At 60.3% G+C, this 55,817-nt stretch carries 55 protein-coding genes and 2 tRNA genes (1 of these 57 only partly in view); 20 read left to right on the forward strand and 37 right to left on the reverse strand.

Translation table 11 applies throughout. From position 1 onward, the window contains the following. The 13 genes from rplF to GKIL_RS12905 all read right to left on the reverse strand — a co-directional run. Positions 1-314, reverse strand: partial view of a 50S ribosomal protein L6 gene (rplF, locus tag GKIL_RS12845; RefSeq protein WP_023174072.1) — the 5' portion only. It extends 262 nt beyond the left edge of the window; only the first 314 of its 576 coding nucleotides appear in the window; it begins with the start codon at positions 312-314; the stop codon falls past the left edge of the window. 10 nt (positions 315-324) lie between these two features. After that, positions 325-699: a 30S ribosomal protein S8 gene (rpsH, locus tag GKIL_RS24180; RefSeq protein ID WP_041244742.1), complete on the reverse strand. Its 375-nt coding sequence runs from the start codon at positions 697-699 to the stop codon at positions 325-327. A 36-nt stretch (positions 700-735) separates the two neighbouring features. Beyond that, positions 736-942 (reverse strand): type Z 30S ribosomal protein S14, encoded by a 207-nt coding sequence (locus GKIL_RS24185; protein WP_023174074.1) that lies wholly within the window; start codon positions 940-942, stop codon positions 736-738. Between the two features lies 1 nt (position 943). Next, a complete protein-coding gene (rplE, locus tag GKIL_RS24190) occupies positions 944-1,492 on the reverse strand; it encodes a 50S ribosomal protein L5 (RefSeq protein ID WP_023174075.1) in 549 nt (182 codons plus the stop codon). Between the two features lie 12 nt (positions 1,493-1,504). After that, a complete protein-coding gene (gene rplX / locus GKIL_RS24195) occupies positions 1,505-1,855 on the reverse strand; it encodes a 50S ribosomal protein L24 (RefSeq protein ID WP_023174076.1) in 351 nt (116 codons plus the stop codon). Continuing rightward, positions 1,855-2,256 (reverse strand): 50S ribosomal protein L14, encoded by a 402-nt coding sequence (gene rplN, locus GKIL_RS12870; RefSeq protein ID WP_023174077.1) that lies wholly within the window; start codon positions 2,254-2,256, stop codon positions 1,855-1,857. The genes rplX and rplN overlap by 1 nt, the downstream gene beginning before the upstream one ends. After that, the gene (gene rpsQ / locus GKIL_RS12875; protein WP_023174078.1) at positions 2,253-2,504 is read right to left on the reverse strand and encodes a 30S ribosomal protein S17; all 252 of its coding nucleotides are present in this window, start codon (positions 2,502-2,504) and stop codon (positions 2,253-2,255) included. The genes rplN and rpsQ overlap by 4 nt, the downstream gene beginning before the upstream one ends. A 1-nt stretch (position 2,505) precedes the next feature. Further along, positions 2,506-2,718, reverse strand: coding sequence for a 50S ribosomal protein L29 (gene rpmC, locus GKIL_RS12880; RefSeq protein ID WP_023174079.1), 213 nt, complete (start codon positions 2,716-2,718; stop codon positions 2,506-2,508). Next, a complete protein-coding gene (rplP, locus tag GKIL_RS24200; RefSeq protein WP_023174080.1) occupies positions 2,699-3,151 on the reverse strand; it encodes a 50S ribosomal protein L16 in 453 nt (150 codons plus the stop codon). Before rplP ends, rpmC begins: the two co-directional genes overlap by 20 nt. 18 nt (positions 3,152-3,169) lie before the next feature. Continuing rightward, positions 3,170-3,904, reverse strand: a complete 735-nt coding sequence (gene rpsC / locus GKIL_RS24205) for a 30S ribosomal protein S3 (protein ID WP_023174081.1) — start codon at positions 3,902-3,904, stop codon at positions 3,170-3,172. 2 nt (positions 3,905-3,906) lie between these two features. Beyond that, positions 3,907-4,260 (reverse strand): 50S ribosomal protein L22, encoded by a 354-nt coding sequence (gene rplV, locus GKIL_RS12895; protein ID WP_023174082.1) that lies wholly within the window; start codon positions 4,258-4,260, stop codon positions 3,907-3,909. Positions 4,261-4,459: 199 nt separating this feature from the next. Then, positions 4,460-5,719 (reverse strand): glutamate-5-semialdehyde dehydrogenase, encoded by a 1,260-nt coding sequence (locus tag GKIL_RS12900; RefSeq protein ID WP_023174083.1) that lies wholly within the window; start codon positions 5,717-5,719, stop codon positions 4,460-4,462. A 21-nt stretch (positions 5,720-5,740) separates the two neighbouring features. Beyond that, on the reverse strand, positions 5,741-6,136 hold the full coding sequence (locus GKIL_RS12905) for a hypothetical protein (protein WP_023174084.1): 396 nt from the start codon (positions 6,134-6,136) through the stop codon (positions 5,741-5,743). Positions 6,137-6,281: 145 nt separating this feature from the next. On the opposite strand from GKIL_RS12905, the gene rpsL reads away from it, so the two are divergent. The 5 genes from rpsL (at position 6,282) to rpsJ (ending at position 11,037) form a co-directional block, all read left to right on the forward strand. Next, positions 6,282-6,689 carry a 30S ribosomal protein S12 gene (rpsL, locus tag GKIL_RS12910; protein ID WP_023174086.1) on the forward strand — a complete coding sequence of 136 codons (408 nt, stop codon included), beginning with the start codon at positions 6,282-6,284 and terminating at the stop codon, positions 6,687-6,689. A gap of 35 nt (positions 6,690-6,724) precedes the next feature. Further along, on the forward strand, positions 6,725-7,195 hold the full coding sequence (rpsG, locus tag GKIL_RS12915; protein WP_023174088.1) for a 30S ribosomal protein S7: 471 nt from the start codon (positions 6,725-6,727) through the stop codon (positions 7,193-7,195). An 88-nt stretch (positions 7,196-7,283) separates the two neighbouring features. Then, positions 7,284-9,407 (forward strand): elongation factor G, encoded by a 2,124-nt coding sequence (fusA, locus tag GKIL_RS12920; protein ID WP_023174089.1) that lies wholly within the window; start codon positions 7,284-7,286, stop codon positions 9,405-9,407. Positions 9,408-9,425: 18 nt separating this feature from the next. After that, the gene (gene tuf / locus GKIL_RS12925; RefSeq protein WP_023174090.1) at positions 9,426-10,655 is read left to right on the forward strand and encodes an elongation factor Tu; all 1,230 of its coding nucleotides are present in this window, start codon (positions 9,426-9,428) and stop codon (positions 10,653-10,655) included. 67 nt (positions 10,656-10,722) lie between these two features. Further along, positions 10,723-11,037, forward strand: a complete 315-nt coding sequence (rpsJ, locus tag GKIL_RS12930) for a 30S ribosomal protein S10 (RefSeq protein ID WP_023174092.1) — start codon at positions 10,723-10,725, stop codon at positions 11,035-11,037. Here rpsJ and GKIL_RS12935 read toward each other — a convergent pair. From GKIL_RS12935 to GKIL_RS12945, 3 genes are read right to left on the reverse strand one after another with little or no spacing between them, the layout of a single operon-like run. Next, positions 11,027-12,250: a DUF1501 domain-containing protein gene (locus GKIL_RS12935; RefSeq protein ID WP_023174093.1), complete on the reverse strand. Its 1,224-nt coding sequence runs from the start codon at positions 12,248-12,250 to the stop codon at positions 11,027-11,029. The two genes, rpsJ and GKIL_RS12935, sit on opposite strands and share 11 nt — an antisense overlap. Before the next feature lie 14 nt (positions 12,251-12,264). Further along, on the reverse strand, positions 12,265-13,776 hold the full coding sequence (locus GKIL_RS12940; protein WP_023174094.1) for a DUF1800 domain-containing protein: 1,512 nt from the start codon (positions 13,774-13,776) through the stop codon (positions 12,265-12,267). A 4-nt stretch (positions 13,777-13,780) separates the two neighbouring features. After that, positions 13,781-14,098 carry a hypothetical protein gene (locus GKIL_RS12945; protein WP_023174095.1) on the reverse strand — a complete coding sequence of 106 codons (318 nt, stop codon included), beginning with the start codon at positions 14,096-14,098 and terminating at the stop codon, positions 13,781-13,783. A 185-nt stretch (positions 14,099-14,283) separates the two neighbouring features. Between GKIL_RS12945 and GKIL_RS12950 the strand changes: the two genes are divergently transcribed. Further along, on the forward strand, positions 14,284-15,495 hold the full coding sequence (locus GKIL_RS12950; RefSeq protein WP_023174097.1) for an acetyltransferase domain-containing protein: 1,212 nt from the start codon (positions 14,284-14,286) through the stop codon (positions 15,493-15,495). A 9-nt stretch (positions 15,496-15,504) separates the two neighbouring features. Here the strand turns inward: GKIL_RS12950 and GKIL_RS12955 are convergent, their stop codons facing one another. Then, positions 15,505-16,164, reverse strand: a complete 660-nt coding sequence (locus GKIL_RS12955) for a Mo-dependent nitrogenase C-terminal domain-containing protein (protein WP_023174098.1) — start codon at positions 16,162-16,164, stop codon at positions 15,505-15,507. A 165-nt stretch (positions 16,165-16,329) separates the two neighbouring features. Here GKIL_RS12955 and GKIL_RS12960 point away from each other — a divergent pair, with 165 nt between their 5' ends. Further along, on the forward strand, positions 16,330-17,184 hold the full coding sequence (locus GKIL_RS12960; RefSeq protein WP_023174099.1) for an alpha/beta fold hydrolase: 855 nt from the start codon (positions 16,330-16,332) through the stop codon (positions 17,182-17,184). An 8-nt stretch (positions 17,185-17,192) separates the two neighbouring features. Here the strand turns inward: GKIL_RS12960 and GKIL_RS12965 are convergent. From GKIL_RS12965 to GKIL_RS12975, 3 genes are all read right to left on the reverse strand, one after another. Beyond that, positions 17,193-17,265, reverse strand: a tRNA-Thr gene (locus tag GKIL_RS12965). A gap of 13 nt (positions 17,266-17,278) precedes the next feature. Beyond that, a tRNA-Tyr gene (locus GKIL_RS12970) sits at positions 17,279-17,360 on the reverse strand. 64 nt (positions 17,361-17,424) lie between these two features. Continuing rightward, positions 17,425-18,075 carry a DUF4272 domain-containing protein gene (locus GKIL_RS12975; protein WP_023174100.1) on the reverse strand — a complete coding sequence of 217 codons (651 nt, stop codon included), beginning with the start codon at positions 18,073-18,075 and terminating at the stop codon, positions 17,425-17,427. Positions 18,076-18,148: 73 nt separating this feature from the next. Here GKIL_RS12975 and GKIL_RS12980 point away from each other — a divergent pair, with 73 nt between their 5' ends. After that, entirely contained in the window at positions 18,149-18,952 is an 804-nt protein-coding gene (locus GKIL_RS12980) for an inositol monophosphatase family protein (protein ID WP_023174101.1), read from the forward strand. Here GKIL_RS12980 and GKIL_RS12985 read toward each other — a convergent pair. Further along, complete coding sequence (locus GKIL_RS12985) at positions 18,936-19,499, reverse strand: CGNR zinc finger domain-containing protein (protein ID WP_023174102.1); 564 nt, start codon at positions 19,497-19,499, stop codon at positions 18,936-18,938. The genes GKIL_RS12980 and GKIL_RS12985 overlap by 17 nt on opposite strands. A 130-nt stretch (positions 19,500-19,629) precedes the next feature. On the opposite strand from GKIL_RS12985, the gene GKIL_RS12990 reads away from it, so the two are divergent. Continuing rightward, complete coding sequence (locus tag GKIL_RS12990; RefSeq protein WP_023174103.1) at positions 19,630-20,022, forward strand: GFA family protein; 393 nt, start codon at positions 19,630-19,632, stop codon at positions 20,020-20,022. 66 nt (positions 20,023-20,088) lie between these two features. Beyond that, positions 20,089-20,898 carry a SirB1 family protein gene (locus GKIL_RS12995; RefSeq protein ID WP_023174104.1) on the forward strand — a complete coding sequence of 270 codons (810 nt, stop codon included), beginning with the start codon at positions 20,089-20,091 and terminating at the stop codon, positions 20,896-20,898. 5 nt (positions 20,899-20,903) lie between these two features. Here GKIL_RS12995 and frr read toward each other — a convergent pair whose 3' ends face one another. Then, positions 20,904-21,425 carry a ribosome recycling factor gene (gene frr / locus GKIL_RS13000; RefSeq protein WP_420841402.1) on the reverse strand — a complete coding sequence of 174 codons (522 nt, stop codon included), beginning with the start codon at positions 21,423-21,425 and terminating at the stop codon, positions 20,904-20,906. Positions 21,426-21,521: 96 nt separating this feature from the next. Continuing rightward, the gene (locus tag GKIL_RS13005; protein WP_023174107.1) at positions 21,522-22,157 is read right to left on the reverse strand and encodes a class I SAM-dependent methyltransferase; all 636 of its coding nucleotides are present in this window, start codon (positions 22,155-22,157) and stop codon (positions 21,522-21,524) included. A gap of 502 nt (positions 22,158-22,659) precedes the next feature. Between GKIL_RS13005 and GKIL_RS13010 the strand changes: the two genes are divergently transcribed. From GKIL_RS13010 to GKIL_RS13030, 6 genes are all read left to right on the forward strand, one after another. Next, a complete protein-coding gene (locus GKIL_RS13010) occupies positions 22,660-22,872 on the forward strand; it encodes a ribbon-helix-helix protein, CopG family (protein WP_023174108.1) in 213 nt (70 codons plus the stop codon). Next, positions 22,872-23,354: a hypothetical protein gene (locus GKIL_RS24820; protein ID WP_023174110.1), complete on the forward strand. Its 483-nt coding sequence runs from the start codon at positions 22,872-22,874 to the stop codon at positions 23,352-23,354. Before GKIL_RS13010 ends, GKIL_RS24820 begins: the two co-directional genes overlap by 1 nt. A gap of 144 nt (positions 23,355-23,498) precedes the next feature. Further along, positions 23,499-24,023 (forward strand): tetratricopeptide repeat protein, encoded by a 525-nt coding sequence (locus GKIL_RS13015; protein WP_023174111.1) that lies wholly within the window; start codon positions 23,499-23,501, stop codon positions 24,021-24,023. Next, on the forward strand, positions 24,016-24,243 hold the full coding sequence (locus GKIL_RS13020) for a CRR7 family NDH-1 assembly protein (protein WP_023174112.1): 228 nt from the start codon (positions 24,016-24,018) through the stop codon (positions 24,241-24,243). The genes GKIL_RS13015 and GKIL_RS13020 overlap by 8 nt, the downstream gene beginning before the upstream one ends. A 60-nt stretch (positions 24,244-24,303) precedes the next feature. Then, complete coding sequence (locus GKIL_RS13025) at positions 24,304-25,227, forward strand: homogentisate phytyltransferase (protein WP_023174113.1); 924 nt, start codon at positions 24,304-24,306, stop codon at positions 25,225-25,227. An 8-nt stretch (positions 25,228-25,235) separates the two neighbouring features. Further along, entirely contained in the window at positions 25,236-26,024 is a 789-nt protein-coding gene (locus GKIL_RS13030; RefSeq protein WP_023174114.1) for an SAM hydrolase/SAM-dependent halogenase family protein, read from the forward strand. Positions 26,025-26,031: 7 nt separating this feature from the next. On the opposite strand, the gene ctaD is transcribed toward GKIL_RS13030, so the two are convergent. Genes ctaD through GKIL_RS13050 form a run of 4 tightly spaced genes read right to left on the reverse strand, consistent with a single transcriptional unit; the run spans position 26,032 to position 29,747 of the window. Then, positions 26,032-27,693, reverse strand: coding sequence for a cytochrome c oxidase subunit I (ctaD, locus tag GKIL_RS13035; RefSeq protein ID WP_023174115.1), 1,662 nt, complete (start codon positions 27,691-27,693; stop codon positions 26,032-26,034). Further along, positions 27,690-28,628 (reverse strand): cytochrome c oxidase subunit II, encoded by a 939-nt coding sequence (locus GKIL_RS13040; RefSeq protein WP_023174116.1) that lies wholly within the window; start codon positions 28,626-28,628, stop codon positions 27,690-27,692. The genes ctaD and GKIL_RS13040 overlap by 4 nt, the downstream gene beginning before the upstream one ends. Continuing rightward, on the reverse strand, positions 28,615-29,244 hold the full coding sequence (locus GKIL_RS13045; RefSeq protein ID WP_023174117.1) for a DUF2231 domain-containing protein: 630 nt from the start codon (positions 29,242-29,244) through the stop codon (positions 28,615-28,617). The genes GKIL_RS13040 and GKIL_RS13045 overlap by 14 nt, the downstream gene beginning before the upstream one ends. After that, on the reverse strand, positions 29,241-29,747 hold the full coding sequence (locus tag GKIL_RS13050) for a DUF2231 domain-containing protein (protein WP_023174118.1): 507 nt from the start codon (positions 29,745-29,747) through the stop codon (positions 29,241-29,243). The genes GKIL_RS13045 and GKIL_RS13050 overlap by 4 nt, the downstream gene beginning before the upstream one ends. A 550-nt stretch (positions 29,748-30,297) precedes the next feature. On the opposite strand from GKIL_RS13050, the gene GKIL_RS13055 reads away from it, so the two are divergent. After that, positions 30,298-35,091 (forward strand): HAMP domain-containing protein, encoded by a 4,794-nt coding sequence (locus GKIL_RS13055; RefSeq protein ID WP_023174119.1) that lies wholly within the window; start codon positions 30,298-30,300, stop codon positions 35,089-35,091. Next, on the forward strand, positions 35,091-36,716 hold the full coding sequence (locus GKIL_RS13060) for an ATP-binding response regulator (protein WP_023174120.1): 1,626 nt from the start codon (positions 35,091-35,093) through the stop codon (positions 36,714-36,716). Before GKIL_RS13055 ends, GKIL_RS13060 begins: the two co-directional genes overlap by 1 nt. A gap of 26 nt (positions 36,717-36,742) precedes the next feature. On the opposite strand, the gene GKIL_RS13065 is transcribed toward GKIL_RS13060, so the two are convergent. The 9 genes from GKIL_RS13065 to GKIL_RS13105 form a co-directional block, all read right to left on the reverse strand. After that, positions 36,743-37,390, reverse strand: coding sequence for a hypothetical protein (locus tag GKIL_RS13065; protein ID WP_023174121.1), 648 nt, complete (start codon positions 37,388-37,390; stop codon positions 36,743-36,745). A 35-nt stretch (positions 37,391-37,425) separates the two neighbouring features. Then, on the reverse strand, positions 37,426-38,094 hold the full coding sequence (locus GKIL_RS13070; RefSeq protein ID WP_023174122.1) for a hypothetical protein: 669 nt from the start codon (positions 38,092-38,094) through the stop codon (positions 37,426-37,428). A gap of 31 nt (positions 38,095-38,125) precedes the next feature. Then, positions 38,126-39,874: a VgrG-related protein gene (locus GKIL_RS13075; protein WP_023174123.1), complete on the reverse strand. Its 1,749-nt coding sequence runs from the start codon at positions 39,872-39,874 to the stop codon at positions 38,126-38,128. 78 nt (positions 39,875-39,952) lie between these two features. Next, the gene (locus GKIL_RS13080; protein ID WP_023174124.1) at positions 39,953-40,498 is read right to left on the reverse strand and encodes a CIS tube protein; all 546 of its coding nucleotides are present in this window, start codon (positions 40,496-40,498) and stop codon (positions 39,953-39,955) included. 38 nt (positions 40,499-40,536) lie between these two features. After that, a complete protein-coding gene (locus GKIL_RS13085; RefSeq protein WP_023174126.1) occupies positions 40,537-48,747 on the reverse strand; it encodes a ribonuclease E in 8,211 nt (2,736 codons plus the stop codon). A gap of 2 nt (positions 48,748-48,749) precedes the next feature. Further along, positions 48,750-49,280 (reverse strand): phage tail protein, encoded by a 531-nt coding sequence (locus GKIL_RS13090; RefSeq protein WP_023174127.1) that lies wholly within the window; start codon positions 49,278-49,280, stop codon positions 48,750-48,752. Beyond that, the gene (locus GKIL_RS13095; RefSeq protein WP_023174128.1) at positions 49,280-49,555 is read right to left on the reverse strand and encodes a hypothetical protein; all 276 of its coding nucleotides are present in this window, start codon (positions 49,553-49,555) and stop codon (positions 49,280-49,282) included. The genes GKIL_RS13090 and GKIL_RS13095 overlap by 1 nt, the downstream gene beginning before the upstream one ends. Positions 49,556-49,656: 101 nt before the next feature. Beyond that, positions 49,657-50,316 (reverse strand): FHA domain-containing protein, encoded by a 660-nt coding sequence (locus GKIL_RS13100; protein WP_023174129.1) that lies wholly within the window; start codon positions 50,314-50,316, stop codon positions 49,657-49,659. A 10-nt stretch (positions 50,317-50,326) separates the two neighbouring features. Then, entirely contained in the window at positions 50,327-52,426 is a 2,100-nt protein-coding gene (locus GKIL_RS13105) for a substrate-binding domain-containing protein (RefSeq protein WP_023174130.1), read from the reverse strand. Between the two features lie 125 nt (positions 52,427-52,551). On the opposite strand from GKIL_RS13105, the gene GKIL_RS22725 reads away from it, so the two are divergent. Further along, entirely contained in the window at positions 52,552-53,910 is a 1,359-nt protein-coding gene (locus tag GKIL_RS22725) for an FHA domain-containing protein (protein ID WP_023174131.1), read from the forward strand. 7 nt (positions 53,911-53,917) lie between these two features. Here GKIL_RS22725 and GKIL_RS13115 read toward each other — a convergent pair whose 3' ends face one another. Further along, positions 53,918-55,003, reverse strand: coding sequence for an NHL domain-containing protein (locus tag GKIL_RS13115; protein ID WP_023174133.1), 1,086 nt, complete (start codon positions 55,001-55,003; stop codon positions 53,918-53,920). Positions 55,004-55,059: 56 nt separating this feature from the next. Between GKIL_RS13115 and GKIL_RS13120 the strand changes: the two genes are divergently transcribed. Continuing rightward, positions 55,060-55,713: an HpsJ family protein gene (locus GKIL_RS13120; RefSeq protein WP_144080390.1), complete on the forward strand. Its 654-nt coding sequence runs from the start codon at positions 55,060-55,062 to the stop codon at positions 55,711-55,713. Positions 55,714-55,817: the final 104 nt, after the last annotated feature.

Below are 55,817 nucleotides of genomic sequence, written 5' to 3' on the forward strand. Positions count from 1 at the left end.
ATCGTCAATTTGCGGCCCGTAAGGGCGACGCGGTAGCCGACCCCGGCAATCTGCATCGGCTTAGTAAAGCCGGTGGTGACGCCCGTCACCATGTTGGCCACCAGGGTGCGGCCTAAGCCATGCTGTTCGCGCGCCCGGCGGCTGTCGCCCCGACGGTTGACCAGGATTTGACCGTTCTCGCGCACGACGGCGAGAGTCTCGGGGAGAGTGCGCTCCAGCGTTCCCTTTGGGCCTTTGACCGTAACGTGCTGGCCGTCCACGTTCACTTCGACCCTGGGCGGAATTGCAATCGGTTGTTTGCCAATCCGTGACATGGTGCGCTCCTTACGAGACGTAGCAGAGAACTTCGCCGCCCACCCCGACGCGGCGGGCATCGCGGTCGGTCATCACGCCCTGGGAAGTCGAGATAATCGCAATCCCGATCCCCCCCAAAACGCGGGGCAGTTCTTTGCGGTTGGCGTAGACCCTCAGCCCTGGCCGCGAGACGCGCTTGAGGCGGGTGATGATGGGCCGGCGCTGGCGACCGGCGTACTTGAGGGTGAGCAAGAGCTGGCGATCTTTGCCTTCGCCTTGATCTTGCAGATCGGCGATAAAGCCTTCGGCCTTGAGCACCTCCGCCACCGAGCGGGTCATGCGCGTCGAGGGCACCGCCACCACGTCGTGCTTGACGAGGCTGGCGTTGCGGATGCGGGTGAGCATATCAGCAAGGGTATCGTTTACCACGGCTCTGCCCTCCTACCAGCTCGCTTTGACGACGCCGGGCAAAAGACCCTGGTGGGCCATCTCCCGAAAACAGATGCGGCACAGGCCAAAGTCGCGCAGGTAGCCGCGAGGCCGTCCGCACCGCCAGCAGCGATTGTGCAGCTTGGTAGCGGAGAGCTTGCCCTTTTCGACCAGTTTCTGGCGCTTCTTTTCGCGCTCAATCATCGATACTTTTGCCATTTTATTGTTTCCTGAAGGGCATCCCGAGAGCAGCGAGCAGAGCCCGGCCCTCCTCGTCGGACTGGGCGGTGGTGCAGATGGTGATATCCATGCCGCGAATCTTGTCGATCGAGTCGTACTCGATCTCGGGGAAGATGAGCTGCTCGCGCAGGCCGAGGGTATAGTTGCCCCGACCGTCAAAAGCCTTAGGGCTGACGCCGCGAAAGTCGCGGATGCGCGGCAGGGCCACCGAGACAAGTCGGTCGAGAAATTCGTACATGCGCTGAGAGCGCAGCGTCACGGTCATGCCCACCGGCACCCCGGCTCTGAGCTTGAAGCCTGCGATCGCTTTTTTAGCGCGGGTGATCACGGGCTTTTGGCCGGTGATCCGGGCAATCTCAGCGAGCGAAGAATCGAGCGCCTTGGCGTTCTGGGCGGCCTCGCCCAGACCACGGTTGACGACGATTTTTGAGATCTTGGGCACCTGCATCAAGTTGGAGTAGTTGAACTGCTCCTGCAGGCGGGGAACGACCTCCCGGTTGTACTTCTCCTTTAAGCGGACGGTGGCCATCTTTTAGCGATCCTACTTATCGATGATTTCGCCGGTTTTTTTGAGCACGCGCACTTTGTTACCGGCTTCGGTGATCTGGATGCCGACCCGGCTGGCTTGCTTTTTCTTTTCGGAGTAAAGCATTACCTTACAACTCGGGATCGGCGCTTCGCGGCGGACAATCTCGCCCGCCTGTTCGCCCTGGGGTTTGACGTGCTTGGTCTGGACGTTGACGCCCTCGACAACGACCTTGCCCTCGCTCGGGAGCACCGTCGTCACCTTGCCGACTTTGCCCTTGTCTTTGCCCGCGATTACCTGGACGGTGTCGCCTTTTTTGACGTGGAGCTTGTGGCGCGTCTTGCCGCTGCCGTTGTTGGTCGCCATCAGAGCACCTCCGGAGCGAGGGAAATGATCTTGGTGAAGTTGCGCTCGCGCAACTCGCGGGCGACAGGCCCAAAGACGCGGGTGCCGCGCGGGTTGCCGTTTTTGTCGATGATCACCGCTGCGTTGTCGTCGAAGCGGATCGTCATGCCGTTTTCGCGGCGAATCGACTGGCGGGTGCGGACGACGACGGCGCGGACGACCTCGGATTTTTTGACGCCCATGTTGGGGGAGGCTTCTTTGACGACGGCGACGATCACATCGCCCACATGGGCGTAGCGGCGGTTACCGCCGCCCTGGGTGAGCCCTTTGGCACCGACGGTCGAACCGAGGACGCGGATACACAGAAGCTCTCGCGCTCCGGTATTATCGGCCACGCTCAGCCGGGTCTGTTGCTGAATCATGGGTTGCGGGCCTCATTGAGAATGTCTGTAACCACCCAGCGCTTGGTCTTGCTGATCGGGGGCGATTCGAGAATGCGCACCCGATCGCCCGTCTTGCAGCGATTTTCTTCGTCGTGGGCTTTGAACTTGCGGGTGCGGACGACGATTTTTTTGTACTTGGGATGGGGTACGCGGTTTTCGACGGCGACGACCACCGTCTTTTGCATCGCGTCGCTGACCACCAGTCCGACTTTTTCTTTGCGCGGCATCTTACTTCTCCTGGGTAGCGGCGAGGCGCTGCCCTTCAAGCAGCATCAACTGGGCGAGCTTGTGCTTGGCGTGGCGGACCAGATGGGGTTTCTCCAGCTGGCGCGTCGCCTTCTGCATCCGCAACTCGAACAGTTCCTTTTTAGTGGTCAGGATCTGCTCGGCAATCTCCTCGGTGCTGAGGTCGCGCAGTTCTTCAAACTTCGGTAGAGCCATCGCTCGGTTCCTCGACGGGTGCAGTTTCGCTCTTGACGATAAAACGGGTCTTGATGGGCAGCTTGGCGGCAGCGAGGCGCATCGCCTCGCGGGCAATCTCCTCGGCCACGCCATCGATCTCAAAGAGAATGCGGCCAGGCTTGACCACGCAGACCCAGAATTCTGGTGCGCCCTTGCCGGAGCCCATGCGGGTTTCAGCGGCGCGCTGGGTGACGGGCTTATCTGGGAAGACGCGAATGAAGATCTTGCCACCGCGACGGATATAGCGGGTCATCGCTCGCCGGGCCGCCTCGATCTGGCGGGAGGTCATCCAGGTCGGCTCCAGCGCCTGCAGCGCAAAGCTGCCGAACTCGATCTCGTTGCCGCGCACAGCGGTGCCGTTCATCCGACCGCGCTGCTGTTTGCGGAATTTGGTGCGTTTGGGCATCAACATGGTGCGACTCCCTGGCCTCTACTCTTCGGTGCGTTCTTCGTACTGGATCTTTTTGCGGCGCTGCGGGCGCTGGTCAGGCTTGGGTGCCTGCACCGTCTCCTCGGGGGCGGCAGTGGTGCTGCCGGGCAGGATCTCGCCCCGGAAGATCCAGACTTTGACACCCAGGGTGCCGTAGGTCGTCTGGGCGATGCGGTAGGCGTAGTCGATGTCGGCGCGCAGGGTGTGCAGGGGGATGCGGCCCTCGCGGGTCCACTCGGAGCGGGCAATTTCTGCGCCGTTGAGCCGTCCGGAGACCGCTACTTTGATGCCCTGCACTCCGGCGCGCTGGGCGCGCTGGATCGCCTGACGCACGGCCCGCCTGAAGGCGACGCGGCGCTCAAGCTGGCCTGCAATGTATTCGGCTAGAAGCCCCGCCTCGGCATCGACCCGCTGGACATCGGCGACGTTGATCCGGATCTGGCGGCGGCCCAGCAACTTCTCAAGGCTCGCCCGCAACTCGTCGATGCCGGAGCCGCCCCGGCCCACGACCACCCCCGGTCTGGCGGTGCGAATGGTGATCTCGACTTGATCGGCCTTGCGCTCGATGTCGATCTCAGCGATGCCGCTGCTGGCAAGTTTTTTTTCGATGTACTTGCGAATTTTGTGATCTTCGCTCAGAAGGGCAGGGTATTCGCCCGCCTTGGCGAACCAGCGGGAGCGGTGATCGCGGATGATGCCCAGCCGCAGGCCGACCGGATGTACTTTCTGTCCCATGATTACTCCTCGGCCTCGCTGGTGGAACGGACGGCGACGGTGATGTGGCTGGTGCGCTTGCGCACCGGACGGGCGCGGCCACGGTCACCGGCGCGAAAGCGCTTGAGAACCGGACCGCCATCGGCGAAGGCCGTGCTCACCACCAGATCGCGCCGGTCAAGACTGAAGTTGTGCTCGGCGTTGGCCACTGCCGACTGCAGCACCTTCTTGATGGGCTCGGTGGCGGCATGGGGCATAAATTCGAGGATGATCAGCGCGTCTTGATAGGAGCGCCCCCGGATCTGATCGAGGATGCGGCGCACCTTGAAGGGCGACATGCGAATAAAACGGGCGACCGCTTTGACTTCGTCGGCCATAGTTGGATGTACCTGTCTGGTCTGAGGCAAAACGAGCACTCCGCCACCGGCACAGCGATGCCGGCACACAGAGGTTCGATCGGCAACGAGAAGATCGGCTCAAGGGACTTGGGAAGCTGGACCGCCCAGTATCCGCGCCGCTACTCGTAAGGCAACAGCTACCCACTATAGGACAATTTTGAACCGACGTCCAGAGCGATCAAGAGCGGATCTGGCCTGTGCCGCTCACGATGTACTTGCTCGTCGTCAGCTCAGATAGCCCAACTGGGCCACGGGCGTGCAGTTTCTGGGTGGAGATGCCAATTTCGGCTCCAAAGCCAAATTCACCGCCGTCGGTAAAGCGCGTCGAGGCGTTGATGTAGACCGCTGCCGCGTCGATGGCCTGGACAAATCTGTGCGCCTCCTCGTAGTTGGCGGTGACGATCGCCTCGGAGTGGCGGCTGCCGTAGCGGTTGATCCAGTCGATCGCCTCGCGGGTCGAATCGACGACCCGGACAGCGATGATCTTATCGAGGTACTCTTTGCCCCAATCGTCGTCGGTGGCGGGCTTGAGCTGGGGGTCGAAGGTGACGGTGCGCGGACAGCCGCGCACCTCGACGCCACTCTCGGCCAGATCCGCCAGGATCGGCTCCAGATGCGTCACGACCACATCGCGATGGACCAGAAGTTTCTCAGCGGCGTTGCAGACGGAGGGGCGCTGAACTTTGGCGTTGAGGACGATGCGCCGCGCCATCTCCAGCGGAGCGCTTGCTGCAAGATAGATATGGCAATTGCCAATGCCCGTCTCAAGTACTGGCACGGTGGCGCTTTTGACGACAAAGTCGATGAGCGACTGGCCGCCTCTGGGGATGACCAGGGCCAGATACGGGTGCAGGCGAATCAGCACATCGACGACGGCGCGATCGCCGGGCAGTTGCTCGATGCTGTGCTCGGGAATGCCGTTTTCGTAGGCGGCCTGCTGGAGCACGAGGCTGATCGCCTGGTTGGAGTGCTCCGCCTCCTTGCCGCCTTTGAGCAGTACGCTGTTGCCCGATTTGAGGCAGAGGCCCACCGCGTCGCAGGTGACGTTGGGCCGCGCCTCGTAGATGATGCCGATCACCCCGAGCGGCACCCGCACCCGCTTGATCTCCATGCCGTCCGGGTGCTGCCAACCGCTCACAATCTCGCCTACCGGATCTTTGAGGGCAGCGATCTGTTCTAGAGATTGGGCCATCCCCTCCAGGCGCTGGGGAGTGAGCTTGAGCCGGTCGAGCAGCGATTCAGAAAGGCCCATCTGGCGGCCCAGTTCGAGATCCGCCGTATTCGCTTCCAAAATTTCGCTCTGGGAAGTGCGCAGGGCCTTTGCCATCGCCCGCAGCGCCCTGTCCTTGGTCGCTGTCGTCAATTGCCCCAGAAGCTGCGCTGCCCGCTGCGCCCCAAGGGCCGTCGTCTTCAGTGTGTCGTAGAGAGAAGATTCCACCTGAGTGTACCGAGAGAACACTTAGAACCGGTTGCGGCGGGCCAGCCAGAAGACCACCAGGCTCAGCGACAGGACCGCCGTCAGCAACGCGAGCATTCCAAGACCAGGGCGCGGCTGCAATAAAAGTGGCAGCCAGACTGGCGGAATCAGCGCGAGCGCTACCAGTAAAAACGGAAAATAATTGTCCGCGAGCGAACGGTTCTGGTCGCGCCAGCCGCCGCCGGTCCACTGCCAGGCTTTCTTGTAAGGGTAACTGGTCGAAAGCTGTTCGAGCACCAGGCCGTCTGTGGACAGCCCAAAAATCTGGCTGCAACGGTCACAGCCGAACGCTTCGGTAAGGACGATCGCCTGCAACCGCCCCCTTTTGCAGCGCGGACAGGGATACTCCAGCTGGAGATCAATTTTTTCCGGTTTCACGGGCGCAGACCCAGAACCAATGCTCCGAGTACCGCAATCTTAGGCCACCGGTCGGGGGGTGGCAAGGGCAAGGGAAGGACTGACACTGTTGACGAAGGGCCGTCCGGCTAGCTATATTAATTCTTCGTTGACTTTAACGGAAATCATGCCCACTATTGCCCAGCTCATTCGCCATGAGCGCGGGATTGCCCAGCGCAAAACCAAGTCGCCGGCGCTCCGGGCCTGCCCTCAGCGTCGCGGTGTCTGCACGCGCGTTTACACCACGACCCCCAAAAAGCCCAACTCAGCGCTCAGAAAGGTGGCCCGTGTACGCCTCACCAGCGGCTTTGAGGTGACGGCCTATATTCCGGGCGTCGGTCACAACCTGCAGGAGCACTCGGTCGTGATGATTCGCGGCGGTCGCGTCAAAGATTTGCCCGGTGTGCGCTACCACATCATTCGCGGCACCCTCGACACCGCCGGGGTCAAAAACCGGATGCAGAGTCGCTCCAAGTACGGAGCCAAGCGACCCAAGCCCGGCCAGGCCGCTGCCACCACAGGCAAAAAGCGTTAATTTTTCAAGCCCATCGCACCCATCAATAGAGACCTATGTCCCGTCGTACCCGCGCCATCCTGCGTCCTGTCGCCGCCGACCCGCTCTACGCGTCGCGTCTGGTGACGATGATGACCAACAAGCTCATGCAAGCCGGCAAAAAGGCAACCGCCGAGCGCATTCTCTATGCTTCCCTCGAGCGCATCAAAGAACGCACCGGGCGCGAGCCGCTCGATGTTTTCAACCAGGCTGTACTCAACTGCACGCCCCGCATCGAGGTCAAGGCCCGCCGCGTCGGTGGTGCAACCTATCAGGTGCCGATGGAGGTGCGCCAGGAGCGGGGCACGTCGCTGGCACTGCGCTGGCTGGTCCAGTTCGCCCGCAAGCGCTCAGGTAAGAGCATGGTCGAAAAGCTTTCCAACGAACTGTTGGATGCCTCAAACGATACCGGCTCCGCTGTCCGCAAGCGCGAAGAAACGCATCGCATGGCGGAGGCCAACAAAGCCTTTGCCCACTACCGCTACTAGAGCGCTGGCGCTGCGCTGATCGTTAGGACAATTGGGCTAGGATTGTTACAGAACTTTTTAAACTCGCATTCAAGGCGAGGAGGTAACCGTGGCACGCAACATTCCCCTGGAGCGGGTACGCAACATCGGCATCGCGGCCCACATCGATGCTGGTAAGACTACCACGACCGAGCGGATTTTGTTCTACTCCGGGGTGATTCACAAGATCGGTGAGGTGCACGAGGGCAACACCGTCACCGACTGGATGGCCCAGGAGCGCGAGCGGGGCATTACGATCACAGCCGCTGCGATCAGTACGCAGTGGACGCGCCGCGATCCGGATAACCCGACCCAGCCGTCGCCCGGTGCCCTCGAGCACAAGATCAACATCATCGACACCCCCGGCCACGTGGACTTCACGATCGAAGTCGAACGCTCGATGCGGGTGCTCGACGGTGTAATCACCGTGCTCTGCTCGGTCGGTGGCGTGCAGCCGCAGACCGAGACCGTCTGGCGGCAGGCCAACCGCTACAACGTGCCGCGCTTTATCTTTGTCAACAAGATGGACCGCACCGGTGCCAACTTCTACAAGGTTTACAACCAGGTGCGCGACAGGCTCAGAGCCAACGCCGTGCCGATCCAGCTACCGATCGGCGCAGAAGATCAATTGCGGGGCATCGTCGATCTGGTGCGCATGAAAGCCTACGTCTACGGCAACGACATCGGCACCGACATTCGGGTCGAAGAGATCCCGGCGGACATGGTTGAACTTGCCCAGGAGTATCGTGCCAAGCTCATCGAAGCGGTTTCTGAGACCGACGACGCGCTGCTTGAAAAGTATTTCAGCGGCGAGGAGTTGAGCGAGGCTGAGATCAAGGCGGCCCTGCGCAAGGGAACGATCGCCAACACGATCGTGCCGATGCTCTGCGGTTCCGCTTTCAAAAACAAGGGCGTGCAACTGATGCTCGACGCGGTGATCGACTATCTGCCTGCACCGATCGACATTGCGGCGGTCAAGGGCCAACTGCCCAACGGCACCGAAGTCGAGCGCCACGCCGACGACAGTGAGCCGCTCTCGGCCCTTGCCTTCAAGATCATGGCCGACCCCTACGGGCGGCTGACCTTTGTGCGCGTCTACTCGGGCGTGCTCCAGAAGGGCAGCTACGCCTACAACGCGAGCAAGGGCAAAAAAGAGCGCATCTCGCGGCTCATCGTGCTTAAAGCCGACGATCGCATCGAGGTGGACGAGTTGCGCGCAGGCGATCTGGGGGCCGTGGTCGGCCTCAAGGACACCTTCACGGGCGACACCCTCTGTCCAGAAGATTCGCCGGTGGTGCTCGAATCGCTGTTTATTCCGGAGCCGGTGATCTCGGTGGCGATCGAGCCCAAGACCAAGGCCGACCTCGACAAGCTCTCCAAGGCGCTGCAGTCGCTCTCCGAAGAAGACCCGACCTTCCGGGTCCACGTCGATCAGGAGACCAACCAGACGATCATCGCCGGTATGGGCGAGTTGCACCTTGAGATTCTCGTAGACCGGATGCTGCGCGAATTCAAAGTCGAAGCCAATGTCGGTGCGCCCCAGGTGGCTTATCGCGAGACAATCCGCCGTGCGGTCAACAACGTCGAGGGTCTCTACAAGCGTCAGACGGGTGGCAAGGGCCAGTTTGGCCATGTCGTGATCAACCTCGAGCCGGGCGAGCCGGGAACGGGCTTCGAGTTCGTCTCCAAGATTGTCGGCGGTGTGGTGCCCAAGGAGTACATCGGCCCAGCCGAGCAGGGGATGAAGGAGCGCGCCGAATCGGGCGTGATCGCGGGCTATCCGCTCATCGACTTCAAGGTGACCATGGTTGACGGCTCCTACCACGAAGTCGATTCTTCGGAGATGGCCTTCAAGATCGCCGGTTCGCTGGCGCTTCGAGAGGCGGCTGTCAAGGCCAACCCGGTCCTGCTAGAACCGATGATGAAGGTGGAGGTAGAGGTGCCCAGCGACTTCCTCGGCGATGTCATGGGCGATCTCAACTCCCGGCGCGGCCAGATCGAGGCGATGGACACCGAGGCGGGCCTCTCAAAGGTCACAGCCAAGGTACCGCTGGCGGAGATGTTTGGCTATGCGACCGACATTCGCTCCAAAACGCAGGGTCGTGGCACCTTCTCGATGGAGTTCAGCCATTACGACGAAGTGCCGCGCAATGTCGCCGAGACGATCATCGCAAAGAACAAAGGGAACGCTTAATTAGAGGAAAGGTAACTCATGGCTCGCGCTAAGTTTGAACGGACCAAACCGCACGTCAACATCGGCACCATCGGTCACGTCGATCACGGCAAGACGACGTTGACGGCGGCGATCACGATGACGCTGGCCGCCCTCGGCCGCGCCAAGGCCAAAAAGTACGACGAGATCGATCAGGCTCCCGAAGAGAAGGCTCGCGGTATTACGATCAACACCGCCCACGTCGAGTACGAGACGGAGAACCGTCACTACGCCCACGTGGATTGTCCGGGCCACGCCGACTATGTCAAGAACATGATCACCGGGGCGGCCCAGATGGACGGCGCTATCCTCGTGGTCTCTGCCGCCGATGGCCCGATGCCCCAGACCCGCGAGCACATCCTGCTTGCCCGTCAGGTCGGTGTGCCCAACATCGTCGTCTTCTTAAACAAAAAAGATCAGCTCGACGACCCGGAGCTGTTGGAACTGGTCGAACTGGAAGTGCGCGAATTGCTCGCCAAGTACGACTTTCCGGGCGACGACATTCCGATCGTGGCAGGCTCGGCCCTGATGGCGCTCAACAAGATGACCTCCGAACCTAAGACCACCCGTGGCAGCGACGAGTGGGTCGATTGCATCTACTCGCTGATGGATGCGGTCGATTCTTACATCCCGACGCCGGAGCGGGCGGTCGATAAGCCCTTCTTGATGGCAGTAGAAGACGTCTTCTCGATCACCGGTCGTGGCACCGTCGCCACCGGTCGGATCGAGCGCGGCAAGGTCAAAGTCGGTGAGACGATCGAACTGGTCGGCATTCGCGAGACCCGCTCGACTACGGTCACGGGCCTTGAGATGTTCCAGAAGTCGCTCGACGAAGGCATGGCAGGCGACAACGTCGGCGTGCTGTTGCGCGGTATCAAAAAGGACGATGTCGAGCGCGGCATGGTGCTCGCCAAGCCCGGCTCGATCACCCCGCACACCAAGTTCGAGGGTGAAGTCTACATCCTCAGCAAAGAAGAAGGTGGCCGTCACACCCCCTTCTTCGCCGGTTACCGCCCGCAGTTCTACGTGCGCACCACCGACGTCACCGGTACCATCGTCACCTTCACCGACGACGAGGGCAAATCCGCCGAGATGGTCATGCCGGGCGACCGGATCAAGATGACGGTTGAACTCATCAACCCCATCGCCATCGAGGACGGGATGCGCTTTGCCATCCGCGAGGGGGGCCGCACCGTGGGTGCAGGCGTCGTCTCCAAGATCCTGAAGTAGAGTAGATGCACCCGCAAAGGGTGGGGTGGCAACCACCCCACCCTTTGCTCTGAGGACAACTTAAGTCATGGCGCTCACCCAACAAAAAATTCGTATCCGCCTGCAGGCTTTCGACCACGGCTTGCTCGACCAGTCCTGCACCAAGATCGTCGATACGGCCAACCGCACCAACGCTGCCGCTGTCGGTCCCATCCCCATGCCGACGCGCATCCGCCGCTACTGCGTGCTGCGCTCGCCCCACGTCGATAAAGATTCGCGCGAACACTTCGAGACCCGCACCCACCGCCGGATCATCGATATCTACCAGCCTTCCGCCAAGACGATCGACGCGCTGATGCGCCTCGATCTCCCTGCCGGCGTCGATATCGAAGTCAAACTTTAATCAGTCCAGGCAGTGCATTGGCCGGGGTGTACCCCGGCAGAACTTTTGCAAGCTGGGGGCGTTCCAGGTGCAGGTGCTGTTGCAACACGGCGGCAACCACCTCGCGAAAATCGGTCGTCACCGCCAGATCGCGCCCCTCAAAAAGCCTGCTTTCTTCTAAGCCGGGCCACTGACCGTATACTTTTGCACCCCGCACCGCTCCGCCCATCAGCCAGAGCGCATTGCCGTGGCCATGGTCGGTGCCGCCGTTGCCGTTCTCGCGCACGGTGCGGCCAAATTCTGAAACGACCAAAATAACCGTGCGCTCGTAGAGGGGACCGAGTTTTTGGGCCAGAACCGCCAGACCCTGAGCCAGAGGCGGCAATTGTTTTTCCAGTTGCCTTGCCTGGTTGACGTGGGTGTCCCAGCCGCCGAGGGCAAGAAAGGCCAGTTGCACGTCCGGGTTGTGTGCCATCAGACCGGCGAGCCGACTTGCGTCGCCGACAAAACCGGCGCTGCTGGCTGGCGCACCGTTGTCGGCCATCGCCGTTTCGTCTGGGTTGCCAGTGCTTTCGAGGAGTTCGCGGCGGGCGGAACGCCCTTCTTGATAGGTGCGGCTGAGCGCATCGCTGCCGCTGTAGAGAGCGTCGAAGGCGCTACCTACCCCCGGTCGGTCGAGGGGCAGGCGGCGGGTAGCCCTGCGCCCGGTAGCGAGGCTCGCCACCGGCATCCGCCCGGTGAGAATGCGCGGCACCGTCTCGCCAAAATTGACCGCCTGCACCGGACTGCCGCTCATCGGTAAAACAGCGAGCAGACGGTTGAGCCAGCCGTCGGGGGTAGTCTTGATGCCCGGTGTGCCGCTTTCGAGGTAATCCTGGGCGTCGAAGTGGGAGCGGCCTGGATCGGGAGAACCGCAGGCGTGAACGAAAGCAAGACTGCCGGCCTGCCAGAGCGGCACCAGCGGTGCAAGAGCCGGATGCAGGCCGAAGGAGCCGTCGAGGTCAAGCACGCCCCCGGCCTGGTTCGGACCGGGTAGAGCGAGGCGGGGCCGGGCGCGGTAGTAGGCCGATTCTGCGTGGGGGACGACGACACTCAGACCATCGACCGCGCCGCGCAAGAAGACGACCACCAGCCGCCGGTCCCGCTGCAAGGACGCTCCCTGGACGCGCACTGCCCAGCCACTGCCCAGAAGCAGGGTGCCAAGACCGGCCTGAACGACTTCGCGCCTGCGCATCGTACATTTTCCTCTCAGTACGCCATCATCTCGGGGCTGCCCAAAAGCAAGGCAGAGCGCAGCGGCTCGGGATTTTTAGCGAGCGCTGCGCGGGTTTTTGCTGAAAAGCGTCCGCCCAGCGTCTCGATCAGCGCCTCCGTCGCCGTCGTCTCGCCTCCGGGCCGGGTGCCTGCAAGCTGGCCATTCGCGAGGCTGGCAGCAAAGCTCAAGCGCCGGGTCATCCCGTCCGGGTTGAGCCAGCTCTCGCGGGTATTCTTGTAGCCGTCCGGGGTCTGGCAGCCGTAGAGGGGCATCCCCAACTGCTGCAGCGGCGCAAACAGCGCAAGCGGGTTGGCCGGTTCGATGCCTGTCGCCCGCACCGCCGAGAGGACGTAGCGATAGGGCGTCTTGAATTTGCTCGCGAAGTTGCGGCTGTCCCAAAATTCGGGGCTGTGAAAGAGGGCGTCGAGCACAGCGCGGATGTCGCCGTCGCTCGCCCTGAAGCGCTCCGCCAGCCGCTCGACGAGTCCTGCCGGAGGATTGTCGGCCACAAAGTACTGGGCCAGCTGAAAGCTGATGTGGCGGGCTGTGGCCGGGTGACGGGAAAGCAGATCGAGAGCCTGCAATCCCTCGTCCATTCCTGATTCGCGGATCGTCTGGCCCAGCAAAATTTTGTCTCCCGGTGCGTGGCGGCGCGCATCGAAACAAAAGCCTGTCAGCGGCTGATCGCGGCGCGGGCGGCATAGTCCCCAACCTGTAAAGATGCGGGCCAGTTCGGTGACATCCTGCTGACTGTAGCCGCCGTCCACCCCGAGGGTATGCAGTTCGAGCAACTCGCGGGCGTAGTTCTCGTTGAGGCCGGTGAAGCGGCCCCGCGCTCCCGGTGTGGCCGGACCGGTGTTGAGCCAGTTGTCGAGGTAAAAAAGCATCGCCGGGTGGGCAGCGGTGGCGGCGAGCAGATCGCGGAAGCGGCCCAGCGCGTAGGGGCGGATCGCCTCCTGCTCGTAAGCACCCACCCACAGGCGGGTAAGACCCTTGCCCGCGTAGACGTTGAAGTGGTTGAACCAGAAGTCGGTCATCACTTCCTGCAACTGCCGGGGACTGGAGAGCGCCTGCATCAGCCTCGCTGTAGCTGCCTGCTCGACCACCAGCCGCAGGTTTTGCCGGTAGTCCTGCCTTTGCTGTTCGTCGAGCTGGGGGGCCGCTCCTGCCGCCTGGAAGCGCCGATTCGCCCCATTGGGTCTGGGGCCAAAGGCGCGGGCCAGCTCGACCGGCGCGAGCTTTAGCGTGTCGAGGGCCGCCAGCCGGGCATTCAGTGCCGGGGGCTCCGCTATCTGCTCCGGATGGAGCTGCTGCTGAATGTAGCGCTCGATGCCCAGACGGGTCGCCTGCTCGATGTCCCCCGGCGCTGGACCGAAGCTCAGGCGGTTCAGCAGATGGACGATCTTGGGATCGGCGGGGGCACTGGCGGCAAAGGCTGACGGCACCAGTGCCAGACTGACAAGCACAACGGGAGCCCAGCGGCGCAGACCGAGGGGAGCGGCCATTTACTTAACGGCGGAAGAACGTGCGGCGCGGACCGCTGTAATAAGTCCGGTTCGGGCCGTCGAAGAAAGTACGGCGCGGGCCGTTGTAGTAGGTGCGGTTCGGGCCATTAAAGTAGTTGCGGCGCGGACCGTTGTAGTAATCGACGTTCGGACCGTTGAAGTAGGTACGGTTCGGGCCGCTGTAGTAGGTGCGGTTTGGACCATCGAAGTAGGTGCGGTTCGGACCGTTGTAGTAGGTAGCATCGGGCACCTGGGCCTGGGCAGCCGTCGCCCCGACGAGCAGGGCCAGTCCGGCCAGCGCGAGGGAGATTTTGCTTTTCATCGCAGTTTATTCGTAACGCTTACTGAACGTTTGGACGCTGCTGTGGTTTGCCCAGGTTCAGTCAGGATATATCTTTGCGCAAAAGCGCAACTGGCCTGCAGCGGTCCACTTTCGAGATCTCACAAAAACTGGGCGAACCTGCAAGGACCGTTGCGCTACGATGCCGGAAGTGTCGCAGCTCAGGCATGGATCAGGTCTTTACCCAACAGGCTCCTGGTGCCCAACCGCCCACCGTTCGGCCCCGGCTGGCTTCGATCGACTATCTGCGCGGCATCGTCATGGTCGTCATGGCCCTCGATCACACCCGCGATTATTTCTCGAACGCCAGAGCGGACCTGATGAATACGGCGACGCTCTTGAGCCAGGGGGATGCAGCTTTGTTTCTCACCCGCTGGATCACCCATTTTTGCGCGCCGGTGTTCGTCTTTTTAGCCGGCACGAGCGCCTACCTGGCCTGCAAGCGAGGAAAGACGCGAGCCCAGACAGCCGCTTTTCTGGCGACGCGGGGAGTGTGGCTCGTCGTGCTCGAACTGACGCTCGTACACTTTGGCTGGGAGTTCGACTTTGACTTTCACTTTGAAGTGCTCCAGGTGATCTGGGCGATCGGCTGCTCGATGATCGTCCTGGCGGGGCTCGTCTTCCTGCCGCTCTGGGCAATCGCCGCCTTTGGTCTGGCGCTTATCTGCGGCCACAACCTCTTCGATGCGGTGCGTCCCGAGAGCCTCGGCCCCTGGGGCGGGCTGTGGACAGTTCTCCATCGCCCCGGCTTGATCCAGCCTGTGCCGGGGGTGCGCGCCTTCGTCGCCTATCCGCTCGTGCCCTGGATTGGGGTGATGGCGACAGGCTACGTCTTTGGCCAGGTGATGCTGCTGGAGAATGCCCTGCGCCGCCGCTGGCTGCTCGTCCTGGGTAGCGCCCTTACTGCCGCCTTCGTCGTGCTGCGGGCAACCAACCTCTACGGCGATCCCCACCCCTGGACGCTTCAAAAAGACTGGCTGTGGACGATTTTCTCGTTTCTTAACTGCGAGAAATATCCGCCCTCGCTACTGTACCTGTTGATGACCCTCGGGCCAGCCCTGCTGCTTTTGGCTCTGCTCGAAAAAGAAACCAGCCCCGTAAGCCGCGTCTTCGTTCTTTTTGGCCGGGTGCCGCTTTTTTATTACCTGCTGCACCTGCCCCTCATCCACGGCCTCTCGCTCGCGGTTGCCGTCGCCCGCTACGGGCCGCGCGCCCTGAGCTTCGGCGAGCAGGGCAACAGTGTCCCAACCGACGCCGGTTTTGCTTTGCCTGTCGTCTATTTGATCTGGCTTGGGATCGTCCTTTTGCTCTTTCCGCTCTGCGCCTGGTTTGCCGACATCAAGCGCCGACGGCGCGACCCCTGGCTCAGTTATCTGTAAGGGAAAGTTTTAGCAGAACCGCGACACGTCCTCGTGACAGTCGTCCGCCAGATAAGAGAGCGCCCGGAAGCGCAGACCCACCAGTTGTTCGTACAGCGGGTTGATCTTGCACATCGCCGGGATGTGAACGACTTTGCCGGTGGGCAGTTTGATGTCGCGCTCGAAGGGACACTGGGCTGGGATCAGCTGACACAGAAAGCGGGCAACTGACGGGTTGTGGATCTGCATTCCCTCCAGCCACTGGCGCATCGGCTGGAGGGCGTCGAAGTGGCCCTCGCCAGCGATCTGGTCGGCAGCTCCGTGCGGATCGAGGACGGAGCGCAGGCTTTCGAGCGCCTCGACTTTCTGGCCGAGGGCTGCGCAGTAGTGCATCAGGAGCTGGTGTTCCGGTTCAGAATAATCGCCGTCAGCGATCGCTACCATCACGGCGGTGCGCAAAAAATTTTCCGCTAGAATCGGTTGCTGTCCCAGCGCGGCGGCCAGTTGCGCCGGCAATAGCGGCTCAAAGGCATCCAGCAACAGGTGCGGAAGGTCTTCTTGTTCGACGATCGACTGGATGCAGGCGCGCTCGGTGTCGTCGAAGTGCCCATCCGCCCAGGCAACGGTAATCAACCCTGCAAGCCAGGCAGTGACCTGTTCTCGGGTGCAGGTGGTAGAAACAGCGCTCATTGGACGATCTCTACTCCTGTTTGGAACGCTCCGGTGTCTTTTGTCTCTATTGTCGGCGATGCGGTAGCGCGCCGGTAAAGAACTGTCCTACAGTGATCCTACCGAACGCCGGAGTCGGGCTCGATCCGCCTCCAAGCATAGTTTTAGGAACGAATCGCCCGCCTTATGCCAATTGACGAACTGACGATCAGCGCCGGACCGGGGCAGTGGTCCTACCTGCAGGTAGGATCCACCAGCTCCAGCAAGCCTCCCGTTCTGCTCCTGCACGGCCTGCCCTCCTACAGCTACGGCTGGCGGGATCTGCTGCCCTTTCTGGCAGAAGCCGGTTTTCAGGCGCTGGCGATCGACTGGATTGGCTTTGGCAAGAGCGACAAGCCCGAAAAAAAAGCATTCGCCTACACGCCGGTTGCTTTTCTCGGAGCGCTGACGGCGCTGGTCGCTGCTTTGAAGTGGCAGCGATTTTCGCTGGTGGTCCAGGGATTTTTAGGTTCGGTGGGCATCCAGTACGCCCAGCGCCATCCCGAGCAGATCGAGCGGCTGGCGATCTTGAACGCGCCGGTCGCCACCGGGGCCAGGTTGCCCTGGAACCTCAAACAACTCGGTCTGCCGCTGGTGGGCGAGATGCTCACCCAAAACCCGCTCTCGGTGGACCAGACCCTCGAAGGGGGCGGCTACTGGGCAATCCCCAACGGCGATCTGGGCATGTTTCGCCGTCCCTATAGCCTGAGCGGCGACGCTGGCCGCTCACTGATGCTCACCGTGCGCAACCTGCAACTGGAAGCAGCGCTCAGCGAAATCGAAGCGGGCTTTGCGCCCTGGCGCAGTCCGGAGACACCGCCCTTTCCGGTCGGTCTGATCTGGGGAATGCGCGACCGCTATCTTAAAGACGCCCTGATCCAGAGCTTCAGGGCCAGCCATCCGCAGATCGGCTTTTATCCGATCCAAGAAGCCGGTCACTATCCCCTCGAACAGGAACCCGAAGCCGTATCGAAGGCGGTTGTCCGCTTTTTAAGCGAATAATCTGCCAAAGCTGTTGACGGGACTTGAACCCGTGACCTCACCCTTACCAAGGGTGTGCTCTACCGACTGAGCTACAACAGCGTTTTTGCAGATCTGGGCCGGGTTGGATTTGAACCAACGTAGGCAGAGCCAACGGATTTACAGTCCGTCCCCATTAACCACTCGGGCACCGACCCAGAAGGGCTTTTTTAGATTAACACGGGGCTTTGGGGGTTGTCCCCCTACCGGCGGTCAGCCAGATCAAAGCTCCGTCGAGATGTCGTCCCACTCCTGGTCGTGGCGGCGGGTGAGCCAGTTGAAGGTGTAGTGGCGCTCGTAGACGATGCTGGTGTCGAGCCCGGCGGGCGGCTCATAGCCGCGCAGTCGGGCGTCGAGGGCGGCCCAGTGGTAGCGGTAGGTGAGATCGGCCTGATCGAGGATGTCGCTCAGCGGACGGAGCAGGGCAAAATCGACGAACGGATCGACTGAGACCGAAGTGATGAGCCCGACGATGGCGGCGATGTCGCAGATCGCCCTGGGCAGGGCCAGCTCCTCGACGTAGCCCAGCGCCCAGAGCAGCACCCACAGACTCTCGTAGCGCCAGATAAACTGCAGTACATCCTGCTCGGCTGGTTCCGGGTCGAGTAAAAAAATCTGCTCCTCGCGGGTCGCCGCTCCCCAGAGACGGCGTTCTTCTAAAAAGCGAATTGCCGCCTCTTGCTCCAATCCCTCGGCGCGGGCGGCGACGCCAAAAAGCACCAGTGAGCGCTCCGCCACCGCCGAAGCTGGCTGGAGGCGGACAGTGCGCTCGTCCGGCAACACCGGCAGGACCGGGTTGACGGGGATGCCGGACGAGCGCAGGAAAGTCTCGGAGCGGAGCTTGCGGAACTGACCGGGCGAGAAGGTAATCATCTGAGCGCATAGGCGGGCTGTACCTTCTTGAATCTGTCCTGGTAGCCTGAAGCTGATCAACTGAAGAGGGCGAATGGAGCGGTTTTTAGATATTGCCTGTGCGGCAGCGCGGGCGGCGGGATCGGTGCTCGTAGATTACCGCGACAGCCTCGCGACCATCGACGAGAAGACGCCGGGAAACCTTGTCACCGACGCCGACCGGGCAGCGGAGGCGGTGATCCTCGCCACCCTCAAGCGCCACTACCCCGATCACGGCATCCTGGCCGAGGAGTCGGGCCTCGCCGGGATGGAGCACAGTCCCTTTCTCTGGGCGGTCGATCCGCTCGACGGCACCACCAACTTTGCCCACCGCTATCCGGTATTCGCCGTCTCCGTGGGTTTGTTGATCGATGGCACGCCCGTGGTCGGGGCCATCTTCGATCCGGTCGCGGATGAACTTTTTGCCGCTGCCCGTGGAGTGGGAGCCTTCTGCAACGGTCGGCCCCTCACCGTTTCGACGATCGCGACACTCGATCGCAGCCTGCTTGCCACCGGCTTTGCCTACGACCGCCGCGAGACAAACGACAACAACTACGCCGAATTTTGCCAGTTCACCCACCTCAGCCAGGGGGTGCGCCGGGGGGGTGCCGCCGCCCTCGATCTGGCCTACGTTGCCGCTGGCCGCTTCGACGGCTTCTGGGAGCGGGGGCTGTCGCCCTGGGACATGGCCGCCGGGGTGGTACTGGTGCAGGAGGCGGGCGGAACGGTGAGCGCCTACGACGGCAGTCCCTTCGACCTGCGCTCTGGGCGAATCCTGGCGAGCAACGGCCACCTGCACCGGGCGATGAGCGAACAACTCGGGCGGGTGCAGCCGCTGCCGATTACTTTTCCGCTCTAGACGCGGCCTGGCGCTTACGAAATCGACGCACCTTCAGGAGATTGCCGCAGGTGCTGTCCTCGCACCAGCGCCGGGTGCAGCCTTTGCTCCGATCGTAGAAGACCCACCGACAGTCGTGGTTCTCACAGACTTTCAATCGCCTGAAGCGCTGTGGATCGACCAGCACCTCGGCGAAGGACAGAGCGATCTCCGAGAGCACCCACTGCCAGTCACGCACCACCGGCAGCAGTTCGAGCCGGTACCCTCCGCCCTGCTCTCCCAGGTGATAGCGGAGCGGCACCGGCAACAGCAGCGCGTTGAACGCCTTGACCTGCTCAGCTGAAAGAGGCGCGTCCGCTGCCCGCTGCATCACCATTGCCCGCAGAAGCGATCGCAGAGCAATCAAGCCGGCGCGCTCCTCCTCGCCAGGAGATGGGTCCGTCTCTAGATTCCAGCGCTTGAGAAACGCCGGCAACCAGTAGCGATCGTTCATCCGGTCGGTGGTAAGGCCACTGCCGCGATAGTCGTGCTCTTCGCTGTTGAGCAATTCGAGACAGGCACTTTTCAAGCTGAGTAACTTGCAAAATCAGTTTGATCGTTACAAGATCGTGGGGCAACCTTGTAACCCCTAGACTCTACCAGAAGAGTTACTAGAAAAGTTACCAGTTTGAGAGTATGCTCCTTCTGGAGGTTTGTGAATGGAAGCACCATTGACGGGTGGCTGTTTGTGCGGTGCGGTGCGCTACGCCGTCCACAGTCCGCTCACGACCGTCACCAACTGCCACTGCGGCCAGTGCCGCCGCTTCAGCGGCCACTTCGGCGCTTATACCGGTACCGATCGCGACGGGGTGGAGTTGCTCGAAAGTTCAGGTTTGAAGTGGTATGCCTCGTCGGAGATTGCGGAGCGGGGCTTCTGTGGCGTGTGTGGCTCCAGTTTGTTCTGGCGGGCCAGGACGGGCAATTCGATCGCCATCCTCCCCGGTACCCTCGATGGACCGACGGGCCTCAGGACGGTCGCCCATATCTATACAGCTTTTGCAGGCGATTACTATCAGATCGACGACGACCTGCGCAAGCTGGAGACAGAATAGTTCCCTACCCCTCATCTGTCAAATCGACCTTTGACCAGTTGCTCTCCCCCATGCCACGCTGAGGTCATGAACCTCCCGCCCGCCCGTCAACGGTTTTACGAAATTTTGCAGCAGCCGGAATCGCAGATCGATCTGGCCGAGGCTGCTCTTTACATTGCTCAGGAGGCCCGTCCGGACCTCGATGTCGAGGAGTACCTCAACGCCCTCCAGACGATGGCCGAGGAGGTGCGCGAGCGGGTACAGGACGAGCGCTATCCCCTGCGCATCCTCCAGGGCATCAACCGCTACCTCTACGAGGATCTGGGTTTTTGTGGCGACGAGCAGAACTACTACGATCCGCAGAACAGCTTTTTAGATGCGGTGATCGATCGGCGCACCGGTATTCCGATCACCCTGGCGCTGGTCTACCTCGAGATCGCCCGCCGCATCGGCTTTGGGATGGTGGGCGTCAACATGCCTGGCCACTTTCTTATCCGCCCCGACCGGCAGGATATGGAGATCTATGTCGATGCCTTTCACCGGGGAGAGATTCTTTTTAACGAGGACTGCGAGGAGCGCCAGCGCCAGATCTACGGCTTCGTCGTTCTGCTCCCCGTGCAGTTTCAGCCCATCGGTGCCCGCCAGTTTCTCGCCCGGATGCTCACCAACCTCAAATTTGCCTACTGGCGGCGCAGCGCCTGGCAGGAAGCGCTTGCAGCAGTCGAGCGCCTGCTTTTGCTGTTTCCGAATACGCCCGTCGAGTGGCGCGACCGGGGCATTCTCTACTACCGCCTGGGACGCACCGGCGAAGCGCGGCACGATCTGGAAAATTATCTCAAAGTCGCTTCGATCGAGGAGGCTGCCCGAATTCGGGCCTTGCTCGACGAGCTGGAGTGAGATGATCAGACCGTCGTTACTTCTTTTTCTTTTGCTTCGAGCAACTTCTCGATCTGCTGGATCGATTTGTCGGTGAGCTTCTGCACTTCATCCTGGAGGCGGCGCGACTCGTCTTCGGAGATTTTGGCGTCCTTTTCTTCGCGGCGCACTTCTTCGATCGCTTCGCGGCGGATGTTGCGCACCGCCACCCGGCCTTCCTCCGCCAGGCGAGCGAGCACCTTGACCAGTTCCTTGCGCCGCTCGGCGGTGAGGGGCGGAATGTTGAGCCGGATCGCCTTGCCGTCGTTGCTCGGCGGCAAACTCAGATCCGATTCGAGGATCGCCTTTTCGATGAGCCGGATCGAGCTGGGATCGTAGGGCTGGATGAGCACCGTCGAGGCGTCGGGGGTTGTGATCGTCGCCAGGGTCTTGAGGGGTGTCGGGCTGCCGTAGTACTCGACGGTGATCCGATCGAGCAGGGCAGTGGAGGCGCGACCGGTGCGGACCGTAGCGAAGTTGTGCGAAGTCGCCTCGATCGCCTTGCGCATCTTTTGATCGGTCTCGGACGTTTTCACAGGAACACCTCCTTTGAGTACCCACCAGCCATTCATCTTAGAACTCGGAGCAAGTCCGCTGCCACAGGCTCAACCAGCCTTGCGGGCGGTCACGCAGAAGAACGGATCGCTCTGGGGCAAGAACCAGGCGCTCAGGCCACGGGCGGCGTGGACGTGGGTTTCGATCTGCTCAAAGCCCCCGGCCCCGAGCAGGTACTGCTGCACCAGATCGAGCCGCTCCTCGTCGCTGCGCTCCTTCCAGCGGTCTACCGCCTTGGTCGGAAACATGCGATTAGAGAAGCTGACAATTGCGACGCCCCCCGGCTTGAGGACGCGGCGCACTTCTTGAAACACGCGCACCGCATCGACCAGATACTGCACCGAGACCGTGTTGAGCACGCCGTCGAAGCTATCGTCCACGAGTGGCAGCACCGGATCGGCGTTGAGATTCTGGACAAAAAATTCGTCAAGGCGCGGGTTGGCGGCCAGTTCCACCGCATTCATGCCGTGGCCCACTACCTTCGCAGTCTTGAGATCCTCCGGCAGGTGGGAGACCCAGCTGCTCATCAAGTCAAGCAGCACGGCGTTCTGGGGCAGATAGCGCCGGAAGATGGCCTGCAACTGCAGGATGAACCCCATGTCGATGTGCTGAACCAGACGCGGATCGCGGTAAAAAAGACTGTCGTCGGTCTCGTCGTCGCGGCGGGCTTTTGGAAAACTGACCATAAACCGGCTTGATACACAACTTCACATCTATCGTGCCTGATCGCTCCGATTCTGGCATCCCGCTGCGACTTAACCCATAAAACTGCCGTTGCGGCAGCTTTATGCTTCCAAATTGACATGGCGAAGCTATGCTTCCAGAGTTGACAGTATTCTGCGTGGCTTGCCCTGGTCGCCGATGGCCGTGGTCGCTGCTGCATCTCGTTGATAGTCGAGGTCCGGTTTTTTCTTGTCATCGAGCGCCACCGGTCAATAATTGTCACGGCCTGGCCCTTTGACTTGACTTTCAACACTGTAGAACGGAAGCAGTACGAAATACGTAAGAAATACTGTAAATTGAGGCATATCTGGTTTACAATTTAAGTAAAGCACCCTGGCCCTGTAATCTGTTTGCGCAGGTTGTACGTGCAGGTTGCTTGGGAAATGAAGTGTGTTGCAGGGAGTTGCTGTGCCGAAGCTCTCTCTGCGAGGTCTTCTTGTCCTTGGCTTTATGAGGAAACGTCCCATGGCAGAGAAGAAAAAGCTTACAGTGAATTTGTCTGATGATGCCCTTGCAGACTTGGAGCAAATTGCAAAAGCGCAAGGTATCACTTTGACTGAAGCTATCCGCAAAGCTCTTGCTACTGAAGGGTACCTTCTCAGAGAGACGAAGTTAGGTCGTAAGATTCTTGTGCAAGATCCTTCTACCAAAGAGATCCGCGAGCTCGTCTTTAGATAATGCAAGAGCCTGAAGGACAGGCCGATTTCAGTTCCGATGCATCTGGAGGAGATTCTCCAGGTGCATCGTCCTATCAAAATACAACTCAGTCTCAGCGGGCTTCATCGCCTTCTCAAGGTGCGTCGCAGCCTCAGAAAGGAGCACTTGAACCAAGCGGCGGAACTTCTGACAATAGCCAATCCAGTGTCGGTTCAATAATTATCAGTAATTCGGGTACTGGAGATATTACTTCTATCCCATACCAGAGTATTTCTTCTGAACCCTTCGATATTCAACAGTCGCAAGAAAAAACTCGAAGCACAATCGCAATCTGGCTTCTTGTGTTGCTCACCTCATCTATCATTTGCTCATTCGCATATGCAATCTTTGGTGATCTATCTAAGGGAGGGGTGAAAGAGTTTTTAACACTTCTCCTGTCATCTCAATTCACATTGGTGGGAACCGCTCTAGGCTTTTATTTCGGCACGAAGCCTCGTTCTTGAGCCATGCCTACCCTCTCTTTGTGGGTGAACGGCAGATTTATGCTTCCGGTGGTGACGAATTTATGGGTCAAGTCACACCCGCGCTGCTCAGAGTCGGTGCAGAGGGCTGTGCTACGGTGAAGGGGTCGCAGGCAGACAGTATGCATGAACGATAGTTTCCGGGTCGTCTATCTGCTGGGTCTGGCGGTGTTGCTGGGCTGGCTGGCCTGGCAGATCTTCCGGCAGGTGCGGCGCAACGTCGGCGTCGAAGGGGTGATCAATAAGCTCCAGCCCAAGCTCAAAAGCGGCCAGGGCACAGCCGAAGATTTTTACGAATTGGGCTGCGCCTACCTTGAAAAGCGGCTCTACATCGACGCGATCGACGATTTCAAAAAAGCGATCAACCTCAATCCCGAATTTGCCGAAGCTTACAACAACCTTGGCTTCTGCTACTTCCAGCAGAGCCAGTACGATCTGGCAATTCGTCAATACAAAGAAGCGGTGCGCTTCAAGGCCAATTACGCTTCGGCGCTGAATAATCTCGGCCACGCCTACGAGATGAAGGGGCAGGCGGCCCAGGCTCTCGAAGCCTACGATCAGGTGCTGGCGGTCCAACCGACCAACGCCACGGCAGAACGCCGGGCGCGGGCCTTGCGCAAGCGGGTGCCCTCCGCTGCTGCCGATGGCTGAGGAGCTGTACTACGTGCTCTTGCGCACCGGGGCGGATCAACAGTTCGTCACCGAGGGTGAACTGGTGGCGCTCTTGAGCGATGTGGTGGGACGGGCCGAAAAACTTGAGGGCAAGGCGCTGGCGGAGCGGGTGCGCTTTCTTATCGACACGGCCTGCGACTACCCGCTGGAGCCAGGGCAATATTTTGAGTGGTACGTCACCCGCCTCGAAAAATCGTAGGGGCGTCCCCAGACAGTACAATCTGGTACGAATAGCTACTTCGCGGGTGTTGAGCCTTTGATGCCGCTGACGCTGAGCGCTTTTTGGAAATTCACCCGGCCCCATACCCTCTACGGCACCGCCATCAGCCTGCTCGGGGTGTATCTGCTGTTCTGTGCCGAGACGGGCAGCAATTTTGTCCAGGGGCTCACGGCGCTGCTGGTGGCGGAGGGGAGCTGTCTTTGCGCCAACGTCTACATCGTCGGGCTCAACCAGCTTACCGACGTTGCGATCGACCGGATCAACAAGCCCTACCTGCCGGTGGCGAGCGGTGAGATTACGGAGCGCACCGGTGCGGTGCTGGTGAGCGTCCTGCTCGCCGTTGCCCTGGTTGTGGCCGGGTGGGCGAACCGCTTTTTGCTCGCGACAGTTGCCATGAGCGCCCTCATCGGCACCGCCTACTCGTTGCCGCCTCTGCGGTTGAAGCGCTTTGCCCTGTTTGCCTCGCTCTGTATATTTAGCGTGCGCGGCTTGATCGTCAATCTGGGCATCTGGTGCTACCTGCTGGAGTGGACCGGCAGGCCCATCGTCCTCGCTCCATCGATCTTGATCTTGAGTTTGTTCGTGACGCTCTTTACCTTCGTCATCGCCATCTTCAAGGACATCCCCGACACCGAGGGCGACAGCCGCTACCTGATCTCGACGTTTTCGGTGCAGTTGGGGCGGCGGTTTATCTTCAACCTTTCCAGTCTGCTTCTGGTGGGCAATTATCTGCTGGCCGTTCTGCTCGCCGCCTTTGTGCTGAAGCCCGCTGGTCTATTTTTCTTGGGCACGGCCCACGCCGTCCTGGCCGCCTTTTTTCTCTACCGGCGCAGACAGGTCAATCTCAAGGACAACCAGGCGGTGGCGGATCTCTACCAGTTCATCTGGAAACTTTTTTACCTGGCCTACTTGATCTTTCCGCTCGCCTGGTGGCTGGGCCACAGCGTCGGTTTCCCCGCCTGAGGCAAAAGATGGCGATCATCACGCTCCTGAGCGACTTCGATCTGCAGGATGGCTACGTGGCGGCGATGAAGGGCGCAATTGCAACCCTGGCTCCGGACGCCCGCATCATCGATATCACCCACCGCATTCCCCGCCAGGACGTGGCCGCTGCCCGCTTTCAACTGCTCACCACCTGCCCGTACTTTCCTGCCGGAACGATTCATGTGGCCGTAGTCGATCCAGGTGTGGGCACCCGCCGCCGGGCGATCGCCCTGCGCACGGCGACGGCAACTTTTGTCGGGCCAGACAACGGCCTTTTTGGCGGAGTTCTCGCTGGAGGCGTGCTTGCGGCTGTGGAACTCGGCGAGAGGCGCTTCTGGCGCACTGAAAACCCGAGCACGACCTTTCATGGCCGGGATATCTTTGCGCCGGTGGCCGCCCACCTCGCCTCAGGGGTAGGGCTGGAGCAGTTGGGACCATCTATAGATCCTCAAACCCTCGTGGAGCTTGAGTTGCCCGATTGGTCCCCTAGCGCCGACGGCGGCAGCGGAGTGATCCAGGCTATCGATCACTTCGGCAACTTGATCACCAATATTCCTGCCCAGGCGACCGCTGCGCGAAGCTGGCGGCTCACGGTTGGCGAACACGAGTTGCGGGCCGTCACCACCTACGGCGAGGGCGAGTTGGGGGAGGCCGTTGCCCTGGTGGGCAGCCACGGCTTTATCGAAATTGCCGTGAGCGGTGGCAGCGCCGCCGCAATGCTTGCGCTGCGGCCCGGCGATCCGGTCGAATTTGTCTGGCAGGAAGCGGAGCCTTGAATTTTCCTTATTCTGAGGGATCGTTCGGTCCGGCTCCCTTGCCGACGATGCCGTACTCGTAGGGACCGGCTTCGACCACCGGCAGCACCTCGAAGTTTTCGAGGGGCGGCGGCGAGGGCACGGTCCACTCTAAGCCGTGGGAGCGCCAGGGGTCGTTGCCGGCTTTTTTGCCGAGCAGGCCGCTGATGAGCACGTTCAACAAAAAGGGCAGCGTCGAGATACCGAGGGCAAAAGCGCCGATGCTGATAATCACGTTTTCGAGGGTAAATTGCGGCAGGTACTCCGCCACCCGGCGCGGCATTCCCAATAGTCCCACCTGATGCATCGGCAAGAAGGTGACGTTCAGGCCGATAAGAGTCGTCCAGAAGTGGATCTTGCCCAGCGTCTCGTTGAGCATCCGCCCGGTCATCTTGGGAAACCAGTAATAAATCCCGGCATAAAGGCCGAGCACGCTGCCGCCGAACAGCACGTAGTGCAGGTGGGCGACGACAAAGTACGTATTGCTCACGTGGATGTCCACCGGCACCGAGGCGAGCATGACGCCGGTCACGCCGCCCGCGACGAACATGCCGACAAAGCCCATCGCAAAGAGCATCGGCGTGGTGAGCCAGAGCTTGCCGCCGTAGATCGTCCCGGTCCAGTTGAAGACCTTGATGCCGGTGGGCACGGCGATCGTCATCGAGGTGATCATAAAGAACATGCGCATCCAGTCCGGGGTACCGGAGGTGAAGATGTGATGCACCCAGACCATAAAGCCGATGACGGCGATGGCGATCGTCGAGAGCACGATGACCTGATAGCCAAAGAGTGGCTTGCGGGCAAAGGTCGGCAGAATCTCGGAAATTACGCCCATCGCGGGCAGAATCATGATGTAGACCGCCGGATGGGAGTAGAACCAGAACATGTGCTGGTAGACCACCGGATCGCCCCCCATCGCCGGGTTAAAAAAGCCCGTGCCAAGGTTGAGATCGAACCACAGAAGCACCAGGGCGGCGGTGAGCACCGGCACACCCATGAGCGTGATGATCGAAGTGACGAGGGTGTTCCAGACAAAGACCGGCATCCGAAACAGGGTCATCCCCCTGGTGCGCATCGCCAGAATCGTCGCTATAAAGTTGAGGGCAGCCAGAATCGAGGAGATGCCCAGCAGCGTCAGGCTGCCGATCCAGAGGGACTGGCCGTAGTTAAAGACCAGCTTGTCGCCCACCTGCACTTGCTGCAGGCTCAAGGGCGGATAGGACCACCAGCCCGCCTGGGGCGGCCCGCCTGGGGTCAGATAGCTCGAAAGCAGCACCAGCCCCGCCGGTGGAATCAGCCAGAAGCTGATCGCGTTCAGGGTCGGAAAGGCCATGTCCCGCGCCCCGATCATCAGAGGCACCAGGTAGTTACCGAGCCCCGCCGAGGTCGGGATGATCCAAAGAAAGATCATGATCGTCGCGTGCAGGGTGAACAGGCCGTTGTAGCCGTTCTGGCTCACGACGTTCGACTCGGGGGTGAGCAGTTCGGCGCGGATCACCATCGCCATCAGGCCGCCCAGCAGGTAGAAGGTAAACGAGGTGACCAGGTACTGAATGCCGATGACTTTGTGATCGGTGCTGAAGCTGAAGTAGCGCCGCCAGTCGGTGGGCGGCTGCTTGCCCAGTTGCTGAGCCGGGGATACTCCGGTCATAGCGATCCTTTCAGTGGTTTGAGATGGCGGACGAGGGCGGCGCTGGCGACGGGCGAGAGCGGCTTTTCTACCGGCTGACTGGCGGTGGACGACTGGGAGCGGAGCCACTTATCAAAGTCGGCTGGTTTATCGACAAAGACCGTCGCCCGCATGACGCCGTGGTAGGTGCCGCACAGCTGGGTGCATTCGAGCACGTACTGGCCGGGCCGGGTGGGTAAAATCCGCAACTCGGAGGTGCGGCCCGGAATCACATCCTGCTTGAGGCGAAACTCGGGCACCCAGAAGCCGTGGATGACATCTTTGGCGGTCATCTTCAAGATCACAGGCCGGTTTAAGGGCAAGTGCAGCTCGCTGCCGGTCACTTTGCTGTCGGGATAGGTAAAGATCCAGGCCCACTGCACCGCCTCGACGTTTACCGTGAGCGGCGGCGGTCCCCCCGGACGGGGCGGCCCGAGCTTTGGCGAGTCGGTCACCTGGGCCGCCTGGGCCCGAGCGCCCTTGAACGGATTGGAGAACAGGTGCAGGTGCAGCCCGCCCACCTGGGGATTGCTGCGCGTGAGCTGGCGGTAGACATCGAAACTGTAGATGCTCAAGAAGGCGACCAGCACCACCGGAATGAGTGTCCAGGTAATTTCAAGCGGCAGGCTGCCATCGATGGGCGGGCCGTCGCTGTAATCGTTCGGGTCGCGCTTGAAGGCAAAACCGGCGTAGACCAGAAAGGCGAGAATCGAGAGGGTGATGATCGAGGCGATGACGACCATCAGGCGAAACAGCCCATCGACCGCCCGCGCCTCCGCCGTACCGGCCCCCGGCAGTAAAATATTGACATTTTTGCCAAACCAGAGGCTGATGAGCACCACCGCCGCCACCGCCCCCACCAGTAGCAGCACGCGCCAGACAGTGGTCGGGCTCGGAATCCAGTTACGGCGATTCATCGACAGATGCCTCCGGGGTGACAGGACGCAGCGCCGGGGCGTTGCGCGCTTTGAGTTGCTGGACGGTGGTGTTGTGGATGCCGAAGTCGTTGGCCATCTGCGCGCCCAGCTCTCCCTGCAGGTACATCAGGCCCACCGCCACGACACTCGCGAGCACATAGCTCCACTGCACCTGCCGCTCAGCGCCCCTGCGCCACCGGTAACGCTGAAAGCCGCGCCAGACTGCCAGGGCGACGATGAGCGTCAGCATCAAGATGCCGCCGATGCCGTGATAGAACATCGTCTGGGCAGCGGTCAGCCCCCAGGGACTTCTGGTGCCCACCGGCACCGGCGCGAGCAACAGTTCAAACAGGCCAAAACCCACGGTGACGAACGAGATGACCGCCGCCGCCACCAGATTCCACCAGCCTGCATCGAACAGACTCATCCGCCCGATAGGCAGGGTGAGGCCCAGGCGCTTGCGAAAGCTGTAGAACGCTCCGGCAACGTCGAAGAAGACGGCGATGATAAAAAGCCCGATCGTCAGATGCACAAACGTGGGATGAAGGGGCACCAGGTACGGCAACTGGTTGACTCCGAGGCCCAGGCCCAGATCGCCCGCTGCAGTTGGATTCATCGCAGTGCCCCCTGCCTGTCCGCTTCGACCACCGGCTTGACGTGGACGCCGTAGATCCAGACCAGTTGCGTGCCCAAAAAGAGCTGATAGCAGACCATCCCGACGACGACGAGCCCGGCCCCAAGGTAGGCAGGATTGATCCGGTCCGGATTGCGGTAGCGCATCACCCCGCGCCAGGCGGCCAGCACCAGCACAATCGCCCCCAGTCCCCAGCCAATCAGCGTGTGCCAGCTCAGGACCGGACGCATACCGAGCGTCTCGTTCGCCAGGCCCGCCTCCAACTGGCCAAAGAAGATTGCCCCAACGATTGCCGCACAGGCAGCGATCAGGTTGTACCAACCTACGTTCAAAAGGCGTGGCCTGTGAGAAAAATGTCCCAGCCAGTCAAAGAGGACCGAGAAGAGGACCATCGCAATCGCAAAATGCACGATGATCGGATGAATAGAACTGCCGATAAATCCGGGATAGGGCAGATTGTAGTCGTTGAGCTGAATACCGAACATGGCTGCATTCCATTTTTAGTGTGACTCCAGCAGGGTGCCGGACAGTGATTTCAAATTGCAGAGACAGAATAGATAGAACAGTGTTTCTATTGCCAACGGGCAGCCGAAAGACCATTGGGACGTCGCCTTTTTATCAGTATTTCTACTCAGAATTACCGACGGTTTCGAGCCAAAGGTACCAAGAAGCTATCAAAGCCCCCCAACCGTGAGATCAGCCCTATGGCAGAGGGAGTAGAAGTGGGACGAGAAAAATTTTGCATATGTCGGGACAAGTTTGCACAGCTAAAATGCGCCGAACGGCGCATCGGGCAGGCTCGGACACCTGTTTCTACCTAAAGGCTGATCCGCCCTGAGCACCGGTACAGTAACATACACGAGCTTTATTTCAGATTTGCTTCCTGGACAGGAATCTTCAGCAATCGGTTACAATCACCTTCTCAATCTCCAAAATGGATTTGAGGAGATAGAACCTGTCGTTGAACATTCTGGCTCGACTCAGGATGAACAACCTGCTCTGTTCGCAGCGATTGTCTTTCTTCAGGACCACCCTATGCCAGCCACCAAGTCAAAAAAATCTCACGACACTTCTGCTCTCGATCCTGAGCAGCTTCTCGACGTTCTCCTCGCCATCAAGCAGGGAGATTTTTCGGTTCGTATCCCAGTCGAGCAAGAAGGGATCGCGGGCAAAATTGCCCTCACACTCAACGAGATTATCGAGCTGAACGAGCAGATGACCAGCGAGTTGAACCGGGTGGGCACGGAGGTGGGCAAGGAGGGCAAGACCGATCAGCGCGTCTACCTCGGCAACGCCGCTGGAGCCTGGTCCTACTGCGTCGAGTCGATCAATACACTGATCGAGGATCTGGCGCAGCCGACAGCGGAGACGGCCCGCGTCATTCGCGCTGTCGCCAACGGCGATCTGAGCCAGCGCATCGCCACCGAGATTGCCGGGCGCTCCCTGCAGGGCGAATTTCTGCAGACCGCCCAGATCGTCAACGTGATGGTGGACCAGCTCGGCTCCTTCGCCTCAGAGGTCACCCGCGTCGCTCGCGAGGTAGGCACCGAGGGCAAGCTGGGGGTGCAGGCAGAAGTAAGGGGCGTTGCCGGTACCTGGAAGGATTTGACCGATAACGTCAATTCGATGGCGGACAACCTCACCGCCCAGGTGCGCAACATCGCCGAGGTGACGACAGCGGTGGCCAACGGCGACCTTTCTAAAAAGATCACCGTCGATGTCAAAGGCGAAATTCTTGAACTTAAAGACACGATCAACGTGATGGTGGACCAGCTCAACTCCTTCGCATCTGAGGTTACTCGTGTGGCCCGTGAAGTGGGCACCGAGGGCAAGCTGGGCGGCCAGGCGCAGGTCAGAGGGGTGGGCGGTACCTGGAAAGACCTCACCGATAACGTCAATTCGATGGCCGGTAACCTCACAGGTCAGGTGCGCAACATCGCCGAGGTGGCGACGGCGATCGCGAATGGCGACCTTTCTAAAAAGATCACCGTCGATGTCAAAGGCGAAATTCTCGAACTTAAGGACACAATCAACGTGATGGTGGACCAGCTCAACTCCTTCGCCTCAGAAGTCACCCGTGTGGCCCGTGAGGTCGGTTCAGAAGGAAAGCTGGGGGTGCAGGCAGAAGTCAGGGGCGTTGCCGGTACCTGGAAGGATTTGACCGATAACGTCAACTTCATGGCTGGTAGTTTGACGGCCCAGGTGCGCAACATCGCCGAGGTGACGACAGCGGTCGCGAACGGCGACCTGTCTAAAAAGATCACCGTCGATGTCAAGGGCGAGATTCTTGAACTTAAAGACACGATCAACGTGATGGTGGACCAGCTCAACTCCTTCGCCTCAGAGGTAACTCGTGTAGCCCGCGAGGTCGGTTCAGAAGGAAAGCTGGGGGTGCAGGCAGAGGTGAGAGGCGTTGCCGGTACCTGGAAGGATTTGACCGATAACGTCAACTTCATGGCTGGTAGTTTGACGGCCCAGGTGCGCAACATTGCCGAGGTGACGACAGCAGTGGCCAACGGCGACCTGTCTAAAAAGATCACCGTCGATGTCAAAGGCGAGATTCTTGATCTGAAAAACACGATCAACGTGATGGTGGACCAGCTCAACTCCTTCGCCTCAGAAGTCACCCGTGTGGCCCGTGAAGTAGGCACCGAGGGCAAGCTGGGTGGCCAGGCGCAGGTCAGAGGGGTAGGTGGTACCTGGAAAGACCTCACCGATAACGTCAATTCGATGGCCGGTAACCTCACAGGTCAGGTGCGCAACATCGCCGAGGTGGCGACGGCGATCGCGAATGGCGACCTTTCTAAAAAGATCACCGTCGATGTCAAAGGTGAAATTCTTGAGCTAAAAAATACCGTCAACACGATGGTGGACCAGCTCAACTCCTTCGCATCTGAGGTCACCCGCGTCGCTCGCGAAGTAGGTACAGAAGGAGCCCTGGGCGGTCAGGCTTACGTGAGAGGCGTGGCCGGTACCTGGAAAGACCTCACCGATAACGTCAATTCGATGGCGGGCAACCTCACAGGTCAGGTGCGCAACATTGCCGAGGTGACAAAGGCGGTCGCGAACGGCGATTTGTCTAAGAAGATCACCGTCGATGTCAAAGGCGAAATTCTTGATCTGAAAAACACGATCAACGTGATGGTGGACCAGCTCAACTCCTTCGCCTCAGAAGTCACCCGTGTGGCCCGTGAAGTAGGCACCGAGGGCAAGCTGGGTGGCCAGGCGCAGGTCAGAGGGGTAGGTGGTACCTGGAAAGACCTCACCGATAACGTCAATTCGATGGCCGGTAACCTCACCGCTCAAGTGCGCGGCATCGCCCGCGTTGTGACGGCGGTGGCCAACGGCGATCTCAAGCGCAAGCTCGCCCTCGAAGCGAAGGGCGAAATCGAGACCCTGGCAGAGACGATCAACGAGATGATCGACACGCTCGCCACGTTCGCCGATCAGGTCACCACCGTCGCCCGCGAGGTGGGTATCGAAGGAAAGCTAGGCGGCCAGGCGCGGGTGCCCGGTGCCTCCGGTACCTGGAGAGATCTGACCGACAACGTCAACGAACTGGCTGCCAACCTGACGACCCAGGTGCGCGCCATCGCCGAGGTGGCGACCGCCGTCACCAAGGGCGATCTCACCCGGTCGATCGCCGTCGAGGCCAAGGGCGAGGTGGCGGTGCTCAAGGACAACATCAACCAGATGATCGCCAACCTGCGCGAAACCACTCAAAAAAATACCGAGCAGGACTGGCTGAAGACCAACCTGGCCAAGTTCACCCGCGTGCTGCAGGGCCAGCGCGACCTCGAGGCGGTCTCCCGGCTCATCCTCTCGGAGCTGGCTCCCCTCGTCTCCGCCCAGCACGGCGTCTTCTATCTGATGGATACTGTCGAGAACCAGCCCTGCCTGCAGCTGCTGAGCACCTACGCCTACCGCGAGCGGCGCAGCCTGTCCAACCGCTTCTTCTTAGGCGAGGGTCTGGTCGGCCAGTGCGCGATCGAAAAGGACCGCATTCTGCTTACAGAGGTGCCCACGGACTACATCAAGATCAGCTCCGGCCTGGGCGAGGCGAATCCCCTCAGCATCGTCGTGCTGCCGGTGCTCTTCGAGGGGCAGGTGACGGCGGTGATCGAGCTGGCTTCCTTCCGCCGCTTCAGTGAAATCCACCTCACCTTCCTCGATCAGTTGACCGAAAGCATCGCGATCGTGCTCAACACGATCGCCGCCAGTATGCGCACCGAGGAACTGCTCAAGCAGTCCCAATCGCTGGCCGAAGAGCTGCAGAGCCAGCAAAAAGAACTCACCGAGACCAACCAGCGCCTCGAACAGCAGGCGCGCTCGCTGCAGGCGTCGGAGGAGCGCCTCAAGACCCAGCAGGAGGAACTGCAGCAGACCAACGAACAACTGCAGGACAAAGCCCGGCTGCTCTCCCAACAAAACGAAGAGGTCGAGCGCAAGAACCACGAGATCGAGCAGGCCCGCCGCTCGATCGAAGAAAAGGCCGAACAGCTCGCCCTGACCTCCCGCTACAAATCTGAGTTTCTCGCCAACATGTCCCACGAGCTGCGCACGCCGCTCAACAGCCTGCTCATCCTGGCGCGGCTGCTTTCAGGCAACGGCGAGGGCAACCTCACCGACAAGCAAGTCGAGTTCACCCGTACCATCTATTCGGCGGGTACCGACTTATTGGGGCTCATCAACGACATCCTCGATCTGGCAAAGGTCGAATCGGGAACGATCTCGGTCGAATTTGAGCAGATGCGCTTTGCGGATCTTAAAGACCAGATGGAGCGCACCTTTCACCAGGTCGCCAGCGATCGGGGGCTCGAATTTATCGTCGATTTTGACCCTGAGCTGCCGGAGGCGATGTTTACCGATCCAAAGCGGCTGCAGCAGGTGCTCAAGAACCTGCTCTCCAACGCCTTCAAATTTACCGAGCGCGGCGTTGTCATCCTGCACGTCTATCTGCCCCAGCTCGATCGGCCCCTGTACGGTTCCCTGGGCCGGGCCGAAAGGACGATCGCCTTCTCGGTGCGCGATACCGGCATCGGCATCGCCCGCGACAAGCAGCAGGTGATCTTCGAGGCGTTCCAGCAGGCCGACGGCAGCACCAGCCGCAAGTACGGCGGTACCGGGTTGGGATTGTCGATCAGCCGCGAGATTGCCCAGCTGTTGGGAGGTGAAATTCGCCTGGTCAGCGAACTCAACCGGGGCAGCACCTTTACGCTCTACCTGCCCCTCTTCAGCGAGTTACCCAACGATGGCAACCGCTCCCAGCAGTTGGCAAACGGCGGCCTGCTGAGCGGAGCGGTCTCCAGAGTCGAGCGAACCTCTCCCTGGCGTCATCTGACTCCCGGCGACAGTGCATCCGGACCGAGGGTGGACGGCCTGCTGTTACCGGTGATTGCCGATGAGCCACCGCAGCCGACGGTCAGCGAGGAACAACGGCTGGCAGGCCGCCAGATCTTGATCATCGACGACGACATCCGCAATATCTTTGCCTTGACCAGCGCCCTCGAGCGCTGCAACGTCGAGGTGTTCTCCGCCGAAAATGGCCTCGACGGCATCGTCCTGCTTGAGCAGACTCCCAGCATCGACGCGGTGCTGATGGATGTGATGATGCCGGGCATGGACGGCTACCAGACGATCGCTGCCATTCGCTCCCGGCCCCCGTTTGCCGATCTGCCGATCGTGGCGCTCACCGCCAAGGCGATGGTCGGCGACCGCGAGAAGTGCCTGGAGGCGGGGGCGTCCGAGTACATCACCAAGCCGGTCGATATCGAGCAACTGGTCTTCCTGTTGCACGAGTTGCTGCTTCAAAGGGAGACCGCCCACTGATGAATGCAACCCCCGTCGAGCCGGTCAGTATTCTGCTAGTCGATGACCGGTCCGAAAATTTGCTGGCGCTCCAGGCGGTCCTGGGCGGATTGGGTCAGAATCTGGTGACGGCCCGCTCGGCCCAGGAGGCGCTGCGCTGTGTGCTCCGCCAGGACTTTGCTTTGATCTTGCTCGATGTGCAGATGCCCGGCATGGACGGGTTCGAGGCGGCCCGCCTCATTCGCTCGCGTCCGCGATCGCACAGCACGCCGATCATCTTTCTCACCGCCTACAGCAGCAGCGATAGCCTCGTCTTTCGGGGCTACTCTCTAGGAGCCGTCGATTACCTCTTCAAGCCGATCGATCCGGCGATCCTGGTCTCAAAAGTGAGCGTCTTCGTCGAGTTGTTTCAGAGGACCGCCGAGGTCCAGCGTCAGGCCCAGGCGCTGAGCGCGATGAACGACCGACTGCTGCGCAGCGAAGAACGTCTCATCGACTTTCTCGACAACGCTGGAGATCTGATCCAGATCGTAACGATCGAGGGCCGCCTGCTCTACGTCAACCAGAGCTGGCAGCGCACCCTGGGCTATCAGCCAGCCGATATCGAGGCAATTACCTGCTTCGATGTCGTCCTGCCGGAGGAGCGCGCCGCCCTCGTGCAGCTATTCGAGCGCCTGCAGGACGAGCCGGCATCGCGCCGTATTGAAGTCACCCTGCTCAGCCGCAATGGCCGGGCGATCCCGACCGAAGGCAGCTTCAACTGCCGCTTCGAGGACGGCAAACTCCAGGCGATCCGCTGCATCTTCCACGATCTGAGCGAGCGCCGCCAGATCGAAGAAGCCCGCGCCCAGGCGCTCATCGAACAGATGGCCCGCGAGCAGGCAGAAGCAGCCAGCCGTACCAAAGACGAATTTCTGGCAATGGTCTCCCACGAACTGCGTACACCCCTCAACGCCGTACTGGGCTGGTCACAACTGCTGTTGCGCCGTCGCCTCGACGAGGCCGCCACCGAGCGCGCCCTCGATGCAATCGAGCGCAACGCCCGGCTGCAGCTGCAACTTGTCGAAGATCTGCTCGATATTTCGCGCATCGTCACCGGCAAACTCCACCTCGACCTGCGGCCTGTCAATCTGAGCGAAGTGCTCGAATTTGCGATGGGCACGATCCGGTCCAACGCCGAAGCGAGGCAAATCCAGCTCCACAACCCGTCTGCCGGGAGCGCCCTCCACCACTACCGGGTGATGGGCGACAGCAACCGCCTCTCCCAGGTCTTCTGGAACCTGCTCTCCAACGCCGTCAAATTCACACCCAACGGCGGCAGCGTCGAAGTGAGCCTGCTGCGATCGACCGATACCGTCACGATCAATGTCAGCGACACCGGCATCGGCATCCGGCCCGAATTTTTGCCCCACGTCTTCGAGCGTTTTCGCCAGGCCGACAGCAGCAGCACCCGCCAGCACGGCGGCCTTGGCCTCGGTCTTGCGATCGTGCGCCACCTCGTCGAACTGCACGGCGGCACGATCGCAGTGACAAGCGGTGGCGAGGGCCAGGGAACGACTTTTACCGTCGAGCTACCCGCCCTCGGCGAGCCCCAGGAGCATCCGGCCTGCGAAACGACTGGCTCCCCCCAGGCAAGCCATTCTTGATAAGCACGACAGCTGAAACTGCGCACTCAATTGCCAAAGTATCTAAAGGCAAAAGTCTTGCTTTGCTTTTCGTGGTAAGTGTAATCGCTCTTGCTCAGTGTGATGTTGAGTGGTCCGCTCGAATGCTCGACCAGCTCGTTACTGTTGGGTTGCATGTAGGATTTTACAGACATAGCCAGAGATAACTTATATTTGCTGCTCGGAAGCAAATTACACAGCCGAGCAATGGTCGTTTCCGTATAAGCAGCAAAAAGTGGAAAAATCCGCCGATCGGTGATCATTGGTGAGATATCCAGATAAATAAGTGTCGCATCCATCCAGCTTGGATCTCTTTTGAACAGTGATCGAAAGCTGTCACCATCTGCCAGCACATCCTGAATATTACCTGTAATTGGATCCCTACCATTACCGAACACATAGAGATTTGGATCAACTGCCAGCAGTTCTTTTATTGGCCTATCAAAGTAAGCAATACCGTAAATGTTATCTCTTGAGGTAAATTCAGTGGTCAGGGCAGCAGGATCGACACTCCTCGAATCGAGGGGCTTTTTAGAAAAAATGATCTTCCGGGCATAGGTCGGGTTGATGGGCGAATTTTGTGCGCCAACAATTTTTGGCACAAAGACAAACGATAATAAAGAACTACCGAGCAGTACGCTGCGCCGATTGATCATACCCAATGACAATTACCCCCACAAACTACTTCTGCTCAACTATCACCATAGTATCTGTTATAGTAAATCTGCTGTTGTCGCTTGTGATAGCCAAAGTCACTCTTGCTCAGGACAATATTGAGTGGACCTTTAGCCTGGACGTTAGTTTTTCCAGAAAAGGCTCCAGCAAGTGATTCGACAGTGGTAGATAACGACAGTTTGTATTTAGCTCCTTCAGCCACATAATGACAAAAACTCATGAGGAAATTCTCTGAGTAACTAGCAAAAAGTGGATAAATCTTCTGGTCGGATGGATCAGGCGATACATCCAAGTAGAGGACAGTTGCATCTCTCCATTCTGGCTGTCTTCTCAACAACTCTGTAAAACTGTTGCCATCATCTACAAGCGTTCGTACAGTCTGCTGTTTCAATGCTGGGTCATTCCCAACAGCTCTAAAGTACATAACATAGGCGTCAGGCGGCGTCATATCTTTTATCTGTTTATCAAAGAAGGCAACACCGTAGATGCTGTCTTTTGAGGTGAAATTGGTGGCCAGGGCAGCAGGATTGACACTCTTTGGATCGATTGGCTGTTTGGAGTAGATAATTTTGCCTGCATAGGTCGTATTGATGCGTGCTTCCTCAGCACCAACAATCCTGGGCACAAAGGCAAGTGGCAGTAAGGAACTGCCCAGCAATATATTACGCCGATTAATCATCCCCATCAGACAACCTCCAAACGAAAGTGTGTTCGTTCTAATTAATGCTTATCTGTGCTCCCTGGATCGTCATTGGTCCAGAAGAGCTGACACTCATGTTTCCAGAGGCGTTGATTGTCGTTGAACCCTGAGAATTAATGTTCAGTTCTCCTGTCGAGTGGATTTCAATGCTGCCATCTTGATCGTTGAGCTTGATGTAGTGGCCGCCGGGTGTCTTGATGTTGATGAACTCGTCTGTCTCGTTCATCTCAATCATGAACATCTTCTTGGTCCGCAGGTAGATGCCCACTTTGTCTGGTGAGGTATCTTCATCGACCATGCGCATGTAGTGGCCGACTCGCGTCTTCATTGTGCGTAGATGCACTGGAGTAACACTGTCGTCCTGCTTGTCCGGTGGCTTGTCCTTGCCATTCCAGACACCGCCGACGACATAAGGACGATGAATATCACCGTGCTCGAAACAGACCAACACTTCATCGTTGACTTCTGGCAGCCACCAGATGCCATGCTCCGGCCCAGCGCCGGGACCGACTACCCGTGCCCAGTTGCTCTCGTGTTCTTCGGTCAAAGTTGGAAACTTGACTTTGATTCGACCCATGCCTTCAGGGTCTTTGTTGTTGGTGACGATTCCTACAAGATTTGTCTGACCAGGCTTGAGCTTGGGTTGCGACCCAAGGTTGCTCATCATGTTACCGCCACGGGTTCCCCGAACGCTGAACTCCGTGGTGTAAACATTGTCGTGGTAGAAGTGCCGAGCGTCAGTGACGTAGTACTTGCCACTGTGCTGATCGCCCATTTGAGTCAGATTGACTATCTTACCCGGTCGAACCGTTGGCTCACCTTCACAACGGGCATCGGCGTAGACACCTTCACCCCCCATCTCGTCGCAGACGGCCTGTGCCATGATGTCTGCTTCTTCAGGACTGAAGACGGGGTGATCGACGACTGTCAGCTTGGCATTGGTACCAAAAGGCTCATCTGCCTTCCCAGCAATCGTGTAACCAGTTTGCGTAACTAGCTGGGGTGCCTCCGCTGTTCCAACAATTGCCTTCTTCTCCTTGTAATCCCAGCTACGGACCTCGACGGATTTTACCTGCTCTGCAGCGGTCATTCGCGTTCTAAAAGATTGAAGTCGTTTGCCCCACTGCAGCAAGGTATCCGCTTCACCGTCGCTCTTGGGCTTGTGGAAATGCACCTTACTATCTTGAACGTATAGCTCAAAGCCGATTCGAGATGCGCGATCCCTAAGAAACGCCATGTTTGTCTGGTTTTCTTGAAAAACATAGTCATGGGGAGCGCCGCTGTCTTCGATCTCTCCTGCCTGTAAACCCACCTCACCGATGATCTTGCGAACGATGTCAGAGTCCGTCATGTTGATGAAGGAGCGGTTATAGCGTCCGCGATGCAGGCGGTGAGACATGTCGTAGCCGCGCAGGACGACAGGAGCAGAAGGATCTTCAGTGTAGTGAGCTTCAATACCAGTGATTTCGCCTTCCAGCAAAGCAGGATTCTCTGTTTGTTTGCTAAATTCGCCAGCCATAGTCGTGGTGGAGCGAAAGCCAAATTTGATCTTCGCGCCAACCTTCAAGGCTGGATGGCTCAGCCAATGATGTTTATCCTTCACATCGCCCGGCGTAAATGGATTGTGCAGGATGATCGTGAAAGCATCAGGCAAGTTCAAACTTTCTTCGACACAAATCTGCTGGATATCTCGAACAAGGAACTCATTCTCTTCGCCTTCGACGCCCTCAATCTTGACATTGGGCCTTGAATTATAGTTTTGCATTGTTTGCGCTCCAAGATTGGCGGGGTGATTTTTAGATCAATTCTCGTCTTGTGACGTTTGCCGGTGAAACCCTTGTTGTCAACCTTGACGACCTCGCGAGTCGGCTGTTCGGTTTGCTGGTCCCGCATTACTTTGTTGAGAGCCTGCTGCTACTTTCTCCACTTCTTGTAATTTTAGAGAGACCATTGCTCGACACGGATCGCCATTAGGGAGAAACATTGTGTAGTTGAAGGTGAGACTGGTCACAACGCAGCGCAGGGAAATGCTGTTCCCCAATTGAAGCATGTACACAAAAGGGCGCTTGCGCTGAATAAAGGCACCATCACCACTTGCCGATGCATCACTGACTGAATTTGGTGTGACAGCCGCTTTCAGCGCATCGATGTAAGACTGGCAGGAGGTCCGCGACTCGTAGGTGTCGATGAGCATGTTGTTGATCGTCACTTCGTAAGGCTTGACACCCTTGTAGTCTGTACTTGGCAGAGTGTCACTGTCACCGATCGAGCCTTTATTTTCCTTCCATTCCACGGTGCGGGTAAAGGAAATGGCGGAGGGATTGTACATGAAAGTAATGGGGGAGCCGCCCTCTGCTACGGCTAGCTGAGCTTTTACAAGGGTCGTCATCGGTGTCTCTCCTTCACTGCTTACTCATATTTATATATTTACCAGAGTCCGCGACCATGATAGTTAAAGCCTTCTTTGCGCTCACGCTCGATCTCGATGCGGTGGCGCAACATGCTGTAGACCTCGCGGGCCAGAGTTTCGAGATCGGCAGGATCGAGGGCTTCTTCCATTTTGTCGTCGAGTTGTTGCTGGGCGAGGGCAGACGGATCGACGCCTGAGGGCGTTTCGGTTCCTGGTCCACCGGCACTTTCGAGTTCCGGAGGCAATTCTCCGTCGCCCGATTCGATGGCATCCATTGAATCGCCCATGTAGCCGCCGATGGGAGCGCGGCCTGTATCGCTGTCGCTGCCCATCGAGAAGCCACCGCCGCCGCCACCACCGCCGTCGTCCGGGGCTGCGTCTGCCTCTCCCATCAGATGTTCGATGCTCGACCAGCTGTCGGGTGTTTGCAGGGCGGCACCGCTACCGGTCGCAACACCGTCGTCGCCGTCCAGCATCGCACCGCCGAAGGGCGAAGCAAATTGCAGCGGGACTGACATCGCGTCACTGAAGGCTGCCGGTTCACCGGCCACCACCGCCAGATCGAAGCTCTCGGGCAACTGATCGAAGCCGTCCATATCGCCGAAGGGCTGATCGGCACCGTCCGGAGCGAAACCAGTCGTATCGCCTCCGAAGCCGAGGGGACCAGAATCGATGCCTGTCATGAGCAGGGGAGCAAAGTCCGCCGCTCCTTCGCCTGCTGCCATCAGCGAGGGGTCTTCGATGCCGTCGCCGACGAAGACCAGCGGTGCGAGGGCTTGTGTGGCGGCGAGGGTTTCCTGGGCAAGGGGCAGCGTGTCTCCAAGCAGGCTCTCCGACTGGCCGAACGCCTGCAACTGCTCGAAATCGAGCCCCAGCGACTCGCCTGCTTCCATGCCGAGGGGCAGGATGCCATCGGTGAGGCCAAGTGGTTCAGGCGCGCCGAGCAAGCCCACCGGGCCGAGGGTAGGCATCCCCGGTACGGCGGGAGACACTTCTGCATCGGTTGGGGCGAAAGTGTCCGGAACACTGGGGCTGGACGAATAGACCAGGGGGCTGAATTCAGCAGCCGCAGCAAGGAAGGGAACGTCTTCGCCGGGGACGCCGGTCGTCGGGAGTGCCGGCTCGAAATCGACAGGAGCAATGGCCTGTTCAAAATCGGTAGGATAGGGGGCCAGAGCCTGCTCTTCACCTGGGGCGAAGGCACGGGCTACCGGCTCAACTCCGAGCGCTCCAGTGGCCCCACCCGTCTCCTCGGAAATAGCGCCTTCCGCTCCCGCTGCCAGAACAAGCGGGCTGAATTGGGCGAGGCTTGCCGCCTGCACCTCGCTGTCGCCCAGGGCCAGATCGGATGCAGCTTCAGCCGTGAGCGGACGGAGAACCGATAGATCCTGGGCGACGGTCGGAGAGATGGCTCCAGCATCTGCAAAGATGTCAGCCGGCAACAGTGGCTCAGCGCCAAGGGGAGTGAAACTGGCCTCACCCAGGCCCAGCTCTGGAACGGGCGGCTGGGATTCAGCGGCTGTTACGGTTGTCGGACCATAGTCCACCGTACCCGGAACACCGGCGGATACTTGCTGCCCTTCACCGGGGACAATCGCCTCGTCAACTCCCGGCGCATAGGTAAGCGGTGCGAGTGCCCCGTAGCCGGCAGTCTCGGTTCCAGTGTCAGAAGCTTGATCGAGAAGACCGGCTGCAGGACCGAGGGGACTGATGACCGATAGATTCTGCAGGGCAGAGAGGGAAGTGTCCTGCGGTTGCTGGGCTGCTCCCAGGGCATCCACTCCCTCCAGTTGCCCTGCTTCACCCAGGCGGGCAACACTTCCGAGAGGAGTGGCCGCTTCGGAGGCAAAGTGCGCTTCGAGCGGCAAGAAACCTTCCTGCCCGGCGGGCAGTTCGCCGACTTCACCGGTAGTCGGCTGGGGTTGCTCGCTGAGTGGTTGCGGCGCATCGCGCAATGGCAAGTCGTCCGGCGGTTCTGCTCCAATCGGCTCCGGAGCGTCATGCAGGACTACCGGCTGCTCGCGTACCAGCTCATCCGGTCCAGTTGGACTGTCTTCTACTTCCAGCTGTTGCTGCAAAGGTTCGACGACTCGCTCCAGTCCGTCGCGATATTCGCCCGGCTCCAGCGGTGTCTCTGGCTGTCTGCGCCCCCGGCCTGTGTCAACAGCGCTGACCGCATCATCGAACGCTTCTTGCAGATCTTCGAGGCGCGCTTCAGCAGAAAGCGGTTCGGGGGCGGGAATCAGCTCCGGCTCTGCTTCTTGCTGTTCGGAGACAGGCTCCGGCGCGGGGATGAGCGATGGTTCTGTTTCCTGGGCTTCTGGCTCTTGTTGTTCGGAAACTGGCTCTGGAGCTGGAATGAGCGATGGTTCCGCTTCTTGCTGTTCTGAGACAAGTTCAGCAGCCGGAATCAGTTGCGGCGCTTGCTCTTCCGGCAATTCTGCTACCGGTGTTCCATCAGCCTGGGCGAGGATTGGCTCAGTTTCAGTGGCAGTTGGCTGTGTTTCTGGCTCATCCTGAGCTGTCAGGGCCATCTGGGGCAACGCACCACCCTCGGCAGCGAATTGCTCTTCTAAGGGCAGGTAGCCTTCTTCCTCGACGGCAGGCTCTACAGCGGGAGTCTCTGCTAAGGCTTCATCCGCAGGCGCTTCAGCTGTTGGTTGCTGTTCAGAAAGCGGCTGGGGCGCATCGTGTAGCTCGACCTCACCTGCTGGCTCCTCCTCACCAACCGGCTCCGGAGCATCATGCAGAACTATCGGCTGCTCCTGCACCAGCTCATCCGGTCCAGTCGGACTGCCTTCTGCTTCCAGCTGTCTTTCCAGCGGCTCGACCACCCGCTCCAGTCCGTCGCGATATTCGCCTGGCTCCAGCGGCGTCTCTGGCTGTCTGCGCCCCCGGCCCGTGTCAACGGCGCTGACCGCATCGCCAAACGCTTCCTGCAGATCTTCGAGGCGTGCTTCAGCAGAAACAGGCTCTGGTTCCTGTTCTTCTTGTTGCTCGGAAACAGGCTCCGGCGCGGGGATGAGCGATGGTTCTATTTCCTGGGCTTCTTGCTCAGCCAGTGGCTGGTCAGCAGGAAGCAGTTGCGGAACTTCGCCCTCTGATGGCTCTACTCCTTCTGTGCCGTCAGTCTGCGCGAGGACCGGTTCGACTTCAGCAGTTGGCTGTGTCTCTTCTTCGTCCTGAGCGGGAAGCGCCATCTGGGGCAGCGCACCACCCTCGGCAGCAAACTGCTCTTCTAAAGGCAGGAAGTCCTCAATCTGCGTTGCTGGCTCGACTTCGGATAGCGGAGTCGGCAGTTCTCCATCCGGTTGCGTTTCTGGAGCAACAGTTTCAGCTTCGGATTGAGAATCGAGTGGTTCTTGAGGAAGCTCCAGCGGTGCTTGCGGCTCGCCAGGTACCTGCTCGGTCGTTTCGGGCAGAATAGCTGTGTCAGCAGCAGCAAACTGCTCTTCTAATGGCAGATAGCCTTCATCCGCAGGCGCTTCAGCTGTTGGTTGCTGTTCAGAAAGTGGTTGGGGCGCATCGTGTAGCTCGACCTCACCTGCTGGTTCTTCGCCGATCGGTTCCGGTGCGTCGTGCAGATGCTGGGCTACCGGTTGCTCCCGTACCAGTTCATCCGGTCCAGTTGGACTGCCTTCTACTTCCAGCTGTTGCTGCAAAGGCTCGACGACTCGCTCCAGGCCGTCGCGATATTCGCCCGGTTCCAGCGGTGTCTCTGGTTGTCTGCCACCTCGACCGGTGTCAACGGCGCTGACTGCATCATCGAACGCTTCTTGCAGATCTTCGAGGCGCGCTTCAGCAGAAAGCGGTTCGGGGGCGGGAATTAGCTCCGGCTCTGCTTCTTGCTGTTCGGAGACAGGTTCTGGAGCCGGGATGAGCGATGGTTCTGTTTCAGATTCTTGTTGTTCCCGCTCAGAAATCGCTTCCGGCGCAGGGATGAGCTGTGGGGCTTGCTCTTCCGGTAATTCTGCTACCGGCGTCTCATCGGCTTGGGCAATGCCTGGCTCAGTTTCAGTGGCAGTTGGCTGTGTTTCTGGCTCATCCTGCGCCGTCAGGGCCATCTGGGGCAACGCACCACCCTCGGCAGCGAATTGCTCTTCTAAGGGCAGGTAGCCTTCCTCATCAGCGGCAGGCTCTACTGCGGAGGTTTCTGCTAAAGATTCTTCTGCAGATGACTCAGAAACGACTGGTTCCGCTGTATCGCGCTGCTCTTCACCGATCGGTTCCGGTGCGTCGTGCAGATGCTGCTGGGCTACCGGTTGCTCGCGCACCAACTCGTCCGGTCCAGTCGGACTATCCTCATCCTCTAGCTGTTGCTGCAAAGGTTCAACGACTCGCTCCAGTCCGTCGCGATATTCGCCCGGCTCCAGGGGTGTCTCTGGCTGTCTGCGTCCCCGGCCCGTGTCAACGGCGCTGACCGCATCATCGAACGCTTCCTGCAAATCCTCAAGGCGCGCTTCAGCAGAAACAGGCTCTGGTTCCGAAACAAGAGGAGGCTCTGGTTCCTGTTCTTCCTGCTCGGAGATGGGTTCTGGAGCCGGGATGAGCGGTGGTTCGGTTTCCTGGGTTTCTGGCTCTTGTTGTTCAGAAACTGGCTCTGGAGCTGGAATTAGCTCTGGCTCTGCTCCTTGCTGTTCTGAGACAGGTTCAGCAGCTGGGATGAGCGATGGTTCTGTCTCTTGCTGCGAAACAGGTTCAGCAGCCGGAATCAGTTGCGGCGTTTCTTCTTCCGGCAATTCTGCTACCGGTGTTCCATCAGCCTGGGCGGCGATTGACTCAGTTTCAGCAGTTGGCAGCGTCTCTTCTTCGTCCTGAGTGGGAAGCGCCATCTGGGGCAGCGCACCACCTTCGGCAGCAAACTGCTCTTCTAAAGGCAGGTAGCCTTCTTCTGAAGCCAGTCTTCCAACCGGTGTCTCCGCTGGAAGTTCCTCTGCAGATGGCTGAGACAGATCTGTAAGTGGTTCTGGTGCGTCGTGCAGATGCTGGGCTACCGGTTGCTCCCGTACCAGTTCATCCGGTCCAGTTGGACTGCCCTCTACTTCCAGCTGTTGCTGTAAAGGCTCGACGACTCGCTCCAGCCCGTCGCGATATTCGCCCGGTTCCAGGGGCGTCTCTGGCTGTCTGCCACCTCGACCGGTGTCAACGGCGCTGACCGCATCGCCAAACGCTTCCTGCAGATCTTCGAGGCGCGCTTCAGCAGAAACAGGCTCCGGTGCCGGAATCAGGGACGGCTCTGGTACCGGTTGCTCGGAAACCGGTTCCGGCGCGGGGATGAGCGGCGGTTCCGCTGTTGCCGCTGCGTCGGAGGTGAAGGCTGATTGTGCCTCCTCGGTTTCTGGCTGCCCTTCCTCGGCCAGGATGGAGGCTGGTTCTGAAAACGTTTGTGCTGCGAGAACAGCGTCTGGTTCTGGGGATGCAGCGGCGAATATCTCGGTCCGCTCGTCCGGCTGGGTTGGGGATAGACCCGTACTCTCAGGGTCTGTCCGCTCCTGTGTCTCTATTGGGGAAGTGGGCGGCTCGACCAGCCCTTCGCGGGCAAATTGGGCTTCGAGCGGGACAAAATCCGACTGCTCCTGTCCAACGGGAGCAGTCGCCAGAGAAGGGCTCTCGGCGGTGTAAGAAGCTGTGTCCGAACTGGGCAGACCGTCCGGTTGCACCTGTTCAAACTGGGCTATGGGCTGATGCAGGGTTTCTTCGTCCCCCGGCTCCATTGGCTGCAGCGATTCCTCGGAGCGCGCTTCGCTCTGCGAGACAAATTGCGGCTCCTGTCCTGTGGATTCTGGCTCAAGATAGGCCGGGACCGTCGTGGTTTCGGAGAAGGGTTCCAGTGCCGGTGTTTGCGCTTCTACCCGGGAGAAGCCGGATTGCTGGCCGCTTTCAGAAACAACTTCAGGCGGGCTTGCCGCCGTCTGCTCCGCTTCGGTTGCCGCTTCTGAAGTCGCAAAGGGCAAATCGGGGTGCTCTGCCTGAGTAGAAGAGGCGGCAGCAGATTCTGCAGGATCGAAAAAGGACGCTTCCTGCGCGGTCTCCTGGGCAGGAGCACCGGTAAAAGTTGTCGCCGATTCGTCTGCGAGGGGCGGCTGGAGAGTCTGGGGTGGGACTGGTGCCTGGAACGATTCATCCGGGAGCTGCTGAGCAGCCTGGGGTACATCGGCTTCGCGTGCGGCATCCACCGCCTGGGCCTGGGCGCTTTCAGCCTGCGCCTGGGGAAAAGCGGGCGACAGGCCAGGTGCTGCCGGGCTTTCCTCCATGAACTGCTCTTCGAGCGAAGCAAATTCGGAGGCAGGAACGGACGGCAATCCGGTCGATTCTCCTGGGGTGGCCGCTGCTCCTTGAAGGTCGGATTGCGGGGGCTGGGGAGTGAATGCGGGTTCTGGCAGCTCGCCGGCGCTCGCTGCCTGATCGGGAGCGGTTGTAAAAGCATCGGGAGCCAGTAGAGGCTCAGGTGCATTCCGCAGTTCCTGCTCAACGATGGCTTCGTCTAGAGCAGATGGCCCCTCGCCAGCGCCTGAAACCGCTTCTTGTTCCGCCTCCGGTAGCGTCTCCAGCTCGGATCTCTCGGGCTCGGCCTGCTGCAGGGGGTCTAACGTCGGTTCGAGCGGCTGCGGTTCGGCGACTGGCCACTCATCGAACCGCCCAGTTTCTTCTGGATCGACAAGCGGTTCCTCAGCCGTCTGTGCGGGCAATTCTGCCTCAGCAAAGCTGTCGTCTGTGAACGGAACAGATGGGCTGTCTTCCTCCAGAGGAGCGGGCTGCAATTGTTGCGCTAGTTCGTCCGGCTGGCCGGTCGATTCGGTAGCAGTGCTTTCAAGGCCCGCTGTCAGCGGATCGCCGCTCGTGCTACCGAGATCGGCGGCAATCTGCTCACTAGCCTCCGGAAGCGATGCGGGCTGTTCTGGCGCACTTTGCAGCTGCGGCAGGGATTCGCCAACAACTGCTTCCGGCTGGGCGACCGCTGGTTGTTCGGCGGCAACCGGTTGCGGAGCCGATTCGGTGGGCTGGGGGAGGCTGGTTCCCGTATCCGCTGGTCTGCTCAGCCGCTCCTGCGCTTCGAGGCCCGCCAGAGCCGCCAGATCTGCGCCGACAGGCGGCACTGGGCTGGTGGCCGCTGAACGCGCCTGGGTCTGGGAGCTGGCAGGCGGTTGGGCACTGTCAAGACCTGCCCGTCTATCGGTGGCGGGACGGCTGGGCGCTTCTTGGGCGAACTGTTCTTCGAGGGAAGCAAAGCTGGATGTGGCTTCAGAAAGATTTGCGGAGGATGCGACGTTTTGTTCAGCCGGGATCGATTCGACCGGCAGTGCTGAATCGGCGAGCGGCGGCAGCGCTTCCCTGGCCAGCAAGTTCGGATCGGCGAGGGTGCCGGTGACATCGGCAGGAATCGAGGGAGCCGTACTCTCCGCAACCGGCGTCGTGGACGCTTCGGGGTAGGAGGGGGCCGGGGCCGTAACTCCACTCTCGGCAAAGAGCTGCTCGGATGACGGCAGAGAACCGGACACAGAGTCAGCCGATGACTCAGGCGAGGAAAAACCTTCTCGCTCGCCCTGGCCGTCGGGATCAGATTCTTCAAGTTCGCCGGTCGCTTGCGACGCATCGTCCGCGAAGCGAGATTCGTCTTCTGCCACCTCAGCGGCATCGAGCGGACTTTCAGCCTCCAGCTCCGTTTCGAGAGGCGCGGAGGACTCTGCTGCCTCCTGTTCCAGTTCTTGAAGCTCCTGCTCCTCCGCCTCCCCCGGCGGACCATCTTCGGCGAAGTGCTCTTCGAGGGACAGCGGGGCGTCAGCCGGGTCTTCTTCTCTACTGAGAATCTGTTGCTGTTCGTCCGGCAACTCGCGCCCTTCGTCGAGGCGCAGGGGATTGTCGAGATCGTCGTCCAGCTGCCGCCTTCTTTCTTCTGGCTGCCGGTCGCGGTTGTTGCGCGGAGTTGCCTCGGCTGCCATCGCCTCCTCCAGACTCAGCTCGCCTGGATCGAGTCTGGGCTGCGGTTCTACGACCGGCTCCTGGGGCGCAAAGAAAAAGGGCGATTCTTGAAAGGGATTGACCGGCGGCTCGTAGCCGGGCAGTCCCTCCGGGAAAAAAGCCAGCGGATCGACGGCGGTCAGGGGCTCGGCTGCCGCCGGTGCCAGAAATGGCTGGGGTAGCAGGATGTCCTGACCGAGGGGCGGGAGCGGTCGCCTCAAATCGGCTTCACCAAGGGGGGGCACACCGGAGGGCAGCTGGGGTTCCATGACTAATTACTGCTGAAATAGCCGCTCGCATCGCGCGTAAGGCCCATCATCGCACCGCCGCCGCCGCTTTTTTGGACGCGCAGTCCTTCGTAGGAGATCACTACCTGCTCGATCGCTGCCGTCGATGTCTTGTCGGGCAGGTTGGCCATCAGCTGCGGCCCCTTAAAACCGGTGACCACTGCGCCGATGAGCGTCCAGCACTGCATCGTGTCGCCCGCCGGATTGAAGACGACGATATTGACGTTGCGCCGGGTGGTGGGCCGGGCCGGGTCGATCGAAGACCAGGCCCAATCCCAGAAGACAAGACTGTCGGTGATGCCGCGCTGCAGGGTGACATCGCTGAAGGTCACCGGCCCGAGGTAGATGCGCTCCTGTTCGTTGACGCCGCCCTCGTTGTAGGAGTTTTTCTTCATCGTGAAGCCGAGACCGCTGCACTGCATGAAAGAGGCAGTCAGCTCACTATCGATCTCGACGTAAAAGCGGTTGGGTAGGACGTAATTGAGTTCGTGGATGACGTTGCCGTTTTGAGACATCAGAAGTGCCCACCGTAATCTCGTGATCGTTCGTGGTGGTTGCGCAGATCGTCGCGCATCAGATCGTGGATGCGGTCGGTCAACCGACGCATCATCAGGTGATTTTTGAGCACTTTGCCCGCCTGCATCAGCATGGCAAGCTGGGCGCGCTTGCGCGCCTGCAGATCGGCCCCTGCCCCAGAACCGGCGACGGAGTTGGATGGACCGACGGGAATCTGGACGGGCGAAGAGTAAAAACTGGTTTGAATTTGCGGTCTTTTGGAGGTAGAACTCATGGGGGCACCCAACCTGACTCTGGGATCAGTGTATGAAGCTCGTCCTGGGACTGGCCAGTAGCCAAAGGTCGGAGCTTTCCGCCCAATCTAGGGATCGATCTTCAGGCGATGGCGACGGTGAACTGTACCAGGTTGTCCTTGCCCAACTGCAGCGCGTCGCCATCGACGAGTTGATAGGGCACACCGGGGGTGAGCGGCTGAGCGTTGATGAACGTGCCGTTGCGGCTGTTGCTGTCGATGATCGTGTAGGTCGCGTAGGTCGCATCCCAGTAGATGCGGGCGTGGGGCCGCGAGATCACCTGATCGTTGGGCAGGCCCGTCAGGTCGATCTCAGGTGCCGGTTTGACCGTTCCCCCGCGCCTGCCGATGTAGCTCTCCTCGCCGCGCAGCGGAAATTCGCGGTTGCTGGGCGAATGGATGAGTTTGAGCGAAGGCCGCCCTGGGGCTGCAGCCGGAGCGCTGGGCCGGGCCGGTACCTGCGGCTGCTGGGGCTGGTAGGCGGGCGGAGCGGATTGATAGACCGGCGGAGAGGGCTGATAGACCGGTGGAGCCTGCTGGTAGGCGGGGGCAGACTGAAAAGCTGGAGTCTGCTGAAAGGCGGGCGGGGCAACCGGAGGCGGAGCAGCGGGTGTACTGGCTGCACTGCTGCCGCGCACGACGTTTCCCAGGGGTGTGCCGCACATCGGACAGACTTGAGCGGTGTTGGGCAGCGTCCGGTTGAAGTATTCGCACTGGGGGTTTGGACACTTGGGAGCAGCCATTGCGGTTCCGTTATTTGTTGGACAGAGGTAGAGGAACAACACCTAATTTCTCAAGATACTGCTGACCCTGGCGAGTGGTCAGCAATTCGGCGAACTTGAGACCAGAAGTAGGGCGACTGTTGTCTTTAGGGTAGACAACAGCGAGCGGGAAGCTGAGCGGGTAGCGCCGCTGGGTAAAGGCATCGGCGTCGGCGTAGTAGTCCTTGTCGCCGCAGAGGTTGACGCCGGGGTTGATCGGCTGGCCGCGATAGACCGGGTCGTTTTGTAGATAAGGCTGTACCGCACCGCTGCCCGCATCGATGGCGAGCGGATAGCCCGAGCACTGCTTGTACGCCTTAAACAGGGTGCTGAAGCTGATGATCCCTGAGCGGCCCCGCTCCAGTTCGTCCTTTGCCAGAATTTGCGTCTCGCGGGTGGGCAGGACCGTGGCGGTGCTCTTGAAAGTGGCGATCTTTTGGGGATCGTTGGCGAGCACCAGACGCTCGAACATGCGGACAGCCTCGGGCTCGGTGGGCGCGTAGGGCTTGATCGGCAGATCCGGACCGCCCAGATCCTTCCAGTTGGTGATCTGACCGGTGTAGATCTTTTGCAGGTTGTCCATGCTGATCTGGCCGCCCAGAGCAATGTGCAGCCCTGGACGCTTCAAGAAGGCGACGTAGATCACCAGACCGTCGTAGGCGATGGGCTTTGCTTCGAGGTCGTCGCTCAGATCGTCGATCAAGCTGGTGATTGCAAAGTCGGACTTGATGAGCTGCACCAACCGGACAGGCTGGCTCTGTTCGTCGATGTTGGCTGAGACCACCGGCGTGTACTGCATCTGCACCTTGGTGCGCGGCTGGGTGAGAATATCCGCCAGCTGCTGATCGTTGGTGGGTTTGCCCTGCATCAGGTAACTCCAGGTGCCGTTGCGCTCGGCCACGTAGCTGAAGTTGCCCTCCGGCACGCCGCTCACATCTTCAAAACCTGGAACGCGGGTATCGACCGGCGTCGGTTTGGGGAACCAGCGGTCGCGGTTGGGCCAGAAGATAAACAAAAAGCCCAACAGCATCAGCACGATCAGCACGGCGAGCAGAACAAAAAGCTTGATGTTGGCCTTGTCTTTTTTGTCCTGTTCGACCAGACCGGTGGTGACGACCGCCTGCTCTTCGCCCGGCAGCTTAAAAAGAGCCGCCCGCGCCGAATCTGCCGAATCGAAGGGCATATCGAAGCCCATCAGCCGATAAAGGTACTCCTGCAACCTTGGCTCGACAGTGGGCCACTGGCTTGGATCTCGCGGGTCGAGGTACTGGCCGGTAACCGGATCGTTCGTCTGACCGGCCAATAGATAAAACGCCACCGAACCGAGGGCAGTCAGATCTTGCTGGGGCAGCGGGTCTTCGAGGCTGCGCATCGAGGGCGGATCAAAAAGCCGCTCCCAGAGTGCCAGATCGCAGACGTAGATAAAGAACTGCTGCTCAGCCGCGTTCTCGGCGATGAGCAAACTGTCGAGCGATAGATTGCCGTGGGCCATGCCCTGCTGCACCTGGCCGGAGGGAAAACGGAATTTTTGACTGTGCAGAAACTGCAGCGTCTGCAGCACCTGGTTGAGCACCGAGCGGACCTGCAGCGCACTCATCGCCCCGTTGTCGCTCAGATAGCCTGCCAGGGTTGGACTCGCTTCGAGCGCACTCCTGGTGATGAGGTAGCAGCGCTCCCCCTGCTGATCGGCGACCGCCTCCCAGGGACTGACCAGACGAAAGTCCTGATTTTTGCCGTCTGCCGGTGTCAGGCCCGCCACCCGCATAAAGGCATCCTTGCGCTGGCGCGTCTCCTCTTTGTTGAAGCAGCGGCCCGGCAGCAGGTACTCCTTGACGACGCAGGGCTGATTGCTTCCCGCCTGGGTCGCCTGGTACAGTCGTCCCATCCCTCTGGTGCCCAGCAGGCTCTCGATGCGATAGGTGCCCCGCGTTCCCCGAATTTCCGACTTTTCCAACAGCATCGTCGGAAAGCCGCATTCCTGGCAGAACCGGGCTCCCGGCACCTGCTGCACAGTCTGCAACAGCACGTCGCAGCTGAGCGGCATGTTGCGCGAACAGCGGTATTCCTTGTACAAAGTTTCAAACAACTGCACGAGGCAGCTCCTGCGGTAGCCCTGGACACCATGCGCCGGGTGTTGTCAAGAATTTAGCACAACCGCTCTCCTCAAGGAGGTAAGCTAGGCATGTGCAGCAATCAGGGTCCCTTTGAGAATCGGGTATGCATATTACGATCGAATGCCTGACCGGCTCCCTGGCAGGGCAAGTATTTACGTTTGATCAGCCCGACATTACCCTTGGCCGGGGCGAGCAGCAAAAAAAGGACGTAGATTTTGCCGATACAGATATTGGTGTTTCTCGCAACCATGGCCAGCTCGCCGTCCGCGATCAGCGCGTCTTTTTTATCGATCAAAGCCGGGGCGGCACCCTGGCCCGTGGCCAGCGCGTTCAAAACAGCACCCTGGAGCTGCGCCCCGGCGACGAGTTGCAACTGGGTGGCCCGAGCGGCCCCCGTCTGCGCGTGCGCTTTCGGGTAATGACCCAGCTCGACGCGGGCCGTCTGCAGACCCAGATGGGTACAGCGGGGAGCAGCGCGCCAGCAGAAGCGGCGGCTCCCCGCCCGTCCGCCGCCCCGCCTCCAGCGGCTGCTCCGCCACAAAAGCAACAGGAGGTGGTTGCGAGTGTGCCTGCTGAGTTGCCCGCGACGCTACCGCCCGCTGCCGCCCCGCCCCGCCCTGCCGGGCCGCCTGCTTTTGCCGGTTACGGCGATGTGACGATCATCCAGCCTGTAGAAGCTCCACCAGCTCCTCCCCCGCCGGTAGCGCCGCTGCAGGATGCGACGATCATCCAGCCTCTCGCTCCCCCGTCGCCACCACCGGCACCCTTCCAGGGGCTGCCGATCGAACCTTTTGCGCTCTCGCCGCCCCCTGCCGCCGCGCCCCCCCGGCCTCCGGCAGGCCCGCTACTGGGAGAAGAGACCGTTCTTCAGCCGCCGGTCCCGTTGCCTCCCGCCGCTCCGCCCCGGCCCCCGGTCCTCTCCGGCGAGACGATCATCCAGGCTCCGCCGACGCCTCCTCGCCCACCTGTGCCGCCCGCCGAGGCTCCGACAGCGGTGCCGCCCCTCTCGCCGCCCTGGCCATCCGCCGACGAGACGGTCTATCAGGCACCAGCGCCAGTGTTTCAAGCGCCCGCTCCGCCTCCCCCTCCTCCTGCCCCACCGCCAGCGCCGCCGGCGAACGAAACCTTCTTTCAGGGCGCTGCGATGTCGCCCTTTGCCGCTCCCCCTGCTCCGGGTGAAACCTTCTTTCAATCGCCCCAGGCTCCGGCTCCCAACGACACCTACTTTCAACCGTCGCCCCAGACCCCGTTTGTCGATACCCATCCGACGATTTTGCAGGAGTCTTCGGGGGGGTTCCCCTGGCTGCCGGTGATCCTGGTCGCCGTCGCGGTCCTCGCTCTGCTTGCCGTTGCCTGGATCTGGCTATTACGTCAGCCGGTCACCTTTTTTATTCCGCTGCCGATCATCGTCATCCTCGCCCTGGGCTGGTTTTACTTCCAGGGCCGCAAGTCCGCCGTCTAGGGGTGGGCTAGTCGAGCTTGAGGACGGTGAGTTGGCCTGAGCGATCGACCCGGCAGACGCGGAAGTGTCCGGTGTCGGCGATGTAGAGATTGCCGCGATCGTCGGTACCGACGGCATAAGGGTCGCTCAGGTTGACGCGGGTGGCGACGCCTTCGCTCTCGCCCCCTTCGGTCTCGCCGTTGCCCGCCACGGTAGAGATGACCCCGTCCGGGCCGATGCGGCGGATGCGGTTGTTGTTGGTGTCGGCGACGAAGATATTTCCCTGCCGGTCGGCCACCGCCATCTGCGGGCGCTCGATGTGGGCCAATCGGGCCGGGCCGCCGTCGCCACTGAAGCCTTCGGCTCCGGTGCCCGCCAGGGTGCGAATCTTGCCGTCGGGGTCGATACTCCGGATGCGGTTGTTGCCCGTATCGGCGATCAAGATCCGGCCTGTCGCATCGACTGTCACACTCCAGGGAAAGCTCAGCTTTGCCCGCCTGGCCGGGCTGCCGTCGCCACTGAAGCCTTCGGTTCCGGTGCCTGCCAGGGTGCGAATCTTGCCGTCAGGGTCGATGCTCCGGATGCGGTTGTTGGCGCTGTCGGCGACGAGCACGTTGCCCCGATTATCGACTGCGACACCGGCGGGATCGCTAAGCTGCGCCTGCTTTGCCGGTCCACCGTCGCCGCTGTAACCTGCCACACCCGTACCGGCGATCGTCTCGATCCGCCCACGCCTATCGACGCGGCGAATGCGGTTGTGGTTGTGATCCGCGATATAGAGATTGCCCGAGCGATCGAGGGCGATGCCCATCAAAAACAACCCCGCCGCCGTCGCCGGCCCCCCGTCGCCCGAATAATCACTCTTGCCGTTACCGGCGATCACCTGGGCGGGGCCATTGCCGCCCGGCAGTTTGAGCACCTGATTGCGGCTGTGCTCGACCACCAGCAGGTCGCCTGTGGATGTGGGCAGGACAAACACAGGATAGGGCGGCACCTCCGCGACTTTGAAGTTGCTCTGGGCGACGACGCTGCGCAGCAGATAACTGAGGGCCGCAACAGCGATCAAGGTGATCAGTATCGGTAGAGACCTGGACTGCCGGTGCTTGTCGCTCATATCATCGTGCAGGAAACCTCTGCTTAGCCTAAATCAGTCCTTCCGGGATCTTCGCTGTGCTCAACAAATTCGTAGCAGGCAACCCGATGGAGCGCTTCTTCTCCCTGACGGGCCTCGCTTTCCATGCGCTCTTTTTGCTCAACGCGGCGACGCTGCTCGTTCCGCCGGGATTTTTGAATCCCAACTGGGAAGTGCAGACGATCACCGGCCTCATCAACTACGCCCCCCTGCTGTTGCTGGGGGTGGCCCTCACCGGCAGCGGCATCTACCTGCGCGAGAGAGCCGAGCGCTTTCGAGTGCTGCAGCTTTATTGCTACGTCCTGGCGGTCCTGTTTGCCCTGTGCGTACCGCTACTTGTCGTCGATAGCCTGCGCCTCTACCGCGACACCGCCGGTCAGATCGACGAGCAACAACAAAAAACGATCGCCGACATCGATCGCCAGCAAAACCGCCTGCAATCGGCGATCACTGCCCGTAGCCTCCCGCCGGGGCTGGACGTTGCCAAGGCCCGCGAACGGATCGAGGGGGCGCGCCTGCAAACTATCAAGGAGGCCGACCAGGCCCGCGCCCAGACGCGCCTCAACTTTGGCCGCCTCGCCGTCAGCAAGACCCTGCTCCTGCTCGTCGTCGCCGTGCTGCTGTTTTTATTGGGCCGCCTCAGCCAGTTTCTAGCCCAGGGCATCACCCTCGATCCGAACGTCGCCGGTTGAACTTGCCCGGCCACCCCATCCTGTAGTATGCTGTAGTACAACAATGCTATGGCGATGCTGTGCTCCCTGCCCACCTGACAACAGCTGAGCTGGTTGTATCCTGG

Origin of the sequence: Gloeobacter kilaueensis JS1 (genome assembly GCF_000484535.1) — a bacterium.
In the GTDB taxonomy this organism is placed as follows: Bacteria; Cyanobacteriota; Cyanobacteriia; order Gloeobacterales; family Gloeobacteraceae; genus Gloeobacter; species Gloeobacter kilaueensis.

Coding starts and splice junctions, on each gene's coding strand:
- rpsH (WP_041244742.1), bottom strand. CDS start 699: ATGCTCACCCGCATCCGCAACGCCAGCCTCGTCAAGCACGACGTGGTG.
- GKIL_RS24185 (WP_023174074.1), bottom strand. CDS start 942: ATGGCAAAAGTATCGATGATTGAGCGCGAAAAGAAGCGCCAGAAACTG.
- rplE (WP_023174075.1), bottom strand. CDS start 1,492: ATGGCCACCGTCCGCTTAAAGGAGAAGTACAACCGGGAGGTCGTTCCC.
- rplX (WP_023174076.1), bottom strand. CDS start 1,855: ATGGCGACCAACAACGGCAGCGGCAAGACGCGCCACAAGCTCCACGTC.
- rplN (WP_023174077.1), bottom strand. CDS start 2,256: ATGATTCAGCAACAGACCCGGCTGAGCGTGGCCGATAATACCGGAGCG.
- rpsQ (WP_023174078.1), bottom strand. CDS start 2,504: ATGCCGCGCAAAGAAAAAGTCGGACTGGTGGTCAGCGACGCGATGCAA.
- rpmC (WP_023174079.1), bottom strand. CDS start 2,718: ATGGCTCTACCGAAGTTTGAAGAACTGCGCGACCTCAGCACCGAGGAG.
- rplP (WP_023174080.1), bottom strand. CDS start 3,151: ATGTTGATGCCCAAACGCACCAAATTCCGCAAACAGCAGCGCGGTCGG.
- rpsC (WP_023174081.1), bottom strand. CDS start 3,904: ATGGGACAGAAAGTACATCCGGTCGGCCTGCGGCTGGGCATCATCCGC.
- rplV (WP_023174082.1), bottom strand. CDS start 4,260: ATGGCCGACGAAGTCAAAGCGGTCGCCCGTTTTATTCGCATGTCGCCC.
- rpsL (WP_023174086.1), top strand. CDS start 6,282: ATGCCCACTATTGCCCAGCTCATTCGCCATGAGCGCGGGATTGCCCAG.
- rpsG (WP_023174088.1), top strand. CDS start 6,725: ATGTCCCGTCGTACCCGCGCCATCCTGCGTCCTGTCGCCGCCGACCCG.
- tuf (WP_023174090.1), top strand. CDS start 9,426: ATGGCTCGCGCTAAGTTTGAACGGACCAAACCGCACGTCAACATCGGC.
- rpsJ (WP_023174092.1), top strand. CDS start 10,723: ATGGCGCTCACCCAACAAAAAATTCGTATCCGCCTGCAGGCTTTCGAC.
- GKIL_RS12935 (WP_023174093.1), bottom strand. CDS start 12,250: ATGCGCAGGCGCGAAGTCGTTCAGGCCGGTCTTGGCACCCTGCTTCTG.
- GKIL_RS12940 (WP_023174094.1), bottom strand. CDS start 13,776: ATGGCCGCTCCCCTCGGTCTGCGCCGCTGGGCTCCCGTTGTGCTTGTC.
- GKIL_RS12945 (WP_023174095.1), bottom strand. CDS start 14,098: ATGAAAAGCAAAATCTCCCTCGCGCTGGCCGGACTGGCCCTGCTCGTC.
- GKIL_RS12950 (WP_023174097.1), top strand. CDS start 14,284: ATGGATCAGGTCTTTACCCAACAGGCTCCTGGTGCCCAACCGCCCACC.
- GKIL_RS12955 (WP_023174098.1), bottom strand. CDS start 16,164: ATGAGCGCTGTTTCTACCACCTGCACCCGAGAACAGGTCACTGCCTGG.
- GKIL_RS12960 (WP_023174099.1), top strand. CDS start 16,330: ATGCCAATTGACGAACTGACGATCAGCGCCGGACCGGGGCAGTGGTCC.
- GKIL_RS12975 (WP_023174100.1), bottom strand. CDS start 18,075: ATGATTACCTTCTCGCCCGGTCAGTTCCGCAAGCTCCGCTCCGAGACT.
- GKIL_RS12980 (WP_023174101.1), top strand. CDS start 18,149: ATGGAGCGGTTTTTAGATATTGCCTGTGCGGCAGCGCGGGCGGCGGGA.
- GKIL_RS12990 (WP_023174103.1), top strand. CDS start 19,630: ATGGAAGCACCATTGACGGGTGGCTGTTTGTGCGGTGCGGTGCGCTAC.
- GKIL_RS12995 (WP_023174104.1), top strand. CDS start 20,089: ATGAACCTCCCGCCCGCCCGTCAACGGTTTTACGAAATTTTGCAGCAG.
- frr (WP_420841402.1), bottom strand. CDS start 21,425: ATGCGCAAGGCGATCGAGGCGACTTCGCACAACTTCGCTACGGTCCGC.
- GKIL_RS13005 (WP_023174107.1), bottom strand. CDS start 22,157: ATGGTCAGTTTTCCAAAAGCCCGCCGCGACGACGAGACCGACGACAGT.
- GKIL_RS13010 (WP_023174108.1), top strand. CDS start 22,660: ATGGCAGAGAAGAAAAAGCTTACAGTGAATTTGTCTGATGATGCCCTT.
- GKIL_RS24820 (WP_023174110.1), top strand. CDS start 22,872: ATGCAAGAGCCTGAAGGACAGGCCGATTTCAGTTCCGATGCATCTGGA.
- GKIL_RS13015 (WP_023174111.1), top strand. CDS start 23,499: ATGAACGATAGTTTCCGGGTCGTCTATCTGCTGGGTCTGGCGGTGTTG.
- GKIL_RS13020 (WP_023174112.1), top strand. CDS start 24,016: ATGGCTGAGGAGCTGTACTACGTGCTCTTGCGCACCGGGGCGGATCAA.
- GKIL_RS13025 (WP_023174113.1), top strand. CDS start 24,304: ATGCCGCTGACGCTGAGCGCTTTTTGGAAATTCACCCGGCCCCATACC.
- GKIL_RS13030 (WP_023174114.1), top strand. CDS start 25,236: ATGGCGATCATCACGCTCCTGAGCGACTTCGATCTGCAGGATGGCTAC.
- ctaD (WP_023174115.1), bottom strand. CDS start 27,693: ATGACCGGAGTATCCCCGGCTCAGCAACTGGGCAAGCAGCCGCCCACC.
- GKIL_RS13040 (WP_023174116.1), bottom strand. CDS start 28,628: ATGAATCGCCGTAACTGGATTCCGAGCCCGACCACTGTCTGGCGCGTG.
- GKIL_RS13045 (WP_023174117.1), bottom strand. CDS start 29,244: ATGAATCCAACTGCAGCGGGCGATCTGGGCCTGGGCCTCGGAGTCAAC.
- GKIL_RS13050 (WP_023174118.1), bottom strand. CDS start 29,747: ATGTTCGGTATTCAGCTCAACGACTACAATCTGCCCTATCCCGGATTT.
- GKIL_RS13055 (WP_023174119.1), top strand. CDS start 30,298: ATGCCAGCCACCAAGTCAAAAAAATCTCACGACACTTCTGCTCTCGAT.
- GKIL_RS13060 (WP_023174120.1), top strand. CDS start 35,091: ATGAATGCAACCCCCGTCGAGCCGGTCAGTATTCTGCTAGTCGATGAC.
- GKIL_RS13065 (WP_023174121.1), bottom strand. CDS start 37,390: ATGATCAATCGGCGCAGCGTACTGCTCGGTAGTTCTTTATTATCGTTT.
- GKIL_RS13070 (WP_023174122.1), bottom strand. CDS start 38,094: ATGGGGATGATTAATCGGCGTAATATATTGCTGGGCAGTTCCTTACTG.
- GKIL_RS13075 (WP_023174123.1), bottom strand. CDS start 39,874: ATGCAAAACTATAATTCAAGGCCCAATGTCAAGATTGAGGGCGTCGAA.
- GKIL_RS13080 (WP_023174124.1), bottom strand. CDS start 40,498: ATGACGACCCTTGTAAAAGCTCAGCTAGCCGTAGCAGAGGGCGGCTCC.
- GKIL_RS13085 (WP_023174126.1), bottom strand. CDS start 48,747: ATGGAACCCCAGCTGCCCTCCGGTGTGCCCCCCCTTGGTGAAGCCGAT.
- GKIL_RS13090 (WP_023174127.1), bottom strand. CDS start 49,280: ATGTCTCAAAACGGCAACGTCATCCACGAACTCAATTACGTCCTACCC.
- GKIL_RS13095 (WP_023174128.1), bottom strand. CDS start 49,555: ATGAGTTCTACCTCCAAAAGACCGCAAATTCAAACCAGTTTTTACTCT.
- GKIL_RS13100 (WP_023174129.1), bottom strand. CDS start 50,316: ATGGCTGCTCCCAAGTGTCCAAACCCCCAGTGCGAATACTTCAACCGG.
- GKIL_RS22725 (WP_023174131.1), top strand. CDS start 52,552: ATGCATATTACGATCGAATGCCTGACCGGCTCCCTGGCAGGGCAAGTA.
- GKIL_RS13115 (WP_023174133.1), bottom strand. CDS start 55,003: ATGAGCGACAAGCACCGGCAGTCCAGGTCTCTACCGATACTGATCACC.